Source organism: Undibacterium sp. GW821-FHT11B02 (genome assembly GCF_058808955.1).
Genome location: NZ_JBXASD010000017.1, coordinates 57672 through 101625 on the forward strand (window position 1 = coordinate 57672; position 43954 = coordinate 101625).

General features: G+C 49.5%; 40 protein-coding genes, 1 tRNA gene and 1 other RNA gene (1 of these 42 running past the window's edge). 25 read left to right on the plus strand and 17 right to left on the minus strand.

Annotated features, from left to right (window positions below):
* The 3 genes from AC1RVX_RS26945 to nirK form a co-directional block, all read right to left on the minus strand.
* Nucleotides 1–116, minus strand: the beginning of a protein-coding gene (locus AC1RVX_RS26945; RefSeq protein WP_493219673.1) for an SCO family protein. 541 nt of this gene lie to the left of the window's left edge; 116 of the gene's 657 nt are visible here — the first part of the coding sequence; it begins with the start codon at nt 114–116; its stop codon lies beyond the left edge, outside the window.
* Nucleotides 113–883: a formylglycine-generating enzyme family protein gene (locus AC1RVX_RS26950; protein ID WP_493219674.1), complete on the minus strand. Its 771-nt coding sequence runs from the start codon at nt 881–883 to the stop codon at nt 113–115. Before AC1RVX_RS26950 ends, AC1RVX_RS26945 begins: the two co-directional genes overlap by 4 nt.
* Before the next feature lie 102 nt (nt 884–985).
* The gene (gene nirK, locus AC1RVX_RS26955; RefSeq protein ID WP_493219710.1) at nt 986–2476 is read right to left on the minus strand and encodes a copper-containing nitrite reductase; all 1491 of its coding nucleotides are present in this window, start codon (nt 2474–2476) and stop codon (nt 986–988) included.
* A gap of 675 nt (nt 2477–3151) precedes the next feature.
* Between nirK and AC1RVX_RS26960 the strand changes: the two genes are divergently transcribed.
* The gene (locus AC1RVX_RS26960; protein ID WP_493219675.1) at nt 3152–3559 is read left to right on the plus strand and encodes a hypothetical protein; all 408 of its coding nucleotides are present in this window, start codon (nt 3152–3154) and stop codon (nt 3557–3559) included.
* Nucleotides 3560–3594: 35 nt separating this feature from the next.
* Here the strand turns inward: AC1RVX_RS26960 and AC1RVX_RS26965 are convergent, their stop codons facing one another.
* A complete protein-coding gene (locus AC1RVX_RS26965; RefSeq protein WP_493219676.1) occupies nt 3595–4050 on the minus strand; it encodes an RrF2 family transcriptional regulator in 456 nt (151 codons plus the stop codon).
* Between the two features lie 368 nt (nt 4051–4418).
* Here AC1RVX_RS26965 and AC1RVX_RS26970 point away from each other — a divergent pair, with 368 nt between their 5' ends.
* From AC1RVX_RS26970 to AC1RVX_RS26980, 3 genes are all read left to right on the plus strand, one after another.
* Nucleotides 4419–6707: a nitric-oxide reductase large subunit gene (locus tag AC1RVX_RS26970; protein ID WP_493219677.1), complete on the plus strand. Its 2289-nt coding sequence runs from the start codon at nt 4419–4421 to the stop codon at nt 6705–6707.
* Between the two features lie 79 nt (nt 6708–6786).
* A complete protein-coding gene (locus tag AC1RVX_RS26975) occupies nt 6787–7050 on the plus strand; it encodes a DUF2249 domain-containing protein (RefSeq protein WP_493219678.1) in 264 nt (87 codons plus the stop codon).
* 135 nt (nt 7051–7185) lie between these two features.
* Entirely contained in the window at nt 7186–7527 is a 342-nt protein-coding gene (locus AC1RVX_RS26980; protein WP_493219679.1) for a cupin domain-containing protein, read from the plus strand.
* A 15-nt stretch (nt 7528–7542) separates the two neighbouring features.
* Here the strand turns inward: AC1RVX_RS26980 and hemN are convergent, their stop codons facing one another.
* From hemN to trxA, 6 genes are all read right to left on the minus strand, one after another.
* Entirely contained in the window at nt 7543–8943 is a 1401-nt protein-coding gene (gene hemN, locus AC1RVX_RS26985; protein ID WP_493219680.1) for an oxygen-independent coproporphyrinogen III oxidase, read from the minus strand.
* 75 nt (nt 8944–9018) lie between these two features.
* Nucleotides 9019–9711, minus strand: a complete 693-nt coding sequence (locus AC1RVX_RS26990; protein WP_493219681.1) for a Crp/Fnr family transcriptional regulator — start codon at nt 9709–9711, stop codon at nt 9019–9021.
* A 586-nt stretch (nt 9712–10297) separates the two neighbouring features.
* Nucleotides 10298–10546, minus strand: a complete 249-nt coding sequence (locus tag AC1RVX_RS26995; RefSeq protein WP_493219682.1) for a hypothetical protein — start codon at nt 10544–10546, stop codon at nt 10298–10300.
* 293 nt (nt 10547–10839) lie between these two features.
* The gene (locus tag AC1RVX_RS27000; RefSeq protein WP_493219683.1) at nt 10840–11064 is read right to left on the minus strand and encodes a hypothetical protein; all 225 of its coding nucleotides are present in this window, start codon (nt 11062–11064) and stop codon (nt 10840–10842) included.
* A gap of 446 nt (nt 11065–11510) precedes the next feature.
* A complete protein-coding gene (rho, locus tag AC1RVX_RS27005) occupies nt 11511–12773 on the minus strand; it encodes a transcription termination factor Rho (RefSeq protein WP_493219684.1) in 1263 nt (420 codons plus the stop codon).
* A 234-nt stretch (nt 12774–13007) separates the two neighbouring features.
* A complete protein-coding gene (gene trxA / locus AC1RVX_RS27010) occupies nt 13008–13334 on the minus strand; it encodes a thioredoxin TrxA (protein ID WP_493219685.1) in 327 nt (108 codons plus the stop codon).
* A gap of 311 nt (nt 13335–13645) precedes the next feature.
* Here trxA and AC1RVX_RS27015 point away from each other — a divergent pair, with 311 nt between their 5' ends.
* The 8 genes from AC1RVX_RS27015 to AC1RVX_RS27050 all read left to right on the plus strand — a co-directional run bounded on the left by AC1RVX_RS27015 (nt 13646) and on the right by AC1RVX_RS27050 (nt 22918).
* A complete protein-coding gene (locus tag AC1RVX_RS27015; protein ID WP_493219686.1) occupies nt 13646–16429 on the plus strand; it encodes a PD-(D/E)XK nuclease family protein in 2784 nt (927 codons plus the stop codon).
* The gene (locus AC1RVX_RS27020) at nt 16429–19761 is read left to right on the plus strand and encodes a UvrD-helicase domain-containing protein (protein ID WP_493219687.1); all 3333 of its coding nucleotides are present in this window, start codon (nt 16429–16431) and stop codon (nt 19759–19761) included. The genes AC1RVX_RS27015 and AC1RVX_RS27020 overlap by 1 nt, the downstream gene beginning before the upstream one ends.
* Before the next feature lie 55 nt (nt 19762–19816).
* Nucleotides 19817–20038, plus strand: a complete 222-nt coding sequence (locus AC1RVX_RS27025) for a DUF904 domain-containing protein (protein ID WP_493219688.1) — start codon at nt 19817–19819, stop codon at nt 20036–20038.
* An 11-nt stretch (nt 20039–20049) separates the two neighbouring features.
* Nucleotides 20050–20361 (plus strand): cell division protein ZapA, encoded by a 312-nt coding sequence (locus AC1RVX_RS27030; protein ID WP_493219711.1) that lies wholly within the window; start codon nt 20050–20052, stop codon nt 20359–20361.
* 67 nt (nt 20362–20428) lie between these two features.
* Nucleotides 20429–20607: non-coding RNA, 6S RNA (gene ssrS / locus AC1RVX_RS27035), on the plus strand.
* Between the two features lie 295 nt (nt 20608–20902).
* Nucleotides 20903–21364 carry an EVE domain-containing protein gene (locus AC1RVX_RS27040; RefSeq protein ID WP_493219689.1) on the plus strand — a complete coding sequence of 154 codons (462 nt, stop codon included), beginning with the start codon at nt 20903–20905 and terminating at the stop codon, nt 21362–21364.
* Complete coding sequence (gene ybiB, locus AC1RVX_RS27045; RefSeq protein ID WP_493219690.1) at nt 21361–22362, plus strand: DNA-binding protein YbiB; 1002 nt, start codon at nt 21361–21363, stop codon at nt 22360–22362. Before AC1RVX_RS27040 ends, ybiB begins: the two co-directional genes overlap by 4 nt.
* 13 nt (nt 22363–22375) lie before the next feature.
* Nucleotides 22376–22918: a hypothetical protein gene (locus AC1RVX_RS27050; protein ID WP_493219691.1), complete on the plus strand. Its 543-nt coding sequence runs from the start codon at nt 22376–22378 to the stop codon at nt 22916–22918.
* A gap of 101 nt (nt 22919–23019) precedes the next feature.
* On the opposite strand, the gene AC1RVX_RS27055 is transcribed toward AC1RVX_RS27050, so the two are convergent.
* On the minus strand, nt 23020–25293 hold the full coding sequence (locus AC1RVX_RS27055) for a TonB-dependent receptor (RefSeq protein ID WP_493219692.1): 2274 nt from the start codon (nt 25291–25293) through the stop codon (nt 23020–23022).
* A 536-nt stretch (nt 25294–25829) separates the two neighbouring features.
* Here AC1RVX_RS27055 and AC1RVX_RS27060 point away from each other — a divergent pair.
* From AC1RVX_RS27060 to AC1RVX_RS27090, 7 genes are all read left to right on the plus strand, one after another.
* Nucleotides 25830–27026: a BaiN/RdsA family NAD(P)/FAD-dependent oxidoreductase gene (locus AC1RVX_RS27060; RefSeq protein WP_493219693.1), complete on the plus strand. Its 1197-nt coding sequence runs from the start codon at nt 25830–25832 to the stop codon at nt 27024–27026.
* A 278-nt stretch (nt 27027–27304) separates the two neighbouring features.
* Nucleotides 27305–27517 carry a 30S ribosomal protein S21 gene (gene rpsU, locus AC1RVX_RS27065; protein WP_005877634.1) on the plus strand — a complete coding sequence of 71 codons (213 nt, stop codon included), beginning with the start codon at nt 27305–27307 and terminating at the stop codon, nt 27515–27517.
* 182 nt (nt 27518–27699) lie between these two features.
* Nucleotides 27700–28146 (plus strand): GatB/YqeY domain-containing protein, encoded by a 447-nt coding sequence (locus AC1RVX_RS27070; protein WP_493219694.1) that lies wholly within the window; start codon nt 27700–27702, stop codon nt 28144–28146.
* Between the two features lie 45 nt (nt 28147–28191).
* Complete coding sequence (gene dnaG, locus AC1RVX_RS27075) at nt 28192–29985, plus strand: DNA primase (protein WP_493219695.1); 1794 nt, start codon at nt 28192–28194, stop codon at nt 29983–29985.
* 827 nt (nt 29986–30812) lie between these two features.
* Nucleotides 30813–33383 (plus strand): RNA polymerase sigma factor RpoD, encoded by a 2571-nt coding sequence (rpoD, locus tag AC1RVX_RS27080; RefSeq protein WP_493219712.1) that lies wholly within the window; start codon nt 30813–30815, stop codon nt 33381–33383.
* A 180-nt stretch (nt 33384–33563) separates the two neighbouring features.
* Nucleotides 33564–33641: transfer RNA gene (locus tag AC1RVX_RS27085), tRNA-Ile, on the plus strand.
* A 6-nt stretch (nt 33642–33647) separates the two neighbouring features.
* Nucleotides 33648–35126 (plus strand): DEAD/DEAH box helicase, encoded by a 1479-nt coding sequence (locus tag AC1RVX_RS27090; RefSeq protein ID WP_493219696.1) that lies wholly within the window; start codon nt 33648–33650, stop codon nt 35124–35126.
* 55 nt (nt 35127–35181) lie between these two features.
* Here AC1RVX_RS27090 and lhpI read toward each other — a convergent pair whose 3' ends face one another.
* Nucleotides 35182–36135 (minus strand): bifunctional Delta(1)-pyrroline-2-carboxylate/Delta(1)-piperideine-2-carboxylate reductase, encoded by a 954-nt coding sequence (gene lhpI, locus AC1RVX_RS27095; protein WP_493219697.1) that lies wholly within the window; start codon nt 36133–36135, stop codon nt 35182–35184.
* A gap of 272 nt (nt 36136–36407) precedes the next feature.
* Between lhpI and AC1RVX_RS27100 the strand changes: the two genes are divergently transcribed.
* The 3 genes from AC1RVX_RS27100 (at nt 36408) to AC1RVX_RS27110 (ending at nt 38412) form a co-directional block, all read left to right on the plus strand.
* Nucleotides 36408–36827, plus strand: coding sequence for a DUF2946 domain-containing protein (locus AC1RVX_RS27100; RefSeq protein WP_493219698.1), 420 nt, complete (start codon nt 36408–36410; stop codon nt 36825–36827).
* 399 nt (nt 36828–37226) lie between these two features.
* Nucleotides 37227–37679: a copper chaperone PCu(A)C gene (locus tag AC1RVX_RS27105; protein ID WP_493219699.1), complete on the plus strand. Its 453-nt coding sequence runs from the start codon at nt 37227–37229 to the stop codon at nt 37677–37679.
* A gap of 211 nt (nt 37680–37890) precedes the next feature.
* Nucleotides 37891–38412 (plus strand): YcnI family copper-binding membrane protein, encoded by a 522-nt coding sequence (locus AC1RVX_RS27110; RefSeq protein ID WP_493219700.1) that lies wholly within the window; start codon nt 37891–37893, stop codon nt 38410–38412.
* A 99-nt stretch (nt 38413–38511) separates the two neighbouring features.
* On the opposite strand, the gene AC1RVX_RS27115 is transcribed toward AC1RVX_RS27110, so the two are convergent.
* The 4 genes from AC1RVX_RS27115 to AC1RVX_RS27130 form a co-directional block, all read right to left on the minus strand.
* A complete protein-coding gene (locus AC1RVX_RS27115) occupies nt 38512–38703 on the minus strand; it encodes a helix-turn-helix transcriptional regulator (RefSeq protein ID WP_493219701.1) in 192 nt (63 codons plus the stop codon).
* A complete protein-coding gene (locus AC1RVX_RS27120; protein ID WP_493219702.1) occupies nt 38700–39095 on the minus strand; it encodes a hypothetical protein in 396 nt (131 codons plus the stop codon). Before AC1RVX_RS27120 ends, AC1RVX_RS27115 begins: the two co-directional genes overlap by 4 nt.
* A 416-nt stretch (nt 39096–39511) precedes the next feature.
* Nucleotides 39512–39931 (minus strand): organic hydroperoxide resistance protein, encoded by a 420-nt coding sequence (locus AC1RVX_RS27125; protein ID WP_493219703.1) that lies wholly within the window; start codon nt 39929–39931, stop codon nt 39512–39514.
* A gap of 202 nt (nt 39932–40133) precedes the next feature.
* Nucleotides 40134–40586, minus strand: a complete 453-nt coding sequence (locus tag AC1RVX_RS27130; RefSeq protein WP_493219704.1) for a MarR family winged helix-turn-helix transcriptional regulator — start codon at nt 40584–40586, stop codon at nt 40134–40136.
* A 207-nt stretch (nt 40587–40793) separates the two neighbouring features.
* Between AC1RVX_RS27130 and pyrF the strand changes: the two genes are divergently transcribed.
* Complete coding sequence (gene pyrF, locus AC1RVX_RS27135) at nt 40794–41612, plus strand: orotidine-5'-phosphate decarboxylase (protein ID WP_493219705.1); 819 nt, start codon at nt 40794–40796, stop codon at nt 41610–41612.
* A gap of 30 nt (nt 41613–41642) precedes the next feature.
* Here pyrF and AC1RVX_RS27140 read toward each other — a convergent pair whose 3' ends face one another.
* Entirely contained in the window at nt 41643–42548 is a 906-nt protein-coding gene (locus tag AC1RVX_RS27140; protein ID WP_493219706.1) for a LysR family transcriptional regulator, read from the minus strand.
* Between the two features lie 104 nt (nt 42549–42652).
* Here AC1RVX_RS27140 and AC1RVX_RS27145 point away from each other — a divergent pair, with 104 nt between their 5' ends.
* Nucleotides 42653–43114, plus strand: a complete 462-nt coding sequence (locus AC1RVX_RS27145; protein ID WP_493219707.1) for a hypothetical protein — start codon at nt 42653–42655, stop codon at nt 43112–43114.
* A gap of 168 nt (nt 43115–43282) precedes the next feature.
* Nucleotides 43283–43819, plus strand: a complete 537-nt coding sequence (locus AC1RVX_RS27150; RefSeq protein WP_493219708.1) for a carboxymuconolactone decarboxylase family protein — start codon at nt 43283–43285, stop codon at nt 43817–43819.
* Nucleotides 43820–43954: the final 135 nt, after the last annotated feature.

The following is a 43954-nucleotide window of genomic DNA, read 5'->3' on the forward strand; positions in this document are numbered from 1 at the left end:
TTTGGTGGCTCGGTGGCATTTGCATACGTAGTAAGCGTACTCAGGAAGAGGAGGGATGCGGCAGCAATTGTTCTGCATGCAGTCAGTCTTACGTTCAACGGTAACTTCATTTTCATTTTCTTTCTTCCACTGCATCCCGGGCGCACCGGAATCCAAGATTGTCGGTGGTGCTTGCACCAGTCAGCGATGACAGCAATGCGACCCGCATCAAGATGGCATAGTTTTCTTTGTTTTGCAGGCTGATGGCACCTGCGCCACAGAACTGCAATTTGTCCGGATCACCCTGAGTACGGCTGTCAGGGCTGATCAGCAAGGCATTAAAGTCGCTGACCCATTCCCATATCACGCCGTGTATATCTTTGACACCATAATAATTGGGGGCGTGGCTGATTTTGGTTGACGACTGATTTGACGATTCCGCATACCAGGAAAGTATGTGTGCACGCCATGCAGGATCACTACGGGCATCGGCGTGCTGCTCATCTGCTGCGGCGACCAGTTCCCATTCATACCAGTTGGGCAAACGCGCATTTTCAGACTCGCAATAGGCTTGCGCCGCATGCCAGCTGACACTGGTGACTGCCTGTGTCAATTTGTGCGCATCACCTGTTTCACTTGGCGATGCCCATGAGTGCAGGTAGCTGGCATCAGCAAAAATGGAAGGAACCTGATCTCTCTGCCATTCGGGGTGTGTTTGCAGAAATTGCTGGTATTCACCGTTGGTGACGGGACTGACACGCATTGAGAAGGGCATGACCTTTGCCTTGTCTTTAACGTCTGGCCCTGACAATACGCTGGCGAGCCGACCACCGGGAATAGCAACATAATCTGCAACATAATCACTGACAGAAGCAGCGGCATTGGTGGCAGGTGAAAAGAGCAAAAAAATTGCACTCAACAAAACCAGCCTGTATTTTGATTTGCTTTCGCACCTGCACCAATTCGCCATGAATGTATCGCTCAGTTGATCGTATTGATTATGTGATTAATGTGCCGCTGCTTTCACCTGCACGGCCTTGGCGCGTTCCGCCTTGACTTCGCTGGCTTGCACATGCCCACCTTTGTTACCCCAGCTGTTCAATACATATGTCAGGATATTGGCGACTTCATCGTCATTCAATTGATTCATGGCAGGCATGACAGAGTCAAACTCTTTTCCATTGACGCTGACCTTGCCAGTCAGCCCACGTAACAGCACGCCGACGGCCCTTTGTGGATCAGCATTCAGATAGTCGGACTGTGCCAGGGGCGGGAACACACCGGGCAGACCAGCGCCGTTTGCCTGGTGACAGACAGAACAAGTACCTGCGAACAATTGCCCGCCTGCATTAACTTGATCCTGTACTGTCAACGTACCGCTTTCAGCAGCTTTTGTTGCTGTACTGACTGCCGCCAGATTGGCTTGTGCACGATCACCCAGATAGACTGAATCCAGTTCTTTACCGGAATAGATATCTTTCTTGGCAGGACCATCCACTTTCATGATGGCCAGCGCACCTTTATTGAAGGCACGGAAAATCGAATGATCAACCAGCACATAGCTGCCTGGTACTTTGGTCTGGTATTCAACCACAGCAGCACCACCAGCGGGAATGAGCGTGGTTTGTACATTTTTTTGGAAGTTACTGCCGCCCTCAAAACGTACTTTATCGAAGATAGCGCCAATTACGTGGAAACTGGATACCAGGTTAGGGCCACCATTACCAACAAACAGGCGAATTTTTTCATCTGTCTTTGCGGTCAATGCCTTGTCACCTGTCATGGAGCCTTCTGCACCGTTGAACAAGACATAGGTAGGTTTTTCATCAATGGCTTTTTCCATGTCGAAAGGCTGGAAGCCTTTTTCACGGTATTTTCCTGTAGTGTAGAAATCACCTTGCATGACATAGTATTCATGGTCTACCGGTGTCAAGCCTTGTGGCGGTTCAACCAGGATCAGGCCATACATCCCGTTGGCAACATGCATGCCGACTGGCGCAGTTGCACAGTGATAGACGTAGATACCTTCATTGAGTGCTTTAAATGTGAATTGTGATTCATGGCCCGGTGCAGTGAAACTGGATGCTGCACCACCGCCAGGGCCGGTTACGCCGTGCAAGTCGATGTTATGCGGCATTTTGCTACTGGGGTGATTTTTTAAGTGAAATTCTACGGTGTCACCCTGGCGCACACGGATGAAACTACCAGGAACAGTGCCACCAAAGGTCCAGAACATGTACTTCACACCTTCAGAAATGGCCATTTCCTTTTCCACGACTTCCAGTTCAACAATGACTTTCGCCGGATAGCTACGGTGTATAGGTGGCGGCACATTGGGTGGGCTGGTTAGTACGGCATGGATGGGTTGTCCCTGTGGTGGACCAAAATCACTGGAGCTTTTGCTGGCTTTAGTCTCTGCTGCGTGGGCTGACAAGGCCAGGAATAAGGACGCGAATAATATCCGTGAGGCTACGGAAGCAGAGAATCCTCTGAACATGTGTTTCATATGAGCACCTTTTTTTGTGAAAATCGGAAACTTGCGGCAAGAAAATATCGTCGATACTCACAATACTGGTGTATTTCTCAAAAATCCTTGATTTGTAATAAGAAGCCAGCAGTATTCCCTGAAAGTGATCACTTTCTCAGTGCTCGTTTCATAAACAGACGTGAGTGCGAACGAAGGGGACATAACTTACGCCGGATTACCCTGGGTTTGTTTTCAGCGGCACGACTATTGACAGTCCAATTTATGAGTTCCGGGTGATCGGACCGCCTGTGATGAGGCGCGTTTTGCAAATAGATTTTTATGTAAAGTCTTTTTTGTTTTGAGCCGTTTGTGTTTGAACCTGGATAGGTTTATTCTGTAACTTAGAGGTTGTTGCGAATTAAGATAAGGCTGCGTCCCCGGCCAGGTACCGTCGCCGCAGACAATACTTCGGCATAACAAGGCGACGCAACAACGCCAGGTTAATTTCGCAACAGCCTCTTATTGACAAAAATGGTCATTTTAGTCTGCGGACTAACTTCAGCCCGACGGCGTTCTTTGACTATGTTTTCTGGTTGTAAGACATAGTGATGTCAAGACTAAAAGGTGCCTGCGGGTTGATAAGGGAGTTTGGCTTTGTCATATAGGTCAAGGCTCATCTACTGCACTCAACTCATGGAGAAATTAATGAAATTAAAGAATTTCGCGTACGCTTCATTTCTTGTCTTTGTTATCCCTGCATATGCCACGGACCAGTCTGAGGATTCGCAGAAAATGGCTGTAGCAAGTGGGGGACTGGCTGAGAAACTGGTGAACGGCTCTCCTTGGCGTTTCACTACCCAATACGAAAACACCACCCATTATTTCAGGCTAAGCCCCGAAGGAATGTTGCAGCGCAGCTCTGATGCAAGTCCTGGTGACTGGAAAAATCTTGATATCTCGGAGGCAAAAACGGCATCTTACAAGACAAGGAATGGCCATGTCATTACCTTTTCATTGGGAGCCGATGGAACACCGACAGCAAACCATTCAAAGCATTCGTCTCAGTTCAAATCGATCAAGGATTCAACAACTGCAAGTGAGGGGACTCACTGAAAATCTGGTGAGCGCTAATTTCGTCGCTTAGCGCTCTATTTTCGTTTTTCTTTATTTGCAGGATAAATCAGCATTTTGCCGATATTACTTTTTTGTGAGACCAGATCAGCCAGCGTTACCGCATCAAGTACTGAAAGATAGGATGCGGTTGCTTTACTTAGCACACCTTTTAAAATGCATGCGCCAGCATAGGTGCAAGTATTGCTGTTGCGGTCAAAACACTCGGCCATATAAAAATCAGATTCAGTATTTCGTACCACATCCCCTATATTGATTTTTTCGGGGGGCAGATTCAGTTTCAAACCGCCATGGCGACCACGTATGGTTTCTACTTTGCTTGAGATTCCCAATTGATGGACAACCTTGGTCAAATGGCTCTTTGAAATATTGTGCAGCTCAGCAATTTCCTGGATGGTGACCAGTCTATCGTTATGTTGTGCCAGATAAATCAGGGTGCGCAATGTATAGTCGGTAAATGCGGTTAATCTCATTTTGATTCCAAATTCAAATTATTACTTGAGAAAGCATGCTCAAAGGGCACTGCGTTTTGTCGTTGAAAAGCTGCAGCAATATCAAGGCAATTGCTCCTGATAAGGTGGGTAAAACACAAGCTTGACATCGCAATGATCTATTAAGATACATATAGTATAGATGTTTATAAGGTTTTCTTGAATTACGACGTGGGATTGATCTTTATCAAGGGATTGGAATTAAACATTCATTTTGTTTGTATCTTTAAAAACCTATATATAAAATGAACCTTCAATGACATCAGGAATGTTTTATTCGGGCTTCATCACAAATGAAATGATTTCCTGATTCAGCAAATTCTTTCAATTCACCAATAAGGAAACACGCCATGCATGCCACGCGTAAACTCTGGACTTGGCTCGCTGTCATCTGCGTCTTATCTTTTGCCGTTTTGGGCTGGGTAGGTACAGAAATTTATCTGACTGCGCCGCCTATCCCCAAACAAGTCGTCAGTGTCGAAGGTACTGTCTTATTTTCAGAAGGGCAGGTTCAGCGCGGCCAGGAATCATGGCTGTCTGCTGGTGGGCAGCAATTGGGTACGGTATGGGGGCACGGCAGCTATGTCGCTCCAGACTGGTCTGCCGATTGGCTGCATCGCGAATCGCTGGCTTTACTGGAAATATGGGCACAAAAAGAATCGCAGACATCGTATGAGCAACTTAGCGTGGGACGTCAGGCAGAGTTGAAAGCGCGATTGAAGGAGGAAATGCGGCGCAATACTTATAATTCCGCTACCGATGCGATTACTGTCAGTCCAGAACGTGCAAAGGCAATCCAGCAGGTCGCCCAGCATTATATTGCCCTGTTCGGTAACGATCCTTCATTGGAAAAATTGCGTGAGCAATATGCGATGAATCGCGGAACTTTGCCTGAGCCTAAGGATTTGCAAGCACTGCCTGCATTCTTTTTTTGGTCCGCATGGGCTGCGGCTACTGACAGGCCGGGTGCTGCAGATCTGAGTTATACCAGCAATTGGCCACATGAGCCGCTGGTAGATAATACGCCGACTGCCGGTGCAGGTATTTGGTCTGTTGCCAGTGTCATACTGATGATCGCTGCTATTGCGGGCATGATTTTTTATCATTCCATCCATAAGGAAGAGGGTGACCCAGTGCCACCCAAAGCTGATCCGCTATTTGACCTGAAACCAACGCCATCCATGCTGGCAACCAGGAAGTACTTTTATGTTGTCATTGGCCTGATTCTGGCACAGGTAGGCATGGGTGTGATTACTGCCCATTATGCTGTTGAAGGACATAGTTTCTTTGGTTTCCCACTAGCGGAGATATTACCGTTCACAGTCAGTCGCACGATACATACCCAATTTGCTGTGTTATGGATTGCCACTGCCTGGTTGGCGACTGGCCTGTATATAGCGCCTGCAATTTCAGGTCATGAGCCGAAATTTCAAAAGCTTGGTGTGAATGTTCTGTTTTATGCCTTGCTCTTTATCGTTGTCGGTTCTACTGCGTTTGGCTGGCTGGGTAGTCTGCAACACGAAGGCAACGAATTCAGTTTCTGGATAGGTAATCAGGGCCTGGAATACACCAGTATGGGCCGTATCTGGCAAATACTTTTGTTCATCGGCTTGTTGTTTTGGGTGACCTTGTTGGGGCGTGGTTTATTGCCCGCATTGAAGAAACCATCTGAGAGCCGTGGATTGATTGCGATGGTATTTCTGGCAGCGATGTGTATAGGTGCTTTCTATGCTACATCCTTGACCTGGGGACCACACACGCATTATTCGATGATTGAGTACTGGCGTTGGTGGTTGGTGCATCTGTGGGTAGAGGGCTTCTTTGAAGTGTTCGCCACAGCCGTCATCGCCTTGTTGTTTACCCGCCTTGGTTTGATACGTGCAGCAACGGCGAATAGTGCGATTATTCTGGAAACGATTGTTTTCCTGTTCGGCGGCATTCTGGGGACATTGCATCACCTTTATTTCACAGGCACACCAACTTTTGTTATCGCGATTGGTGCCATGTTCTCTGCGCTGGAGGTGGTACCACTGGCGATGATAGGTGTTGAAGCTTTCCGCAACTATCAACGCTCGAAAGCCGCACCCTGGGTGCAAGCGTACAAGTGGTCAATATTGTGCTTTATCGCGGTAGGGTTCTGGAATACCGTTGGTGCAGGTTTGCTTGGCTTTTCCATAAATACGCCGATCGCCCTGTATTACATGCAAGGTTTGAATATGACTGCTGCACATGGTCACGCTGCGCTGTTTGGCGTCTATGGCATGCTTGGAATTGGGCTGTTGCTGTTCTGCTTACGAGGTTTGTCTGATCGTGCAGCCTGGTCAGACAAGTTATTGCAAGCGATGTTCTGGCTCCTTAATATAGGGCTGGCAATGATGGTGTTTATATCGCTGGTACCAGCAGGTATTTATCAGACTGTGGCAAGCATCACCAAAGGCATGTGGTATGCACGTTCACCAGAGCTTATCCATTCGCATTTCATGGAAACCCTGGTCTGGATGCGGGTTCCTGGTGACATCGTATTCTCGATTGGTATCGTTTGCCTGGCTGTATTTGCATTGCGTCTGCTGACTGGCAAGAAACGTACACAAACCGGCCTTGCCGATATTGCCTACGCCAAAGCATCTAACAAAGCTTAGTCGTTCATTCTTGGGAGGGCAGAAATGGCCCTCCCTTTATTTTTTATTAATTTGATCTATATTGAAAAGGAGTCCTACCATGGCTCACGATTGTTCCATTCCTGTTGTCGCCGAAGGTGTCTATGAATTTGATGCGCGTGGTGTTGCCAAGCGTTTTCGCCATGCGGCAATCTTTGGTGCCTTGTCTGCATTAAAGCCGGGGGAAACCATGCGTTTTTGTAATGACCATAACCCCTTGCCGCTGCTGGCACAAATTGAGCATCATTATGGCGCTGGTGTAAAAATGGCTTATGTGTCCAATGAGCCAGGGGAAGTAATTATTGATTTTCATGTGACAACATAAATTGAGTTGAAGAGGCTGATCGATGTTGGATGCTGTTGATAGCAACAGCCTTGAATCAGCCTTCTTTCAATGATGTAAGCTGATCCCTGTACAGTCAACGCCCCGGTGCCTGATTGCAATACGAGGAGAAATGAAATGGCCACACCACATTTACGTTCAGGGGAAGTGACCAATTTGATTGCGCCTGATGAGCAATTCTTGACGATACCCGCCCACGCCTTGTTTAAGGATGTGAATCTTGAAGTTATACGTATGAATTTGGCAGCCGGAAAGAGTTTGCCTTCACATCAAGTTAATGGCCCCATCACCATACAATGTCTGTCTGGTAATCTGCAGATCACATTGGAAGCAGGAAACAAAACCATGCGGGCCGGCGATCTATTGTATCTTGCCGCCGATTTACAACATGCAGTACTGGCCGTCACCAATACTTCTTTTCTGGTGACGATTGTACTGCTTAAAACTGCAATGCAGTAAGCAGGTGGTAATTCCTTAAATCAGTTTGGAGTAAGTCGCAGTCGTCACTTTTTTAAGGTACTTGTCGAATACCATGGCAATGGCACGGACGAATAAGCGACCCTTGGGTGTCACACTGATAGTCGCAGGTGTCATGGTCAGGAAACCAACCTCTTCATATTGGCGTAATTGGGTAATTTCTTCAGCGAAATAGGCAGGGAATTCAATCTGATGGCTTTGCTCAATATCTGCAATATGCAGTGGCATGCTGCACATCAACCGCATGATGATCTCACGACGCAACAGATCATCTTTATCCACATCTATGCCCCTTTCTACTGGCAGGTGGTTTTGATCGAGCAGGTGATAATATTCCTTGATAGTCCGCACGGACTGGCAATACGAATTGCCGACTTTGCTGATCGCTGATACACCAAAACCAATCAGATCACAATCAGCACGGGTTGTATAACCCTGGAAGTTCCTATGTAAACTTTGGTCCAGCTGTGCCTTGTTTAATTCATCATCCGGTTTGGCGAAATGATCCAGGCCTATATATACGTAGCCAGCATCAAGCAAGCGTCGCGTTGACATCATAAAAATTTGCAAGCGATCTTCTGCCGATGGCAAGTCACTTGCAATGATTTGTCGTTGCGCCTTGAAGCGGCTGGGGAGATGGGCATAGTTATAGAGTGCAATCCGGTCCGGTGCCAAAGCGATCAGGCTATCCAGAGTACGTTCAAAACTTGCCAGGTTTTGCTTGGGCAAGCCGTAAATGAGATCTGCATTGACCGATTTGAAATGGGTTTTCCGGCTTTCAGTAATCGCCGCCTCTACCATTTCGAACGGTTGTATCCGGTTCACCGCCTGCTGTACTGCGGGGTCAAAATCCTGCACGCCAAAACTGTTACGGTTAAACCCCAATTCTGCCAGCAATGCCAGGGTGGCGGGCTTGACAGTGCGGGGATCAATTTCGACCCCCAGTTCAGCATCGTCTGTGAACTGGAAGTGTTTGCGTATGATGCCCATCAATTGGCGTAATTCATCGCCACTGAAAAAAGTCGGGGTTCCACCACCCAGATGCAATTGTCCGGTCATACGGTCGGGACCAATTCTGGCGGCGACAAGTTTGATTTCTTTTTCCAGATAACGCAGATATTCCGTTGTCCTGCTATGGTCTTTGGTGATAATTTTATTACATGCACAAAAATAGCAGAGCGACTCACAGAACGGCAGGTGCAAATACAGCGACAGCAGTGGATTGCCATTGCCTGCCTTGCGTTCTTCTAGATAGTGGATATAGCTTTGTTCGTTAAAACTGTCATTGAAACGGTCTGCAGTTGGATACGAGGTGTAGCGCGGGCCTGCTTTATCAAAACGGCGTATCAACTCTTCAGAAATCTCAATCTCGTCGGTCGGTGCTTGTGTTGTCATCATTTTCTTTCTATTGCTGGTAGCACGATACCGGAGCATCTTGCACCCGCTCACGTCATAGGGCTTTTGTGAACGTACTCAATGCATTGCAGGTACGTTTTGCTGGTATGACTTCAAGGCATCTGCTGAGCCTATATGTATCGTCGATCCACAAACCCGGATCAGATTTTCATCCCTCAGTTGGTGCAAGACGCGGGATAATGTTTCGGGTGTCAGGTTGAGCAGGGATGCGACCAGATGTTTTTTCAATTCCAGCCGGACTTCGTTTGTGCTTTGCATCGCTGATGTCTGCAACAGGTAATCGATTACTCTTTGTGACGCATTCTGCAGGGAATAGCGCTCAACATTGCGGATGAACCCGAGCAGGCGAAAAGATAAACCTGCCATCATCTGACGTGATATTGCAGGGGATCTGTCCAGTAGCTGCAGTAAAGCTCTTCTTGGTATCTTAAGTAGCAATGTGCTTTCCAGGGCTTCAGCATGGAACGGATAAGGTTCATCGAGAAACATCATGGCCTCACCCAGGCTTTGGCCAGGACGTATCAATTCCAGAACTTTGTCGTTTCCCTGTGGGGATGGAATGCTGAGCTTGATCAGGCCGAATACGACGATATAGGTATGATCAGCGATATCACCTTTGCGAAATAAAAGCAGGCCTTTATCGAGTTTGACCTTGCCAACCTCTTTTTGCAATTCGCTTAGTTCAATGGCGGAAATATTATGGAATAACGCATGATTTTCCAGTAAGCCAAGCATATTTAATTTTGCCATCACCGATCTCCGACAAACTGATTATGATCAAGTGTAGAAGCGATCAGAGGCGATGCCTATCCGCCAAGTGGACTAGTGCTTGAAGGCAAATGGGCGGGGTCTTTATGGCAGGATTAGCAAAGGGAGTAGGGAATTGTCTTTTTTTTAGCTTTCACTTAAAAAAACGCTCCCAAAAACGATGATTCTTCATCAGTATCAAACTGAAACTGGGGAGCGAATGATAAAAGAACAGAGCCCAAGCGTCCAGAATGTCAACAAGAGTATGACCCAATGTGATAAGGCGCTGGATTGCTCAGTATGGTGCGATAAAAAAGCTTGCTGTTATAGTCAAGCCATTGAGCACAGATCAACAACGCATCCGTTTACCTGGCGATTGTCCTGAGCTTGTACCCACGAAAAATGGTTGATCTGAGCGATGGAGGTATGACAGCCGGATTGGTCGGTGAGGCGCTGAAAATGGCAATAGAACAGCTGCATCCTGAGCCGGTATTTATCGTGCATTCCGATTGTGACAGTCAATAATGAACGGAAATTGGCTCAATATGTTCCTATTACCGTGTCCGACATTACTTGACCACCACACTAATCAAGAATATGGATTAATTTCGATAGTATCCAGTGCAGACGATGCCTGAGCCGAAATGCCTACTATCGTAGCAACGAACACCCTGTCACCAGACAATAAGGCGACTTGCTCTTCATGGTTTAATCCAAAAGTTGTCATCGTAGTAATCGGATCATTTTGGTGAGCTTGCAGCATATTTGCGTTTGAATCTACAGCATTCAAATAATTGATAACACCATTTTTCGGGGGGGGCACAACCACATTAGCCATTTGAGTCACCTTTTAATTAACTTTATTGCACCATTTCCAATGGATTCATCTGATCAGCCTTCACTTGGCCGTTCAAGTGTTTTCATTAGTACTCTTTGATAAGCGGGAGTTACATAATCGACATGAAATCTTGCACCGCAGCTACGTTCCAATGCAAACCTAGTCGATGTAATAAGTATCTCTCGAGGTACTCCGTCCCAAAGAGGTACAAAACCACCTCCGAGTCTGAACAGGGACTCTTTTTTGGCATCTTCGTGAACAACAGGTGAATGTGGAGGATAGTCGAGATCTTTTTAAGATAGCACAAATTTTTTCAGTTCCGGCATGTGATACAAAAAAACTGCTTCTATTACATTTTCAATTGCAGATCCCATCCCTGCTTCCATTAAATCCTCAAACATGCAACCCACAAAATAGTCCGCCTTGCCTGATGCAAATTGAAGAGCGTGTCCACTCTCTTCATTGGCAAATAAAGCTTTAATCAGGAAATTTTTTCTATCTTTTTCGGTCTCCGACATTTTACTTCCTACTTAATATTGTCCATTTTTTAAGTTGCTTTGCCGCAACATGATATATCACTCATTTCTTATCGGTCTGTAGATTTCGTCAATACTGTAGTCGCAAATTACTTGTTTGTACTACCTCTGGATGCCGACCTGACCATTGAGCCTTTCGAACAACTAATCCGAGTTTTGCTAAAAATTCAAGCCTGACATTGGCTGGTACGCCTTTTCCTTCCAAAAATCGGGCATAGCCCCATGGAGAGATTTGTATGGTTGCTGAAAGTGCAAGTACAGCAGGATTTAAGTGTAAAACGTGAGTGGATACCTTTTCTGAATCATCAATTTGGCACGGTCATGTTAAAGCAGCATAGATTTTAATATTTCAAATGAATCAATAATAAAAAAGCCGTCACAAAGTGACGGCTTTCAGCCAGAAAAACAGGTCGGAAAAAGCAATAAGCTTATCCGCCTCTGCGCATCATTTCAAAGAACTCTGCATTGTTTTTGGTGGCTTTCATCTTGTCGAGGATGAATTCCATCGCTTCGATTTCGTCCATGCTATACAGCAACTTGCGCAAGATCCAGATCTTCTGCAACTGATCCGGCTTGATCAGTAATTCTTCACGACGGGTGCCGGATTTGTTCAGGTTGATGGCTGGGTAGACGCGTTTTTCAGCAAGGCGGCGTTCGAGATGAACTTCCATATTGCCTGTGCCTTTGAATTCTTCATAGATCACATCATCCATGCGGCTGCCGGTTTCGATCAGGGCAGTGGCGATGATGGTCAGGGAACCGCCTTCTTCGATATTACGTGCGGCACCAAAGAAGCGTTTTGGACGTTGCAGCGCATTGGCGTCCACACCACCGGTCAGGACCTTGCCGGAAGCAGGGATGACAGTATTGTAAGCACGTGCCAGACGGGTGATGGAATCGAGCAGGATAACCACGTCTTTTTTCATTTCTACCAGGCGCTTGGCTTTTTCCAGCACCATTTCAGCGACTTGTACGTGACGGGTGGCTGGCTCATCGAAAGTCGATGCGACCACTTCACCGCGTACGGAACGCTGCATTTCTGTCACTTCTTCCGGACGTTCATCAATCAGCAACACGATCAGGGTAACGTCGGGGTGGTTGGTGGTGATCGCGTGTGCCACATGTTGCAGCATCACGGATTTACCGGATTTGGGTGATGCCACCAGCAAACCGCGCTGGCCACGACCGATAGGAGCAATCATGTCGATGATGCGGCCGGTGGTGTTTTCTTCGCCGCGCATTTCGCGTTCCAGTGTCAGAACTTTGTTCGGGTGCAGCGGCGTCAGGTTTTCAAACAGGATGCGGTGCTTGGAGGCTTCTGGCGATTCGCCGTTGACCTTGTCCACTTTCACCAGTGCAAAATAGCGCTCACCATCTTTGGGGGTGCGTACTTCACCTTCTATCGAATCGCCAGTGTGCAGGTTGAAGCGGCGGATTTGCGAAGGAGAAATATAAATATCGTCAGTAGATGCCATATAGCTGGCATCAGGCGAGCGCAGGAAGCCAAAGCCGTCAGGCAATACTTCGAGGGCGCCGTCGCCAAAAATTTGTTCGCCGGCTTTTGCACGTTTTTTCAGGATCGCAAACATCAATTCCTGCTTGCGCATACGCGCAGCGTTATCGATATCGAGTCCGATGGCCATCTCCAGCAAAGCGGATACGTGTAAGGCCTTTAATTCAGATAGATGCATGGTGAGTGTCCCGGGATGGGATTATGAGGTGGGGGAGTGAACGGAGGAACTACAGAATAAACAGGATAGAAAGAAGTTCTGTCGTGATTTAAATTTTAGTTTGAACTCGGGTCTGAATTAGTCGCAACCGGTAATGGGTAATTACCGCGAAGCGGTATTTCACATGCAAGCACCGTAAGTAAAGTTCTTTTAGTTCTTTTACTTACGGCGTTTGCTTCAGACCGTGATAATACCTTAAATATTACTATCAATGAAATTGATTAATTGCCCTTTTGCCAGCGCGCCAACTTTTTGCGCTGCAGCAGTGCCGTTTTTAAACAGAATCAGGGTAGGGATGCCACGAATGCCAAATTTGGCTGGAACAGCCTGATTGGCATCAACGTCCATCTTGGCTATCACGATTTTGCCATTGTATTCTTTAGCAACTTCTTCCAGGATAGGGGCGATCATCTTGCAAGGGCCACACCATTCGGCCCAGAAGTCGACCAGCACTGGTACATTGGAATTGATTACGTCAGCTTCGAATGAAGCATCACTTACATATTTGATGTTTTCGCTCATGGAATCCTCAACGAGAGGGAAAAATTAAGGGGTAACAGCGCCACTGAATGTCGGTGTTATCGGACAGCGCCGCATTCTGGTTTGAATCTGGGGGTGATAATCACGAATTCAATGGTGTTGAACAGTGTATCAGCATGACTACAACAAGAGTCGGGCGTGGGTAGCTATGCGGTGATAATAACCTATTTTTAAATAAAGTGTGATGCCCGTAGCTAAATTGCCTATGCTGTCGCATAGTATACTTGCTCTACAGACAAAATTCATCTTTGCTTATTACTGTTCTTATTACCGTACTTATTACTGTTCTCTTTATGCTGCGTCCACCTGAACTGATTCCTGCATCATCTGACTTTTGGCCCCGGCTGGCGCAAGCCTTCGTGCGCATGGCCAGAGCCGAAGGCTGGGGGAAGGAGCAGGGGCGCGATTATTCTGCCGTGCGGGTGATAGTACCAACCTACCAGCACGCCAATTTACTGCTAAGGGCATTGGGTGCCAGCTTGCAGGGGAATTTTATTCCACCGCGCATCCATACACTGTTTGCCTTGCTCGAAATGCAGGCACCCGACAGCCAGGGCCAGACGGGCAGCGATGCCAGTGAGCGTTTGATGGGCTTATATGCCGAATTGCGGCAACACCCATGGCTGAAGAAATTGTTCGGTGCACGCAGCAATACCGATTTATTGCCACTGGCGCAGACCCTGTTAACCCTTTCTGATGAATTGACTGCAGCCTTGTTGCCGTTAGCAGTCAAGGGCAGCGGCACCAATAGAACAACCGCCAACAAGGCAAAGCTGGAGCGTGAATGGCAGGCTGCACTGGCGCAGTTGCCCGCACCTGCACAGGCCATGCTATCGGAAGAGTCGCAACTGGTGTGGTCAGTGTGGCAGGGGCAATTGGATGGCAATGACCCCATGTTGCAACGCTATGGTCGTCTGATGCAACTGGCCGGGCAGGCAGCCGAACCTTTACTGTGGATCAGCCCGACCGCGCCGGATGCGATGGAACTGGCGTTTTTGCAGGCGTGGGCAAAAAACCAGACGGTCATGCAATGCACGCTGGACTGGCGTGCCGAAACCCTGCCACAACCGTATTACCATGCCTGGCCGGGTTTGCAGGATGCCGGTGGCCCCAGTCATCAGCAGGCTTTGACGGAATATGTGGATACCTCGCATATACGTCTGTGCTGTGCCGCTTCGCTGGAGGATGAAGCCGTACAGGGCGCACAGACCATCATCAACTGGCTGCAGGCTGGCAAGCAAAACCTGGCTGTGGTGGCGCAAGACAGGGTGGTGTCACGCCGCATGCGCGCGCTGCTGGAACGAGCCCAGATCATGGTTGCGGATGAAACGGGCTGGAAGCTGTCAACCACCCGTGCCGCTGCCGCCATCGCCGCCTGGCTGGAAGTGGTGGCGACCCGTGCCGATACCATGGCTTTGCTGGATTTTCTGAAGTCACCTTACGTGATCTGGAAGGACAGTGAACGAGATACAGAATTAGCCGATGGTGATGTGGAAAACCGCGACAAGGCTGACATAGTGATGCGTATAGAAAGCGTGCTGCGGCGTGCGAATATCCTGGGTGGATGGGAGTCGGTGCAGTCTGCACTGGATGCTGCCCAGGATACCGTGGCAGCACGCCGCTGGCTGAGGGCCATTGCCAGGCAGGCGAATCAGTTCACAGGCCGTCGTAGCCTGCCTGAATGGTGCACGCTCAGCCTGCAGTCTTTTTTTGACCTGTCCATGTTCAATGCTTTTCAGGCAGACCCAGCCGGTGCACAGATTATCCAGCTACTGCAAAAAATGCAGATGTCTTGTGAAGACATGAAGGCTGGTTTTACGTTTGCAGAATGGCGTTCGCTGATGAGCCTGCAAATGGAAAGCACACCGTTTGTGGTTAGCCATGCCGACAAGCGGGTGGTGATGTTGCCTTTGAATGGCGCCCGCCTGCGATCGTTCGATGCGGTATTGCTGGTTGGTGCTGATGCCCGGCATTTGCCTTCGCAGGCCAGTGAAGTGTTGTTCTTTGCTAATGCCGTCCGGCGTGAATGCGGGCTGGAAACCCGCGAATCCCGTCAGCAGCAACAGTTGCGCGATTTTGCTGAATTATTATTGAGCAATACCGATGTGGTGCTGTCCTGGCAAGGCAGTTTAAATGGCGAACATAATCCCGTCAGTCCCTGGCTGGAACAGCTGGGTCTGACGCTGGAAAGAACTCAGCAAGCGGTGCTGGATAGTCAGCCGCTGGTCTTGCCTGTCACGCGCCTGCAGGTTTTGCCACAGCAAATGCCGGCACCGTCCGCCGCCGCACTGTTGCCAACCAGTCTGTCTGCCAGTGGCTATACCAGCCTGGTCGTTTGTCCCTATCAGTTTTTTGCCGGACGCATGCTGGGGCTAAGTGCCATGGATGAATTGTCCGACATGCCAGAAAAACGGGATTATGGCGACTGGTTGCATGCGATATTGAAACGCTTCCATGAACAACTGAAAAGCGCCATGCAAGAGCAGACCATGGTGGACAAGGAAGCCTTGCTAAGAGCAGTGTCCGCGGAATTTTTTGCTGACGTGCTGCAAAAAAGCCCGGCGGCGCTGGCTTACAGCGTGCGCTGGGAAAAAGTGATCCCCGCTTATGTCGCCTGGGTACAGGTGCGTGAAGACGATGGCTGGCAGTTTGATATGGGGGAAATCAAGGCGGAAAAAACACTGGAATGGCCGGGCGGCAGCCTGACTCTGAAAGGGCGCATAGACCGTATCGATCAACATCAGAGTGGTGAACTGGCGGTACTGGATTACAAGACCAAAAATGTCAATGATTTGCGCAAGCGCTTGAAGGAAGGCGAAGACCATCAGTTACCATTTTATGGCTTGCTGACAGAATTGCCGGTCAGTTCTGCCAGCTATGTAGCGCTGGAGCTGAGTCAGGGTAAAACCGGGCAGACCGATGCCGATGATTTTGAACGCTGGGTGTCTGAGCTGGCGCAGTCGATCAGGAACAGCATGACCGCCCTGCAGCAGGGAGCTGCCTTGCCCGCCCACGGGATAGAGCAGGCTTGCCAGTATTGCGAAATGCGTGGCTTGTGCCGCAAGGGAGCATGGTAATGATGGACATGACGTCTGCCACATCTGCCATGTCAGCCATCCATGCGTATGAAATTGACGGTGCTGCGGTCAACCATGCCCAGTTCACCGCAGCAGCCTGCAACCCGCACCATAGCGTGGTGGTGGAAGCCTGTGCCGGCAGTGGCAAGACCTGGTTGCTGGTCTCGCGCATGTTGCGCCTGCTGCTGGCAGGGACAGAGCCAGCCGAGCTGCTAGCCATCACCTTTACCCGCAAAGCTGCACAGGAAATGCGTGAACGCCTGATGAGCCTGTTGCATGAATTGGCCTTGGCTGATATTGCACAGGTGCGTCAATTACTGGCAGAGCGCGGCGTGCAGGAAGCTGAAATGCCGCAACTGATACCGCTGGCGCGCAGTCTGTATGAAAAGGTTTTGTCCAGCCCACAATCCTTATCCATGGATACCTTCCACAGCTGGTTTGGACGTTTGCTGCAACTGGCACCACTGGCATCCGGCGTGCCGCACGGCTTTAGTCTGATTGAAGCCAGTGGCGACATACAGCGCGAAGCCTATGGCCAGTTGATGCAGATGATCGCTCAGGAAGAATATAGCGAAATCCGGGAGGCGCTGCTGTTTTTGTATCAGGAAATTGGCGATTTCAACACCCGCGAAATGCTGGAGGCATTTCTGGACAAGCGGGCCGAATGGTGGGCGTCGAACCAGTCCCCCGACGCTGGCGATCCGTTGCAATGGTTGCAGGATTTATGCGGTGCCGATGCTTACCGCGATGCCCGCCTCAGCCTGTGGGAAGATGCAGGTCTGTATGACCGCATTAGCAAGCTGGCGCTGATTCTGGGGCAAGGTTCGAAACAGAATCAGGGTAATGCCGTCAAGATTGAGCAGGGGATAAGTGAAGGGCCGTCATTGCCCGCGTTTGAATTATTGTGTACAGGCTTTTTTGACAGCCGTGGTTCTGCACGTTCACACAATACCAAAGGCAAGGCATTGCTGGCATCCATCGACAAACATTTGGGGCAGGACCATGTGCTGGCATTTGAAGATGAATGCCAGGCTATCATGGATGAGTTGAATTCCCTGCAAAAGCGCAGTGCCGAAAAAATCGTGTTGCAGGTCAATGAAGCCTTGTTCAAAGTCGGTGCTGCTTATGTAGACTGTTATCAGGGTTTGAAGTCGGATCAACGTGTTTTTGACTTTGCTGATCTGGAATGGCAGGCCTACCGCTTGTTGAGCAGTGATGAATATGCCGCCTATCTGCATAGCCGGCTGGATTCGCGTTACAAACATATCTTGCTGGATGAATTTCAGGATACCAATCCCTTGCAGTGGGATATCGTGCAGGCATGGTTGTATGCCTATGGTGATGATGCATCACGGCCGACAGTATTCATTGTGGGCGACCCCAAGCAATCGATTTATCGCTTTCGGCGGGCCGAACCGAGGGTGTTTACGGCGGCTCGCAATATGCTGGCAAAGCAGGGTGCCAGGGTCTTGCGTACCAATCAGACCCGCAGAAATGCGCCGGCAATAGTCAGCATGTTGAATCAAAGCATGCGTGGCAATCCTCTGTTTGCGGCGCAGACCACGGCGTCAGAGCAAAGCGGCGATGTCTGGCGCTTGCCGCTGATTGGGGTAGATACGACAACTGGTGATGACGCACCATCTGATGACGCCGATATGGTGGTGACCAAAGGACGTTTCCCTTTGCGCAATTCGCTGACGACGCCATTGGAAGAAGCTGAGAATCTGCAACGCTATGAAGAAGGTCGTCAGCTTTCCCAAGCCCTGCTGGAGCTGCGCGCGCAGCAGGGTACGGATGGTTTTCAATGGTCTGAAGTGATGTTGCTGGTCAAACGTCGTACCCATCTTTCCGCCTATGAAAAGGCATTGCGTGAAGCTGGTATTCCGTTTGTATCGAGTCGTCGGGGTGGTTTGCTGGAAGTGCTGGAAGTGCTGGACCTGATCGCCCTGCTGGGTTTTTTGATGACGCCGGGGGATAACCGGGCGCTGGCGCATGTCTTGAAATCCCCCATCATAGGTGCCAGTGACACCGACCTGATCCTGATCGCGCAGGCAGAGGGGGCAACCTGGTGGAAGCGTCTGCAAGACTGGCATGCAGACGACGGTAATCCGCGTTTGCAGCGTGCCAGCAGCTTGCTGCAACAATGGATGGAAGCGTCCTGCTATCTGCCTGTCCATGATTTGCTGGACCGCATTCTGCATCAGGGTGACGTGCTGCAACGCTATGCCCAGTGTGTGCCTGCTGCACAACGGTCACAGGTGACAGGCAATATCCACAGTTTTACTGAACTTGCATTGAATCTGGATGGTGGGCGTTACCCCAGCCTGCCGAAATTTATCGCTGCGCTGCATGCCTTGCGCCGTGCTGGTGACAGTGATGCGCCGGATGAATCGGCGGTCGACAGTGCTGCTGACGCCTTGCGCATCCTGACCATACATAGCGCCAAGGGGCTGGAAGCCAATATCGTGGTGATGCTCGATACCAATCACAGCGAATCGCTGAAAGACAAGATTGGTGTTTTGTGCCAGTGGCCGTTGCAGGCGGGGGAGACACGTCATTTCTCAGTCTTTGGCAAGAAAGACCAGCGTGGTGCTGCGCGTGACCAGTTGTTTTTGCAGGAAGAACGTCAGGCCATGCAGGAAAATTGGAATCTGCTCTACGTCGCCATGACCAGGGCCAGGCAATTGCTGATCATCAGTGGTGTGGTCAGTGGTAAAAAGCAGGGCAGCCCCAGCTGGTACGGCTATCTTGAAGGGGCAGAGCTGAAAAACCCTGCCGGTAACATACAGACTTCAGGCATGTCGTCTGGCGAAGAATTCGGCCTTGCCGTGTTTGATCCGCCAACGCTGCCGGTTGCGGATATGGAACTGGAAACGGTCAGCGACGAGCAGATCGAAGGTATTGCCCTGCATACCCTGATGGAGCGGCTGAGCAATCCGGGTCAGCCCTGGCCAGTGGTATTGCCAGCAGCAGAGACGATAGCCGCATGGCTGCCCTGTGCCAGCAGTGTTGCCCAGACCATACGCCAGCAGGCAGAGCGTATTTTTGCGAATGAAGAGTTGCAGAAATTTTATGATCCGGCCAGATTTGACTATGCACGCAATGAAATGGACGTATTGGTGGACCAAAAATTGATGCGGTTGGACCGCGTAGTGGTTTTTTCTGATACGGTATGGGTGCTGGATTACAAACGTCAGTTATTGGCTTTAGAGGAAACTGCCTACCGTGACCAGTTACAGAGCTACGTCAGTGCCTTAAATCCGGTATTTTTCAATAAAAGTGTCCACGCTGCACTTATTTTGAGCGATGGCAGCATGCGAGAGCTGCTCTGAAGGAAAATTTACTCGTATAATTAAAGGCTGAGTTCCAGATCCTTACTACCGAGACATGATGATTTCCGATTTCGAATTGCTTGCAGAAAAAGTAGCGCGGCTTGCCGAGCTGGCTCATGCCTTACGCAGTGAAAACGCGGGGCTGAGGAATGATGTGATTTCCCTGACGGCGCAAAATGCGGATCTGCAACAACGCATGCATCAGGCACATGATCGTGTTACTGCTTTGCTGGCCCAATTGCCCGCTGAGATATTGAATGACAAGGAAGCGGCATGAGCGAAGCCAAACTGATACAAGTCGATGTCACCATCATGGGACAAAGCTATAAGCTGAGTTGCAAGGAAGGTGAAGACCGGGCATTACGCGATGCCGCTGCCTACCTTGACGGCAAGATGTCGGCTATACGCGATGCGGCCAAGGTCAAAGGCAATGACAGGATCGCTGTTATGGCAGCATTGAGCATGACGACCGAACTGCTGGCAACCAAGTCACCTGAAGGCCCACTCTCTGGTCTGTCATTGGCAGAAGTCAAGCAAAAAATTCATAACATGCACGAGACCATGGATCAGGCATTGACTCCACAAGAAAAACTATTTTGATCACATCTATTATTATTTAATTTAATCAAAATAGCTGGCAGAAAACAGGCGTTTGGGGTTACACTTTAGTTCCCTACCGTGTTCGCCAATGCCATATATTCCTTGAACCATTTATGTGCATAGGCTGTGGAAATTGTTCGATTGGTGTGAGCGTCGCTAGTCCGATGAACCCGAAATTGAACTGACCGTGGCCAACTTGAACCGCCAGGTTCAGGATGCCGGCATAGCGGCATCGGTGGGGACTTATACCAGAACGGCTGTCATTTGATGACAGCCGTTTTTTTTCGTAACCCATGTGCTTGCGGGTGGGCGCATTGCCCCGAATGTAGAGAAGAGAATCAACTGGTAAATGCAAAGAGGATGTTGTATTTGCCTCTATCGAAGAAGGGCTGTATGGGCTGAAGTAGTCAGTTGGCCCAGTCTGAGGAATGTTACCGGTGACGCAATGTCCACAGGCTATTTCCATGCATCCAAAGACGTTGAATGAAAAATCATTAAGAAATGTGCGACAATTTCCTTTTGATTTTTCAATTATTCTGCCATGGCCTATTGGTTAATGAAGTCTGAGCCGGATGAGATCAGCATCGATGATGTGCTGGCGCTGCCCAGCATCCCCTGGTTTGGAGTGCGCAATTATCAGGCACGTAATTTCATGCGTGATGGCATGCGTGTCGGTGATGGTGTGCTGTTCTATCATTCCAGTTGCCCTGAGCCTGGTATTGCTGGTCTGGCTGAAGTGGTCAGCACGGCTTACCCGGATCACACACAGTTTGAAAAGGACAGCAAATACTTTGACCCCAAGGCAACGCAAGAAACGCCGCGCTGGATGATGGTAGATGTCAAGGCCAAACTTAAAACCCGTTTGCTGAGCCTGGCCGAACTCAGGACTTATCCGCAATTGGAAAACATGACTGTGCTGCAAAAAGGCAGCCGTTTGTCGATTACCCCGGTTACGGCGGATGAATGGCGTTTCATCCAGAAACTTTTGGAGAAAACGGTGTGAAGTTCTTACCATTTAACGCTACCGACACCACAGAAGTGGCCGGGCCCCTGGCTGCAGCCAAGTTTATCAAGGAAATAGGGCGTGGCAAGGATGGCGCGCGCAGCATGACGCAGGCAGATGCTGCCACTTTGTATTCTGCCATGCTGGCAGGTCGGGTATCTGATCTGGAAATGGGCGGGATCTTGCTGTCCATGCGTATCAAGGGTGAATCGATAGAAGAAATTTCAGGATTCATGCAGGCGGCACAACCATATATGTTGCCCATGCAGGCACCGGCAAACAGTATTTATGCGCCGGTAGTTATTCCCACCTATAACGGTGCGCGCAAAAAAGCCAATTTAACGCCCCTGCTGGCGCTGTTGCTGGCAAAACGCGGGGTGCCGGTACTGGTGCATGGGGTACGCACGGACGCCGGTCGTATCGCCACCGCAGAAATATTCCAGGCATTGGGTTTACCTTTGGTTGCCACGGCAGAACAGGCGCTGGAGCAGATGCAGCAAATGCAGCCTGCCTTCATGCCTGTTGATGCCTTGTCCCCAGCGATGGCGCATTTACTTAGTCTGCGACGTATCCTTGGTGTTCGCAACTCAACGCATACGCTGGTGAAGATTTTGCAGCCTTTTGTTTCACCAGCCTTGCGCCTGAGTTCTTACACGCATCCAGAATATCTGATCATGCTGAAAGACTATTTTTCACGCTGCGCGCCTGTTGATGCAGGTGATGTCTTTTTGATGCGCGGTACCGAAGGTGAGACAGTTGCCAGTACCGGACGTGCGCAGCAGATAGACTGGTTCCATCGGGGGCAACTGACGACACTGGTACCCGTGCAGCAAGAACCCCTGGCTGAAGTGCCGCAGGTACCGGAAAGTATAGATGCTGAGACCACCGCAGCCTGGATCAGGGCGGTACTGGCGGGGGATATTGTTGTGCCGGAAAATATTGCCGCACAAGTCGAGCATTGCATCACGGTGGCGAAAGCGCTGCAAAAGCATGTGTGAAACCTGACATATCATGGAGCAGGATTTGGTCGATACAGATGCAAATATCAATGCGGTTCGGAATGAACCACGGTTGCAAGCGGTCCTGAATTTCCTGGATCAGATAGGTGTTGATGTGATTGAGCGTGAGCTTTTGCAAGCCACATTTTTACCTGGCCTTGATCTTGGTCCTGGATGCATTTATGTGGATTATAGCCGGTTGAAATATCCTGGTGATATGGTACATGAAGCGGGTCACCTGGCTGTCACGCCTGCATTTCAACGCGCCTTGATCGGTAGTGCAGAGCAGGATAAGGACTGGCCGCCACAGGGGGAAGAAATTGCTGCCATTCTGTGGTCATTTGCCGTTGCGCGTGAACTGGATTTACCGCTGGATTTTGTGTTTCACGGCGATGGATATAAAGATGATTCGTCCTGGTTGATCGAGACCTTCGAGTCAGGGAATTATATAGGCTTGCCGTTTTTGGAATGGGCGGGTTTGAGTCTGGGGCCAGTAAGGGCTGAGAAGGAAGGGAAAATGGCTTTTCCCGCTATGGTAAGGTGGATGCGGGAGTGAGTGGATTGCTGAAGACGATACCTATTTGTATTACTGATTGCAGACATGAAAAACGCCGGAGTAAATCCGGCGTTTTTTTTGCTTAACAGACTAACAATCGATCAAAAGTTGGCCTTGAATTGCACGCCGTAGCTGCGCGGTTCGTTCAGGATACCTGTGAGGTTGTTGAAGTCAATGGCGGCAATGACCTGTTGCTTGTTGGTGATGTTGCGACCATAAGCTGCCAGTTCATATTTGCCATCTGCCCACATATAACCTACGCGCAAACCGCCTTCCAGCAGGGATTTGGCTTTGTATTCCTTGGCTTCATACAAGAACATGTTGTAGGTGTCTTTGTAAGACCAGTCGGTGTTGGCGTACAGCGTGCCTTCGCCAACTTGTGTGGAATAACGCAGCGAGAAGTTGCCTACCCATTTAGGAGCGCGTGGCAACGGATTGCCACCGACTAGTACCGTACCTGCGACAGGGCCGGCAGGATTGGTCACTGTACAGCCGTTACCGCATGGGGCGACGAACAGTTTGCTATCCCTGATTTCAGTGTCGTTATAGCTGACACCAAGGGTGGTTTTCCAGTTGCGGCTCAGGTTGGCTTGCAAATCCATTTCAAAGCCTTGACCAACAGCTTTGTCTGCATTGACCAGTTTGTTTTGATTGACGGCACCGCTACCTGCTGTCAACTGCAGGTCTTTGGCAGTGTAGTGGAATATAGTAGCGCTGATGCGTGCTGTGTTATCCAGAATGTCTTTCTTGATACCGGTTTCGAAAGACAGATTCTTTTCTGAATTGGCAACCGAGATGCTGTCACCAAACAGAACGCGGCCCTGGATACTCGGTGCACGATAACCAGTTGCGATACGGGCAAAGACGGAAGTTGCCTTATCCAATGTGTAGTTGGCACCGATGTCCCAGCTGATATTGGTAGCAGATGGGTTGGCTCTGAGTACAGGCGTACCTGGTGTGCCAAACGCTGTGCCTGGTGTCCAGGTGCGTTGTGCATCAAAGTCTTTTCTATCGCTGGTATAACGCAAACCGCCACGCAGTTTGAACTGATCGGTCACTGCATAATTCAAGCTACCGAAAGCAGCCCAGGATTTGGCATTTTGATGTTGTACGGCGTAACCATCTTGCGGATTGCCAGGTGCGAAAGAGTTATAGTCAAAACTGTCAACTTGCAGTTCTTCGCTGAAGTAGTACAGACCGGCGATCCATTGCAGTGGGTCTTTGGTATTGGATTCAACACGGAACTCTTGTGTGATCTGTTTCAGACTAGGCAAGCCATCGGCTGTTTCCGCCGGGAAGGGGATAAAACCAGGACCCATGGTTGGCATGAAGGATGCGCCATAACCGCCGTCAACGTCAGCACGGCTGTAGAACTTCGCCTGATCATAGGCCGTGATGGAATGCAGGCTGATACCAGGCAAATCCCAGCGCAGGCGCAGGCTGCCACCGGAAGATTTCAAGGTCTGGCTATTCAGGCCATCAGTCGGGTAGCTGCCATAGTCAAAGCCAGGCACCAGTTCATTCGTACCTTTTTGTATGATATTGGCGCGGAACAGAGTGGCATTGCCGGACATGTCGCGGCCATGCAAATTGATCAAAGCACTGAAATCACCGTTTTTATAAGCGAATTGCAGGCGTGCTGCATTATCGCGATAGCCTTCGAGGTTTTTCTCGCCGGTGGGACGTGGATTGGTCACACGGTCATCACGGGTTTGTGACTGACCAGAGAAGCGCATTGCCCAGTCTGGGTTCAGAGGGACATTGATTGCGCCTTCAAGATTGATAGCTTTGTAGTTACCGAAGCCAATGTTGGCATAACCTTCAAAGCGACGAGTTGGCTTGGTAGAGTCAAACTTCAATACGCCGGCAGGTGAGTTACGACCGAACAGTGTGCCTTGCGGGCCACGCAGAATTTCAACCTGATCCACGTCAAATACTGGGAAGCCTTTCAGCATCGGGCTTTCCTGCACGACGTCATCATAGACCAGACCTACTGGTTGAGATGCATTCAAATCGAAATCGGTATTGCCCAGGCCGCGGATATAGAAACGTGGGAAAGAACGGCCGAAGTCGGATTCCACGTTAAGACTTGGTACGCGGGCTGCCAGGAAACGGATATCCTGACCGCTGGCATTGTAAGTATCCAGCGCTTCACCTTTGATGGCTGAAATCGACATCGGTACTTCCTTGATGTTTTCTGCGCGGCGGTTGGCCGTCACAATCACGGTTTCAAGCTGCGTCCCATCGTTTTTTGCTGTATCAGGCTTGGCTTCCTGAGCCCAGGCTGCTTGCATGGGGAAGGCTGCGGAGATAGCCAAAGCGATAACGCTCAGCCCTGCTCCCTTATGTAGTTGCTGAGAAATAGTTTTGCGCATAGATATGTTCCCAAAAATGATATTAGTCGAGAGTGTTCCGGTATGGTGCTTATGCGCCATCCCTGAAATGGGGCGTGGTGAAATCGAAATTTCGCTACAGGCACCAGCGCAATCGTTTGCGTAATCGTTTGCGTGGCCACAGTTCCGTTATCTCTCTTGGCCGTAGACAAGTCAAGAATTACTTATTTGATTGAAACGATTTTCCTTATTTGGAATAAATATGTTGCGTATTTCAAACAAGAAAATTGCTGAGAGGAAGCAAAATAGGTCTGCTTTGTTGTGGTGCAACATCCAATAAATATGGTGCCTCATTTTGGATATCGGTGAAAGGCGATGTAAAAATTTCCAAATCAATTATGACATTGGAAAAATGTACGGCATTTGTGTATCTAAATGTTACGGGAATATATGCATTATGAAATTGTCTTCAGTCAGTTATTGAACTCATCCCGCATTAAAGTCTGCTGACCAGATTTGCGGTCCCGTCAACGCGCACTAGGCTACAATCTCGCCTGATTTTTGTGAAAGTAGAAGCCATGAGCAAACAGTTTAATCTTGCCGTTATCGGTGCCGGTGCTGCCGGTTTGATGTGTGCAGCAGTTGCCGGTCAGCGTGGTAAGAGTGTGGTACTGATTGACCACGCGGATCGTCTGGCTGAAAAAATACGGATATCCGGGGGAGGTCGCTGTAATTTCACCAACCTGCATGCGACACCGAATAACTTCCTGTCGGAAAACCCACATTTCTGCAAGAGCGCCTTGTCACGTTATACGCCGCAGGATTTTTTGGCATTAATGAAGCGCTATAACATAGCATGGCATGAAAAGCACAAAGGCCAGTTATTTTGTGACGACAGTGCAGAAGATGTTATACGCATGCTGAAAGCGGAATGCGATGCGGGCAAGGTGGAATGGCGCATGGGTTGCAAGGTGGAAGATGTGCAGCAAGACGGGCAGGGGTTTACCCTGCGTACCAGTGCAGGTGAAATACGGGCCGGACAAGTGGTGATTGCAACGGGTGGTTTATCCATCCCTAAAATAGGGGCAACGGATTTTGCCCATAAAATCGCCCGTCAGTTTGGTTTGAAAATCATAGAGCCACGTCCGGCACTGGTGCCGCTGACTTTTGATGCAAAGGCATGGGAGCCTTTTGTGCCACTGTCCGGCATCTCGCTGGAAGTGGATATAGAAACCGGTGAGAAAAAGGCACGTACCGTATTCAGGGAAGATTTATTGTTTACGCATCGTGGTTTGTCTGGCCCGGCAGTCTTGCAGATATCAAGCTTCTGGGAACCGGGCAAAGCCTTGCGTATTAATCTCTTGCCAGAAATTGATGTGGCGCAGGATCTGGTTGAAAATAAAACCACGATCAAGAAAAACCTGGCCAATCATTTGTCTCAATATCTGCCATCCAGGCTGGTGGATGGCTTGCTGGTGGCACACGGGTTTGCCGGCGATGCCAGAGTGGCCGATATGCCCGACAAGCGCCTGCGTCTGATAGGTGAAAAATTGAATCGATGGGAGCTGGTGCCAAATGGTTCTGAAGGCTACCGCAAGGCCGAGGTAACGCGTGGTGGTGTTGATACCCGTGAATTGTCTCAGCAAAGCATGATGAGTAATAAAGTACCTGGCTTGTATTTTATTGGTGAGGCGGTCGATGTGACAGGCTGGCTTGGTGGGTATAACTTCCAGTGGGCCTGGGCATCTGGTATCGCCGCCGCGCTATCAGTGTAATGTCACTTGACGTTGTGTTTTTGCATGAGGCCTTGATGTAATTTATACTGTAGGGAGTATAAATTGCAGATAGTTGCTGTAGGAGTGGGAGTCGCCGGATATTTGTCTATACTCCCTTAAATTAATGGTAAACAGGGACGCTGATCTGGCGTTGCACAGGTTTTTATTGCCGGCGCAGACAAGTATTTGCGCAAGATTTAATCAAGCTTCTTCCATTAATCTAATTTTCCTGTTAATATCTCGGTCTTCCTATAAATCTTTCCATGGTTTGAACTTACATGACCACAATTCGCCTTAAAGAAAACGAGCCGTTCGAAGTCGCCATGCGCCGCTTCAAGCGCACTATCGAAAAGACCGGTCTGTTGACCGAATTGCGCGCTCGCGAGTTCTACGAGAAGCCAACAGCGGAACGCAAGCGTAAGCTGGCTGCTGCTGTTAAGCGTCACTACAAACGTATTCGTAGTCAGCAATTGCCTAAGAAGATGTACTAATCCTGCTGTTGTGTTCGGCGTTTTTGCCGGGTACATCGCGGTTATCTGCTTAGGTTCGCATGCCCGCTCCGGTCAGCCGCAGCGGGCTTTGTTGTTTTTGTCGAATTGTTATTGACGATTGTTTGAATGTCGTTTGACTGCTATTTGACTACTATTTGATTAATTAATATCAGGGGTTGGCCATGACTTTAAAAGAACAGATCACCGACGACATGAAGGCCGCGATGCGTGCCAAGGAAACAGCCAAGCTGGGTACCATCCGCCTGTTGACCGCCGCCATGAAGCAAAAAGAAGTGGATGAGCGCATAGAGCTGGACGATGCCATGGTATTGGCTATCATAGAAAAAATGATCAAGCAGCGCAAAGACTCCATCACCCAGTTTGAAGCAGGTGGCCGCCAGGATCTGGCAGACATAGAAAAAGCTGAGTTGGAAATTTTGTCGAAGTACATGCCTGCTGCATTGTCGGATGAAGAAGTGCAGGCTGCTGTGGCCGCTGCTGTCGCTGAAACCGGTGCTGCTGGTCCGCAAGACATGCGCAAAGTCATTGACGTATTGAAAGCCAAACTGGCAGGTCGTGCCGATATGGGCAAGGTGTCTGGTCTGGTCAAGGCGGCATTGGCGAAATAATTTGCCTGCGCCACGCGTGTTGAATTCATTTGCTGGCATCCTGCTTTGATACCTCAAAGTTTTATCCAGGATTTACTGGCCCGCGTTGACATTGTTGACGTGGTGGGCAAATACGTACAGTTGAAAAAAGGTGGCGCAAACTATATGGGTTTGTGCCCCTTCCATAATGAAAAATCCCCCAGCTTTACCGTAAGCCCAACCAAACAGTTTTATCACTGTTTTGGTTGTGGTGCGCATGGCAGTTCCATCGGGTTTTTGATGGAGTATTCGGGCCTCAGTTATGTTGATGCGATTCGTGATCTGGCGCAAAACAATGGCATGATCGTGCCGGAAGAAGATCGCATGTTGCCGGCAAAAAGGGCGGAAGTGCAGGCAAAAAGCCTGGCTTTGTCCGAGGTCATGACCAAGGCTGGAGAATATTACAAGCAGCAATTGCGCACGGCACCGCAAGCCATAGCGTATCTGAAAAAACGTGGTTTGACGGGTGAGATAGCCGCGCGTTTCGGGCTTGGTTTTGCCCCTGATGCCTGGGATGGTCTGCGTTCTGTCTTCAATGATTATGGTGATCCCTCACTGGTTGAGGCTGGTCTGGTGATAGACAAGAGCGAAGAAGAGGGCGGCGGGCGCAAGCGCTATGATCGTTTTCGGGATCGCGTCATGTTCCCGATCCGTAATACCAAAGGGCAAGTGATCGGCTTTGGTGGGCGCATCATGGAGCAGGGGGAGCCTAAGTACCTGAATTCGCCCGAGACCCCCTTGTTTCAAAAAGGCTTTGAGCTATATGGCCTGTTTGAAGCGCGCCAACCGATACGTGAAGCCGGTTATGTGCTGGTGACGGAAGGTTATATGGATGTAGTGGCGCTGGCGCAAATGGGTTTTCCGCAAGCGGTGGCCACTTTGGGAACTGCATGTACGCCTACTCATGTGCAAAAACTCTTGCGCCAGACGGATCATGTAATTTTCAGTTTTGATGGTGACAGTGCTGGGCGACGGGCCGCGAGGCGCGCGCTGGATGCCTGCCTGCCGCATGCGAATGACGACAAGATCATCAAGTTCTTGTTCTTGCCCACCGAGCATGATCCCGATAGCTTCATTCGTGAATTTGGTGCGGGAGCTTTTGAACAGGAGGTGCATGATGCCATGCCACTGTCTCAATTCTTTATGCGTGAAACTATAGGTGATAATGACCTGACTACCGCTGAGGGACGGGCCAGGACACAGTTTGATGCCAAGCCATTGTTGCAGGCAATGCAGCCTTCCGGCCTGCGTTTGCAACTGGTGCGTAATCTGGCGCAGGTGACGCAGACCAGTCCCGCAGAAATTGAAACCATGTTTGAATTGAGTCAACCGGTGGCACGCCAGAAGCTGGCGCCTCCCAGATCCAAGCGCAGTGCGCCGGTGGGGCTGGAGCGACAAATTATCCGCATTCTGGTGGCGCATCCTTCACTGGCGATGATGCTGGATGAAAGTATGTTGTCTGATGCGGCCATGTTGGCACCGGATGGTGCAGCGATGCTGGGGCAATTGGTGGCCATAGCGCAAAGCATGGGTGAACATGCCCAATTCGTTGCTCTGGCAGAGCAGTTGCGGACAAGTGGATCGGATTTTGATGCATTAATTGCAGAAGTGGCGGAACAGACCGAAACCGAGATCGATATGGTCAGGCAGGAATTGGCTGGCGCCATACGCCAGATGCGTTTTCAGGTATTGCGGTCGGAGCTGGATACCCTGGCCGCGCGTGGCTTGCGTGAGGAAGCGGATATTGCCCGTTATCGCGAAATAATGTTGTTGCAAGCACAATTGCGCAAAGAGGCTGAGGCTGAAGCTGCCAATCGCTGATGTGGCGTTTTGAACTCTTTTTATCCTGTTCTGCATTATCTTTCAGGTAATTGTCGGGGATTTTTACTCGCTGGCCTGATGATTGCTTAAGTTGACCCTTGTTATTGCGGCTTTCGCCATCAATTGCTGTGCATATTAGAAGAATTATTGCGTTAATTGCATATTTTGCTAAATTATTTGGCAATTTTTGATGGACGAAACGGTATTGAAATGTCTGTAACTGCTTTGATATTGCCTAAATTTTGTTCAGGAAATAGCTATATGGCATAGTCTTGGGCTGGAGTAAAGTACGCTCGCGTGTTATAATTAAAGGCTTTCGATTCAAGGTCTTAGGTTGTTTCATTCTGGGCAAAGCTCTTGGCATTTGCGTGGAATGTGTTGTTTAGGTGAGTGTAATGCTCCTCCGAGTAACCCAAAACACTGGCGCTGAGACTCGGGAAGTCTGAAACAAACAAGAGTTTGCTCTGCGATGCAGGTCCCAAGATCTGATGGCAGCGCATTTTCTTTTTTGTGAAATCGACACAGGCGACTTCCTCAGTACCGGATGGTTTGATTCAATGGCTAACGCAATGAAGAAACCCGCGAAAACCCTGATGTCCACTACGGCTAAAAAAACCGTGACGACCGCGCCGAAAAAAGTGCAGGCCACGGCGGCCGTAACAAAGACGGCAAAGACCGTTACCAGCACCGCGAAAGCGGCAAGTGCAAGCAATAATGCAGCATCGAAGACATCTGTGAAGGTGGTTGCCGGCAAGCCAGGGAAAACTGCTGCTGCCACGCAACCAGTATCAAAGTTGGGTAGCAAGCCGGTGAAGTCTGCGGAAAAAATGCTTGAGAAAAAAGGGGTTGCGAAAGACGTTAAAGCGCCTAAAGTAATAAAGAATACGGTTGCAGCGACACCGCAGGCAACGAAACAGGTAGCAAGTAAAGCAGTATTGAAGGCGGCAGCAAAAGCCAAAGACGTGGATGTTGAAGAGTCCGTGTCTGCGACAAAAACGGCTGGTAAGGACGTGAGCGGCAAGAATGCGAAACCCCCGGCAAAAAAAGAGAATTTGCCTGCAGAAGCGGCCAGTTCTCAGGCAAGTGGAAAAGCCAAGAGTGCAGCACTAGCCAGGCCTCAGCCAGAACCAGTATCCGTATCATCGAAAGCTTCTGTGACAATTAACAAAACCGATTCAAAGACAGTGACTAAGCCAACCAAGAATTCAGCAAAAGCTGCACCAGAGGTGCAGGAAATCAAGACCGGTTCTGCGCCCACCGTAAGCCAGACTACCGATGCTGCGGTGCTTGCCGCCATTGATACTTCCGGCTATGTATTGCCTGGAGTGAAGGTGCCTGGTCGTCGTGGTCGCAAGCCTAAGGAATATCAGCCTGAGAATGAAGAAATCGCTGCATTGAACGCGGTAGAACGCGCCGAGATGAAAGCGATAGACAAGGCCAAGGCAAAAGATCGCAAAGCCAAGGAAAAAGCCTTGCTGAAAGATGCTTTCTCATCCGATCCGGAAGCTACAGAAGAAGAACTTGAGCGTCGCCGCCAGAAACTTAAAACCCTGATCAAACTGGGTAAGGATCGCGGCTACCTGACGTTTGCTGAAATCAACGATCACTTGCCGGAAAACGTCGTCGATCCGGAAGCAATCGAAGGCATTATCGGCACCTTCAATGACATGGGTGTGGCTGTGTATGAACAGGCCCCCGATGCAGAAACCCTGTTGTTGTCGGATAACGTCGTTACTGTCACGACCGATGATGATGAAGTGGAAGCCGCTGCTGAAGCTGCATTGTCTACTGTCGACTCCGATTTTGGTCGCACCACTGATCCTGTACGTATGTATATGCGTGAAATGGGTTCGGTTGAGTTGCTGACGCGCGAAGGCGAAATCGTTATCGCGAAGAAAATCGAAGAAGGACTGAAAGACATGATACAGGCGATTTCTGCCTGTCCAACCACGATTGCTGAAATCCTGGCTGCTGCTGACCGTATTGCTGCTGACGAAATCAAGATCGATGAAATCGTCGATGGCCTGGTTGATCCGAACGCGTCTGAAGAGTCCGCACCTGTCGTTGTTGCTGCAGTTGTCGAAGAAGAGTCAGAAGAAGACGAAGAAGATGACGAAGAAGAAGATGAGGAGGACGATGATGGCGGTGCCGCTGGTGCTGCTGCCATCTCGGCAGAGCAGCTTGAGCAGTTGAAACGTGACTCATTGGCAAAATTCGAAATCATTGCGACAAATTTTGAAAAAATGCGCAGATCCTTCGAAAAAGAAGGTTACAACTCCAAGTCTTACATCAAGGCTCAGGAAGCGATTTCCGGTGAATTGCTGGGTATACGCTTTACTGCCAAAGTGGTTGAAAAACTGTGCGATACCTTGCGTGGACAGGTAGATGAAGTACGCCATGTGGAAAAACAGATACTCGAAGTGGTCGTTAACCGTTGTGGTATGCCGCGTTCGCATTTCATCAAAGTCTTCCCTGGTAATGAAACCAATCTGAGCTGGGTTGAAGGTGAAGTGAATTCCGGGCATTCATATAGTGCCGTGCTGGGCCGTAATATTCCTTCAGTCCAGCAATTGCAGCAAAAACTGATCGACTTGCAGGCCCGTGTTGTATTGCCTTTGCCTGATCTGCGCAACATCAATAAAAAAATGTCTGCCGGTGAAATGAAAGCACGTAAGGCCAAGCGTGAAATGACCGAGGCTAACTTGCGTCTGGTTATTTCCATCGCCAAAAAATACACAAATCGTGGTTTGCAATTCCTGGATCTGATCCAGGAAGGCAATATCGGTTTGATGAAGGCCGTGGACAAGTTTGAATATCGCCGTGGTTACAAGTTCTCGACGTATGCTACCTGGTGGATACGTCAGGCGATTACCCGTTCCATCGCTGATCAGGCACGTACTATCCGTATCCCTGTGCACATGATAGAAACGATCAATAAAATGAATCGTATCTCGCGTCAGATCTTGCAGGAAACAGGTGTAGAGCCTGATCCGGCTACCCTGGCGATCAAGATGGAAATGCCGGAAGATAAAATTCGCAAGATCATGAAGATCGCGAAAGAGCCGATTTCCATGGAAACACCTATCGGTGATGATGATGATTCGCACCTGGGTGATTTCATTGAAGATAATCACACCTTGGCACCGGCTGATGCTGCCCTGCATGCATCCATGCGCAATGTCGTCAAGGATGTGCTGGATTCGCTGACGCCGCGCGAGGCAAAAGTATTGCGCATGCGTTTTGGTGTAGAGATGTCTACCGACCATACTTTGGAAGAAGTGGGCAAACAATTTGACGTGACCAGAGAGCGGATTCGTCAAATAGAAGCCAAGGCTTTGCGTAAGTTACGCCATCCTTCGCGTTCTGATAAGCTCAAGAGCTTCCTAGAAGGTAATTAATGTTGTACAATGGGCGTCGGTTTTTTCGGTGCCCATTCAATTGATATTGTGCTGAGTTGTTTAGTATGTAGGCACAGTATTTTGCAGGTGGCAGCATCGGGCTTTTCCTGCAAACCTGAAGTATTTTTCCAATCCTGGATTATCCTCAGATTAAAGCAGGCAGAGCTTGCAGAAAGAATTGGGCCTCTAGCTCATGTTGGTTAGAGCAGCGGACTCATAATCCGTTGGTACCGTGTTCGACTCACGGGAGGCCCACCAAATACCATGACTGATATCAAGTCCCCAGCTATACCTGTCCCCGAGCAAACTACACCAGACGTGAAGTTTGCTGATTTCGGCCTGTCGCCGGAAATCTTGCGTGCTCTGACTGATCAGGGCTATGTCCATCCCACACCTATACAAGAACAGGCAATTCCGGTTGTTCTGCAAGGGCGTGACGTTATGGGTGCGGCACAAACCGGCACTGGCAAGACCGCTGGCTTTTCCTTGCCCATCATCCAGTTGTTACTGGCCCATGCGAGTACCAGTGCTTCACCAGCACGCCATCCTGTACGCGCATTGATACTGACGCCTACCCGTGAGTTGGCCGATCAGGTGGCTGAAAACGTGAAAGCGTATTCTCGTCATACTCCATTGCGCTCTACCGTGGTGTTTGGCGGCATGGACATGGCACCGCAAGTTGCGGCCCTGCGTTCCGGTGTTGAAATCGTGATTGCCACCCCAGGACGTCTGCTCGATCATGTGCAGCAAAAAACCATCAACCTGTCCCAAACCCAGATTCTGGTCATGGATGAGGCTGATCGTATGCTGGACATGGGCTTTTTGCCTGATCTGCAACGCATCATCAATCTGTTGCCTAAAAAACGTCAGAACCTGATGTTTTCTGCTACCTTCTCGCAGGAAATCAAAAAGCTCGCAGCCAGCTTTTTGACCAATCCGCAGACGATAGAAGTAGCGCGCAGCAATGCCACGGCTGACAATGTCACGCAGATTCTGTACAAGGTTGCGACGGAAGAAAAACGCGATGCCGTGTCCTTTATCATCCGCGAACGTGGTTTGAAACAAGTCATCGTTTTTTCCAACACCAAGATAGGTGCGTCCCGCCTGGCCGTACATCTGGTCAAGCAGGGTGTCAAGGCATCGGCGATTCATGGTGACAAGTCACAACAAGAACGCATGGCAGCGCTGGAAGCCTTCAAGCAGGGCGAAGTTGAAGTGCTGGTGGCTACTGACGTAGCTGCGCGTGGACTGGATATCGCCGAACTGCCTTGCGTCATCAATTTCGATCTGCCTTATAACGCTGAAGATTACGTGCATCGCATAGGTCGTACTGGTCGTGCTGGTGCTAAAGGTGATGCGATTTCCCTGCATACCGATCAGGATGAGCGTTTGCTGATCGATATCGAAAAAATGATCAAACAAAAGATCGTGCGCCTGAACCTGGCTGGTTTTGTTGCTACGTCTGTGCATCAGCCTGAACACCGTGCTCCGCGTGAGCGTGCTGACAGAGGCAGCGATAGAGGTGCCGATCGTACTGACCGCACTGAACGTGCCGACAGAAGCGACCGGCCAACACGCAGTTTTCAGCCACCAAGAGAAAAAATTGACCCCTGGTTCCTGAAACCTTACGAGCCTAGTGCATCTGCTACCACCCAAACGCCATCTGCAGCAGACAGCAAGGCGGGCGCAGCGGCCAAGCCACAGAGAAAAGCAGCCTTGTTAGGCGGTTTTTCCAAGAGTTAGTCAGCATTGTTCTGCCATGCTGGCTGACCTGAACGGAAAATGGCTGCATGACACTTCAAGCGCTGGCAGCCAGACTTTCCCAGACCAGGTTGGCAGCACATAAATCTTCTATTGCCGTTCCCACCGATTTAAACACGCTGATGTCTGTTGCTTGCGTGCGTCCGGGATGCCGGCCTGCACATAGCTCGGCCAGTTCTGCAACAATGGCTGATCTGGGCAGGCTGCCATTGGCCAGGGTTTGCGTCAGGTCACCTGCTTCTGTCACGGCACCTGCATAGGTATCTACATAGACTGTGGCCTTACGCATCAGTGCATCGTCCACCTCGCGCATATCGGGGCGAAAGCCACCGACCAAATCCACGTGGGTACCGGCCCGCACATGTTCACCCAGCACGATTGGTGTTTTACTGGTGGTTGCACAGGTGATGATGTCAGCCTGGGCGCAGGCCTCAGCCAGGTCGGTTACCACTTCAATATGGACAGTCGCAGGTAACTCGGCATGCTCACGCAGAATGCCGGCTGCCAGTGCAGATTTCTCGCTGGATCGTCCCCAGATACTGATATGGCTGATAGGCCGGGTATGGCAATGCGCAACAGCAATATGCGGGGCCAGGCTACCGTTACCGACCAGCAGCAGACGTTGACTATCACTTCTTGATACAAATGACGACGCCAGTGCTGACGCGGCAGCGGTGCGGCGCAGGGTCAGTTCTTCGCCATCCATCAGGGCCAGCGGCGCGCCGGTTTGCGTATCAAATAAAACGAAAATGGCATGCACGGAAGGCAGACCGGTATTGTGTGGGGCGACCGTCACCAGCTTGACACCCAGATGTCCATGGCTTTGCCAGACCGGCATCAGCAAGAGGCTGGAACTGCCTGCTTCTGACAGCGTATGCGCATGTCGTCTGGGGACGATCATGTCTTCGGTAAAAGCCTTACGCAAAGCCGGAATCAGTCTTGCATACGGCAATGCGGCGCGGACTTGTTGTTGGCTGTAATGGGGAATCATGGTCGTACTGTATCAGGTGAGCCTGGAAGTAAGGGGGATTTGCCAAAACTTGCCGGTGTACTTCAGGGCCGGTGCATTTAAAACTCGGCGAATATAAGGCTATTAAGTAATTGTAAATGAATCGGTTTTGCTGTGGGTGAAATGAGCTCTAATGGCGGAATGCTGCAATCGCTGAACTCATATACTTTTATTTACTAGTCGGCAGAAATTCTCAACTGTTTGGAAATAGTTTTTTTAATCTCTTAAACTGCCAGCTTGGTTATAATCCTGCCATGCACATTTTTTACCGACTCCGGCATTTCACCATATGGCTTGCATGTTCTGCATTGCTGTTTAGTGGGTTGTTGCCGTCTCTGGCAATGGGCCTGGAAGCAAGATCTGTCTCTGCCAGCCCGGCATCAGGCCTGGTGGAGTTGTGCAGTGCCAGCGGTAAGAAGCTGCTGGATACGACTACCGGTAAAATCGTCAAGCTTGCCGAAGACAAAACTGGCCTGCCAGCTGGGCACGTTGTTAATCACTGCGCGCTGTGCCTGCCGCTCAATGATCACTCCATTTTCCTGCCACCATCTTTTCCTGAGCGTGCCGACAGCAAGTTCAGTGATTCTTTCCCGACCCTGTTTTACCATGCACCTGTTACGCTGATGGCGTGGACACATGCACAGCCACGTGCTCCCCCATCTTTTCATAGCTGAATTCCCTAAGAACCTGTTTACGATCTGTAACGAGCGTCAGCGGGGTCAGGGTAACTAAGCGCAGCGCAAAAAGCGGAATGTACTCAACGACATGGGCATTTTGAGCAGCCCATGAGCCCCGCGTAAACTCCGATTGCGCACGCGCAGTAAGATTGTAGTGATTCTAAGCGCATGTTGATGGCAGGCCGTCAGTAATCTTTATGATGGCGATGAAAAAAATCGCTTTGTCTTAAAACATGAATAATCGGTTGTGCAATATGTTGAAGATAAGCGTCATCTGATGCCATCTGCCATATGAAGATAAATAAAGTAATAATCATGCAATCCCACAGCTATAGGTATGCTTTTTTACAGCTGCTTATGGCAGGAATTTTGGAATAATGGAAAAGGAATAGATAGATGAAAAACGTCAACAAACTGCTTGTTATTGCGGCTTTGTTTTTTGCCAATGCAAGCCTGGTTCAGGCACAGGTAACGGTGAAAGAAGCCTGGGTACGTGCTACGGTGGCCCAGCAAAAAGCCAGTGGTGCTTTCATGCAGATCACTTCTGCCAAAGATGCAAAATTGGTGGAAGTACGTTCACCGATAGCTGGTATTGCCGAGCTGCATAAAATGGAAATGAATGACAACGTGATGAAAATGCGCCAGATTGACGGCGTCGATTTGCCTGCCGGTAAAACAGTGGAACTGAAACCAGGTGCGTTTCATGTCATGCTGCTTGACTTGAAAGGCCAGATCAAAGATGGCGACATCGTACCTCTGACGCTGGTCATTGAAGGAAAGGACAAGAAACGTGAAACGCTGGAAGTCAAAGCATTAGCAAAACCCTTGAACCAGGCTATTCAACATTGATAGTGGTGACTACGAATATGACAAAATTTAAGCTGAGCAATCTTTTGCCTGCGTTGCGTTGTTTCAATGTAGCAGCTATCTGTGCTCTGGCAGTCTGGTATGCCTATGCGTTTTATTTGCATCAGGCCATATCTCGTGAATCCTTATCACCAGAACATGAATTACGTTTGTTGCCTCAGCAGGTGACACCTTCAGATTTCAGGAGGGCAGTATGAGAAAATCGAGTTTCATTTTGCTTGCAGCCTTGTTCGCGCAGACTGCTTCCGCACACATTACTCTGGATCAGGCAAAAGCAGTCGCTGGCAGTTATCACAAACTGACATTCAAGGTAGGGCATGGGTGTGATGGCAGTGCCACGACCACGCTGAAAGTCATCTTGCCGGAAACTGTGAGCGGTGCCAAACCGATGCCCAAGGCAGGCTGGAAAATTGATACCGTGATTGAAAATCTAAGCACACCTTACACATCACATGGCAAGACCATCAGCCGTGATGTACGTGAAGTCAGCTGGACTGGTGGCCCTCTGCCTGATGCTTACTATGATGAATTTTCCATGCAGGTGAAATTGCCAGAGGCTGTTGGCAAGCTGGCTTTCAAGGTGATGCAACTTTGTGAGAAAGGCAGGCTCGACTGGGTGGAAATCCCAGCAGATGGTCAGTCTGCCAAGGGCTTGAAAACACCGGCACCAGTACTGGAAGTAATGGAAAAAACAGAAGCAGCGCATCAGCATTGATGCAATTGCGTTTCTAAATGAAAATCTCCCGTGCATTGATAAAAACACGGGAGATTTTATTAGAACTCATTTCATCAATAGGGGTGAGTTCTAGTTGTCTTACTCAGCCTGGAATATTTTTTCTATTGGTAATTGAAACAGTTTGGCTATGCTAAAAGCCAATGGCAGGCTGGGATCATAACGTCCCGTTTCTATAGCATTCACCGTCTGGCGAGATACTTCCAGCAGGTCTGCCAACTGGGCTTGACTCCATTCCTGCCGGGTCCGTAATTCCCTGACGATGTTTTTCATAGTGACCGCTCTTTCCACCTGCGCAGACAAGTGATCACACCCCAGGTACCCATGACCAGAGACCAGGTCACAAACATACTGAGCTTGGGGAAGCCGGCACTTTCCATGAAACCATAACTGAGTGCGGAAGCTGCGGTCACTGCGGCCGCCATGCCCAGGTTTTCCAGTGACCAGATACGCACATATTCATCCATGCGTTGAAATTGCCGGACGATGGCCCAGACCATAAACAGGGCGGGCAAGATGGGGCTGGCAATCAGCAGGCTGCGCAGTAAGCCGGCAGGCATTGGCCCGGCAATTAAATTGCTGCCGAATACGAACAGGCAATACATTGCCAGCGCCGCAAAAAGCTCGCGGAAATAAAGGGCCTTGGCTTGTTTCTCTCGCATCATTGCCTCCATCTTTTAAAGTAAGTAAAGTTTGCTTTACATTGTTAGTCAAAAAAATAGTGTTAAGACTTGTGCGCACGCCGGTGTGTATCTATTCCGATTTTCACGACTATGTGTCAAGCACGCTAGATAGCTGTTTGCACAAAAATGCTTGGAATACCCGGTCTTCATGAGAAATATTCATGATGGAGTTAGAGTATTACCTAAGTGCATTCAGCATTTTCATTCAGACGGTGTAAAGCATGCTTGTCATCATATATCAAAGAACAAGTATGTCAAGTATGCTTTACATTACCGGGGGGATAGTTGAATGAGAGGAGAATGAAGGAACGGTAGAAATTAAAAAGGCTTGCAGAAGAATATTTCTGCAAGCCTTGTTCCTGACTCCTGACCCCCATGTGGGCTGACAGCCTTGGAATTTACAGGATGTTTAAAGTCACCTCGATATTGCCGCGTGTGGCGTTGGAATAAGGGCAGACTTCATGTGCCTTGTGTACCAGTGCTTCGGCTGTTGCACGGTCCAGTCCAGGCAGGCTGACATTCAGTGTTACGGCAAGGCCAAAGCCGCCTTTGCCGTTCGGACCTATACCTACCAGGCCATTGACGGAAGTGTCAGCAGGCAGGGCTGTCTTCTGGGCTGCGGCGACAAATTTCATGGCACCAATGAAACACGCTGAATAACCTGCCGCAAACATTTGCTCAGGATTGGTACCTTCACCACCTGCGCCACCCAGTTCTTTTGGGGTGGTCAATTTGACTTCCAGTTGATTGTCGCTGGAAACGGCACGGCCATCACGACCACCGGTGGCTGTTGCATTTGCTGTGTAGAGTACTTGCATTGTCTTGCTCCTTGTTTCGGGTTGATTGATTGGCAGATGTTGATGCCATGGGTTAACTATAATGTGCAATTAAATTGTGTGCAATCTAAATTTTCATTGATTTTTTCTATGAACATCATAGAAGGCATGTGCATATATTCAAGAACTTGTTACAAAATTAATATAAAAACCTATGTTGAGCGTATCTTGCGTCTGAAAAACCTTAAGGTTTGAGTAACTCCGTGCGCAAGGCACTCAGGCTGGCACGCAAGTCGATCAAGGTTTCCTTGCTTTGTCCACTGGCACAAAGTATTTTTTGCGGAATGTCCAGAGCCGCTTTTCTCAAATTCTTGCCAGCTACTGTCAGGGTGATCCTGACCTGGCGCTCATCTGTTTCATCACGTTGGCGCTGTAGCAAACCGTTTGCCTCCAGGCGTTTTAGCAAGGGAGTCAGCGTGCCCGAATCCAGGAACAGGGCATTGCCGATATCCTTAACCAGTACCTTGTCCTGTTCCCATAAAACCAGCATGACCAGATATTGCGGATAGGTAAGTCCCAGTTCATCCAGTAGCGGCTTATACGCCTTCGTCAGGGCCAGGGATGAAGAATACAGGGCAAAGCAGAATTGGTTTTCCAGTGCCAGCATGTTGATAGGAGGATCAGCAGGTTTTTTCATCGGGGCACTCTTGGTGGTAGGGTGGCCATAGGAAGGGCCACAAATCTTCTTCGTTAGCCATGATAATCAGTTTCTTGATCCCGTTGCAAACTTGCTGCAAGATGTTTGTTCCCCGAGACTGGTACGGTTTGAGATTGGCCAAGGGTGGCAAGGTATAATGTTAGTCATTGCGCGTGGCCTTGCCACCGTCTACCGTAAGAGGACAATGTGAGCTTTATCGAGAAACTTTCTGCCGCCTGGACGGCAAACAATTCCTTGTTGTGTGTGGGTCTGGATCCTGATGTCAGTCGCTTTCCGGCGGAACTGGCAGGCAAACCGGACGCCATATTTACATTTTGCAAAACCGTGATTGACGCAACGGCGGACCTGGCCTGTTCGTTCAAGCCGCAGATCGCCTATTTTGCTGCCCTGCGTGCAGAAGACCAACTGGAAGCCATTTGCCGCTATATCAAAACGACGTATCCACATATTCCCGTCATTCTGGATGCCAAGCGCGGTGATATCGGTGCCACTGCTGGCCAATATGCACGCGAGGCATTTGAACGCTATGCGTCCGATGCGGTGACCGTCAATCCTTACATGGGTTTTGATTCTGTTGAGCCATACCTGGAATGGAAAGACCGTGGCGTCATCATACTTTGCCGTACCTCCAATGCTGGTGGTTCTGATTTGCAATTTCTGGATGTCGATGGCAAACCCTTGTACCAGCATGTGGCGCAGTTGGTGGCCAACAAATGGAATACCAATGGTCAGTGTGCTCTGGTCGTGGGAGCGACTTTCCCGAATGAATTGGCACAGGTGCGTGCAATTATTGGTGATATGCCTCTGCTTGTGCCTGGTATTGGTGCTCAGGGCGGTGATGTTGCCGCGACCGTACAGGCAGGTAAAACAGCAGCTGGCACAGGCATGATGATTAACTCTTCACGTGCCATTTTGTATGCCAAGCCAGCGTCTGGCGAGAGCACAACTGATGCCATCCGCCGCGTGGCGCTGGAAACACGGGACGCCATCAATTTGTATCGGTAATTTTTGTGGCTGGCGGGAGTAAAGTGAATTTTATTCCTGTGCCATGCCATTTTCTTTTAGCACGGCTTGCATATAGTCAGTCAGTGCCCTGACTTTTCCAGATGACTGGCGCGCAGTGGTGATGGCATGTATTACCTGTGTCGGTTGCGTGTAATCTGGCAAAATTTGACGGACCAGTCCATCAAGCAGTTCCCGAGTCCAGAACCATGCTGGCATGACTGCAATACCAAGGTCGGCCAGAACAGCATCATAAATTGCGTCCATAGTGGATAACGACAACCTGGCTTGTACATGTGTACTGCTCATGCCACGGGGGCCGTTAAAACGCCACACATCGGCACGCTCTATTCCAGAAAATAAAATGCACTGATGCTTTTGCAAGTGTGCAGGTTCAAGCACATTGCCATGTTTATTCAGGTAAGCAGCAGAAGCGACAACGATACGCTGCGACGTGCCAATAGGGCGTGCAACCAGGTTGGAATCGGGCAGGGCAGCAAGACGAAAAGCTACATCCACTCGCTCTTCTACGACCGGTGATAACTGATCAGACAATATCAAATCAAGTTTGACATCAGGGTGCATCTGCTGCCACCTGGGCAATGCAGGTATCAGCAACTTCCTACCAAAACCATTCGAACAGGCAACACGGATACGCCCGCGAAAACGCGCTTTTTTATCTTGCACTGAAGTATCAGCGACACTCATCATGTCCAGGATCTGCAAGGCATGCGGTAAATACACTTCACCTTGCTCCGTCAAACTGATGCTGCGGGTCGAACGATGGAACAGGCGGCAACCCAGATAATCTTCCAGTGCCAGCAATTGTCGGCTAATGGTTGCCTGACCAATGCCTGTTGCAATTGACGCCGCTGTCAGGCTGCGGGCCTGGGCGATGGCCACGAAGACACGCAAGTGTTCATATAAGCCATTATTCATGCGTTTTCCTCATAAGTGTTTCTCATAGACTGGCTAGTATAGCTCTGTCAGCCTGCTTACACTTGGATCCTGTTTTGACAATACGCAGGTATGGGGATGAAGAAATGGGACTGACTTTATTTAAACGAAATCAGTTGTTGCCGATTGCTGTATTTTTGGTGACGGCGACGCTGGCAACGTTTGTCTGTTATCTCGGTGGACAAATGACTTATCTTGCGCCGTTGATGGCGAGTGCCGCAGTACTCGCAAATGCAGGGGCGGCAGTCAAGCCTGTCGTGCGTGCGACTTTGTTTGCCTATTCAATATATCTGCTTCTGGCTGGTGCAGCAAACCTATGGATTCCAGCTATGCCAGTGCAGTTGGTTCTGCTTTGTGCGATTGGTTTCTTGCTTGGCATGATCCTGTTGACACAGCATCCACCTGCTTTGGCATTACTGGCTGCATTGTTCATGCATCCAGCAGACATCTTCGCCACTGTCTGGCTGGCATTTAGTGTTTTAGCTATGCTGGCCGGTGTCGTCTCAGTACATCAATTACATCAGCGATGGATTGCCGGAATTGAATAAATTCGACAAATATTGGAAGAAAATGATGGTAAGAGGGATGCTGGACGAGGTGCTGAATTGACATATGAGCAGTATGAGAATCATTGCGTATTACTCATAAATAATCTCATATCCAGATATACAAAACAGAAGGTAAGAAAGTTCGTTTTTTATTTTATGGAGGAATATATGTACAAATTAATTGATCCGGAAAGTGCCACTGGCGTGATTAAGGAATTATTGGATAGCACACAAAAACAGTTGGGACGTGTTCCCAATCTCTATCGTGCGATGGCCAATAGCAGTATTTCCTTGAATGCTTATTTGTCCTTCAGGGGAGCATTGCAAGGAGGTGAACTTGATACCAAAATGTGCGAGCGAATTGCCCTGTTGACTGCTGAGCGCAATGACTGTGATTATTGCGTAGCTGCGCACAGTTTTCGCGGTGCCAAGCTGGGCATGTCTGCTGGTGAACTGCATGACACGCGCCTGGGTCGGTCAGAAGATGAAAAGATACAAGCTGCACTGAATTTCGTGATTGCTTTGATGGATGGACATGGTCATGTCAGTGAGCATGTACAAGCGGCCATGTTTGCCAAAGGCTGGAACGAAGCGCAAGTTGCTGAAATGGTGGCCCATGTCGCCTTGAACGTGTATTCCAATTATTTCAAACAAATAGCCAAGCCTGAACTGGATTTTCCTGAGGTAGCTAAGCTGTCAATCTGAGTTTGGTTACACGATGGATTGCACCCGGATAATGTCTGCCCGGGTGCCCATGCTATTACTAGAACTCATTTCATCAATAGGGATGAGTGCGAGCAAGGCGATTCGGGATGCAGTGCAAGGCGTAAGGGTGACACT

What these genes read in the sequence shown, in the direction of transcription:
- nirK (WP_493219710.1), bottom strand. Translation starts at nt 2,476, where the DNA reads ATGTTCAGAGGATTCTCTGCTTCCGTAGCCTCACGGATATTATTCGCG.
- AC1RVX_RS26960 (WP_493219675.1), top strand. Translation starts at nt 3,152, where the DNA reads ATGAAATTAAAGAATTTCGCGTACGCTTCATTTCTTGTCTTTGTTATC.
- AC1RVX_RS26965 (WP_493219676.1), bottom strand. Translation starts at nt 4,050, where the DNA reads ATGAGATTAACCGCATTTACCGACTATACATTGCGCACCCTGATTTAT.
- AC1RVX_RS26970 (WP_493219677.1), top strand. Translation starts at nt 4,419, where the DNA reads ATGCATGCCACGCGTAAACTCTGGACTTGGCTCGCTGTCATCTGCGTC.
- AC1RVX_RS26975 (WP_493219678.1), top strand. Translation starts at nt 6,787, where the DNA reads ATGGCTCACGATTGTTCCATTCCTGTTGTCGCCGAAGGTGTCTATGAA.
- AC1RVX_RS26980 (WP_493219679.1), top strand. Translation starts at nt 7,186, where the DNA reads ATGGCCACACCACATTTACGTTCAGGGGAAGTGACCAATTTGATTGCG.
- hemN (WP_493219680.1), bottom strand. Translation starts at nt 8,943, where the DNA reads ATGATGACAACACAAGCACCGACCGACGAGATTGAGATTTCTGAAGAG.
- AC1RVX_RS26990 (WP_493219681.1), bottom strand. Translation starts at nt 9,711, where the DNA reads ATGGCAAAATTAAATATGCTTGGCTTACTGGAAAATCATGCGTTATTC.
- AC1RVX_RS26995 (WP_493219682.1), bottom strand. Translation starts at nt 10,546, where the DNA reads ATGGCTAATGTGGTTGTGCCCCCCCCGAAAAATGGTGTTATCAATTAT.
- AC1RVX_RS27000 (WP_493219683.1), bottom strand. Translation starts at nt 11,064, where the DNA reads ATGTCGGAGACCGAAAAAGATAGAAAAAATTTCCTGATTAAAGCTTTA.
- rho (WP_493219684.1), bottom strand. Translation starts at nt 12,773, where the DNA reads ATGCATCTATCTGAATTAAAGGCCTTACACGTATCCGCTTTGCTGGAG.
- trxA (WP_493219685.1), bottom strand. Translation starts at nt 13,334, where the DNA reads ATGAGCGAAAACATCAAATATGTAAGTGATGCTTCATTCGAAGCTGAC.
- AC1RVX_RS27015 (WP_493219686.1), top strand. Translation starts at nt 13,646, where the DNA reads ATGCTGCGTCCACCTGAACTGATTCCTGCATCATCTGACTTTTGGCCC.
- AC1RVX_RS27020 (WP_493219687.1), top strand. Translation starts at nt 16,429, where the DNA reads ATGATGGACATGACGTCTGCCACATCTGCCATGTCAGCCATCCATGCG.
- AC1RVX_RS27025 (WP_493219688.1), top strand. Translation starts at nt 19,817, where the DNA reads ATGATGATTTCCGATTTCGAATTGCTTGCAGAAAAAGTAGCGCGGCTT.
- AC1RVX_RS27040 (WP_493219689.1), top strand. Translation starts at nt 20,903, where the DNA reads ATGGCCTATTGGTTAATGAAGTCTGAGCCGGATGAGATCAGCATCGAT.
- AC1RVX_RS27050 (WP_493219691.1), top strand. Translation starts at nt 22,376, where the DNA reads ATGGAGCAGGATTTGGTCGATACAGATGCAAATATCAATGCGGTTCGG.
- AC1RVX_RS27055 (WP_493219692.1), bottom strand. Translation starts at nt 25,293, where the DNA reads ATGCGCAAAACTATTTCTCAGCAACTACATAAGGGAGCAGGGCTGAGC.
- AC1RVX_RS27060 (WP_493219693.1), top strand. Translation starts at nt 25,830, where the DNA reads ATGAGCAAACAGTTTAATCTTGCCGTTATCGGTGCCGGTGCTGCCGGT.
- rpsU (WP_005877634.1), top strand. Translation starts at nt 27,305, where the DNA reads ATGACCACAATTCGCCTTAAAGAAAACGAGCCGTTCGAAGTCGCCATG.
- AC1RVX_RS27070 (WP_493219694.1), top strand. Translation starts at nt 27,700, where the DNA reads ATGACTTTAAAAGAACAGATCACCGACGACATGAAGGCCGCGATGCGT.
- rpoD (WP_493219712.1), top strand. Translation starts at nt 30,813, where the DNA reads ATGCTTGAGAAAAAAGGGGTTGCGAAAGACGTTAAAGCGCCTAAAGTA.
- AC1RVX_RS27090 (WP_493219696.1), top strand. Translation starts at nt 33,648, where the DNA reads ATGACTGATATCAAGTCCCCAGCTATACCTGTCCCCGAGCAAACTACA.
- lhpI (WP_493219697.1), bottom strand. Translation starts at nt 36,135, where the DNA reads ATGATTCCCCATTACAGCCAACAACAAGTCCGCGCCGCATTGCCGTAT.
- AC1RVX_RS27100 (WP_493219698.1), top strand. Translation starts at nt 36,408, where the DNA reads ATGCACATTTTTTACCGACTCCGGCATTTCACCATATGGCTTGCATGT.
- AC1RVX_RS27105 (WP_493219699.1), top strand. Translation starts at nt 37,227, where the DNA reads ATGAAAAACGTCAACAAACTGCTTGTTATTGCGGCTTTGTTTTTTGCC.
- AC1RVX_RS27110 (WP_493219700.1), top strand. Translation starts at nt 37,891, where the DNA reads ATGAGAAAATCGAGTTTCATTTTGCTTGCAGCCTTGTTCGCGCAGACT.
- AC1RVX_RS27115 (WP_493219701.1), bottom strand. Translation starts at nt 38,703, where the DNA reads ATGAAAAACATCGTCAGGGAATTACGGACCCGGCAGGAATGGAGTCAA.
- AC1RVX_RS27120 (WP_493219702.1), bottom strand. Translation starts at nt 39,095, where the DNA reads ATGATGCGAGAGAAACAAGCCAAGGCCCTTTATTTCCGCGAGCTTTTT.
- AC1RVX_RS27125 (WP_493219703.1), bottom strand. Translation starts at nt 39,931, where the DNA reads ATGCAAGTACTCTACACAGCAAATGCAACAGCCACCGGTGGTCGTGAT.
- AC1RVX_RS27130 (WP_493219704.1), bottom strand. Translation starts at nt 40,586, where the DNA reads ATGAAAAAACCTGCTGATCCTCCTATCAACATGCTGGCACTGGAAAAC.
- AC1RVX_RS27140 (WP_493219706.1), bottom strand. Translation starts at nt 42,548, where the DNA reads ATGAATAATGGCTTATATGAACACTTGCGTGTCTTCGTGGCCATCGCC.
- AC1RVX_RS27145 (WP_493219707.1), top strand. Translation starts at nt 42,653, where the DNA reads ATGGGACTGACTTTATTTAAACGAAATCAGTTGTTGCCGATTGCTGTA.
- AC1RVX_RS27150 (WP_493219708.1), top strand. Translation starts at nt 43,283, where the DNA reads ATGTACAAATTAATTGATCCGGAAAGTGCCACTGGCGTGATTAAGGAA.